Source organism: Psychrobacter halotolerans, assembly GCF_039680845.1.
Classification (GTDB): domain Bacteria; phylum Pseudomonadota; class Gammaproteobacteria; order Pseudomonadales; family Moraxellaceae; genus Psychrobacter.
In genome coordinates, this window is the sequence record NZ_JBDKWD010000004.1 from 346,029 (window position 1) to 403,699 (window position 57,671).

General features: G+C 45.3%; 42 protein-coding genes (2 of these 42 cut by a window edge). 22 read left to right on the forward strand and 20 right to left on the reverse strand.

Annotated elements, in window-relative coordinates:
* Positions 1-231, reverse strand: partial view of an L-serine ammonia-lyase gene (locus AAJP47_RS09770; RefSeq protein WP_346717724.1) — the beginning only. Its footprint begins 1,203 nt before the window's first position; only the first 231 of its 1,434 coding nucleotides appear in the window; the start codon lies at positions 229-231; its stop codon lies beyond the left edge, outside the window.
* Positions 232-770: 539 nt separating this feature from the next.
* Between AAJP47_RS09770 and AAJP47_RS09775 the strand changes: the two genes are divergently transcribed.
* Positions 771-2,219 (forward strand): solute carrier family 23 protein, encoded by a 1,449-nt coding sequence (locus AAJP47_RS09775; protein WP_346717725.1) that lies wholly within the window; start codon positions 771-773, stop codon positions 2,217-2,219.
* A 143-nt stretch (positions 2,220-2,362) separates the two neighbouring features.
* On the opposite strand, the gene AAJP47_RS09780 is transcribed toward AAJP47_RS09775, so the two are convergent.
* The gene (locus AAJP47_RS09780) at positions 2,363-3,295 is read right to left on the reverse strand and encodes a DMT family transporter (protein WP_346717726.1); all 933 of its coding nucleotides are present in this window, start codon (positions 3,293-3,295) and stop codon (positions 2,363-2,365) included.
* Positions 3,296-3,621: 326 nt separating this feature from the next.
* Between AAJP47_RS09780 and AAJP47_RS09785 the strand changes: the two genes are divergently transcribed.
* The gene (locus tag AAJP47_RS09785) at positions 3,622-4,662 is read left to right on the forward strand and encodes a WG repeat-containing protein (RefSeq protein WP_346717727.1); all 1,041 of its coding nucleotides are present in this window, start codon (positions 3,622-3,624) and stop codon (positions 4,660-4,662) included.
* A 275-nt stretch (positions 4,663-4,937) separates the two neighbouring features.
* Here the strand turns inward: AAJP47_RS09785 and AAJP47_RS09790 are convergent, their stop codons facing one another.
* Positions 4,938-5,987 carry an alpha/beta fold hydrolase gene (locus AAJP47_RS09790; RefSeq protein ID WP_346717728.1) on the reverse strand — a complete coding sequence of 350 codons (1,050 nt, stop codon included), beginning with the start codon at positions 5,985-5,987 and terminating at the stop codon, positions 4,938-4,940.
* A 27-nt stretch (positions 5,988-6,014) separates the two neighbouring features.
* Positions 6,015-6,179, reverse strand: a complete 165-nt coding sequence (locus AAJP47_RS09795) for a rubredoxin (protein WP_021814629.1) — start codon at positions 6,177-6,179, stop codon at positions 6,015-6,017.
* 512 nt (positions 6,180-6,691) lie between these two features.
* Between AAJP47_RS09795 and AAJP47_RS09800 the strand changes: the two genes are divergently transcribed.
* Positions 6,692-7,258: an adenine phosphoribosyltransferase gene (locus AAJP47_RS09800; protein WP_346717729.1), complete on the forward strand. Its 567-nt coding sequence runs from the start codon at positions 6,692-6,694 to the stop codon at positions 7,256-7,258.
* A 104-nt stretch (positions 7,259-7,362) separates the two neighbouring features.
* On the opposite strand, the gene AAJP47_RS09805 is transcribed toward AAJP47_RS09800, so the two are convergent.
* Together AAJP47_RS09805 and AAJP47_RS09810 are read right to left on the reverse strand one after the other, a co-directional pair.
* Positions 7,363-7,848 (reverse strand): hypothetical protein, encoded by a 486-nt coding sequence (locus AAJP47_RS09805; RefSeq protein ID WP_346717730.1) that lies wholly within the window; start codon positions 7,846-7,848, stop codon positions 7,363-7,365.
* 187 nt (positions 7,849-8,035) lie between these two features.
* Positions 8,036-8,977 (reverse strand): transaldolase, encoded by a 942-nt coding sequence (locus AAJP47_RS09810; protein ID WP_346717731.1) that lies wholly within the window; start codon positions 8,975-8,977, stop codon positions 8,036-8,038.
* Between the two features lie 547 nt (positions 8,978-9,524).
* Between AAJP47_RS09810 and pheA the strand changes: the two genes are divergently transcribed.
* The 6 genes from pheA to AAJP47_RS09840 all read left to right on the forward strand — a co-directional run bounded on the left by pheA (position 9,525) and on the right by AAJP47_RS09840 (position 16,905).
* On the forward strand, positions 9,525-10,706 hold the full coding sequence (gene pheA, locus AAJP47_RS09815) for a prephenate dehydratase (RefSeq protein ID WP_346717732.1): 1,182 nt from the start codon (positions 9,525-9,527) through the stop codon (positions 10,704-10,706).
* A gap of 95 nt (positions 10,707-10,801) precedes the next feature.
* Positions 10,802-11,944, forward strand: coding sequence for a histidinol-phosphate transaminase (hisC, locus tag AAJP47_RS09820; protein WP_346717733.1), 1,143 nt, complete (start codon positions 10,802-10,804; stop codon positions 11,942-11,944).
* 153 nt (positions 11,945-12,097) lie between these two features.
* The gene (locus AAJP47_RS09825) at positions 12,098-14,455 is read left to right on the forward strand and encodes a bifunctional prephenate dehydrogenase/3-phosphoshikimate 1-carboxyvinyltransferase (protein WP_346717793.1); all 2,358 of its coding nucleotides are present in this window, start codon (positions 12,098-12,100) and stop codon (positions 14,453-14,455) included.
* A 365-nt stretch (positions 14,456-14,820) separates the two neighbouring features.
* On the forward strand, positions 14,821-15,771 hold the full coding sequence (gene rarD / locus AAJP47_RS09830) for an EamA family transporter RarD (protein WP_346717734.1): 951 nt from the start codon (positions 14,821-14,823) through the stop codon (positions 15,769-15,771).
* 206 nt (positions 15,772-15,977) lie between these two features.
* Positions 15,978-16,364 (forward strand): dihydroneopterin aldolase, encoded by a 387-nt coding sequence (folB, locus tag AAJP47_RS09835; protein WP_346717735.1) that lies wholly within the window; start codon positions 15,978-15,980, stop codon positions 16,362-16,364.
* Positions 16,354-16,905 (forward strand): 2-amino-4-hydroxy-6-hydroxymethyldihydropteridine diphosphokinase, encoded by a 552-nt coding sequence (locus tag AAJP47_RS09840; RefSeq protein WP_346717736.1) that lies wholly within the window; start codon positions 16,354-16,356, stop codon positions 16,903-16,905. The genes folB and AAJP47_RS09840 overlap by 11 nt, the downstream gene beginning before the upstream one ends.
* Positions 16,906-17,060: 155 nt before the next feature.
* On the opposite strand, the gene cysE is transcribed toward AAJP47_RS09840, so the two are convergent.
* The 5 genes from cysE to ggt form a co-directional block, all read right to left on the reverse strand.
* Complete coding sequence (cysE, locus tag AAJP47_RS09845; RefSeq protein WP_497198714.1) at positions 17,061-17,936, reverse strand: serine O-acetyltransferase; 876 nt, start codon at positions 17,934-17,936, stop codon at positions 17,061-17,063.
* Between the two features lie 506 nt (positions 17,937-18,442).
* Positions 18,443-19,336: an RNA methyltransferase gene (locus AAJP47_RS09850; protein ID WP_346717738.1), complete on the reverse strand. Its 894-nt coding sequence runs from the start codon at positions 19,334-19,336 to the stop codon at positions 18,443-18,445.
* Positions 19,336-19,716, reverse strand: a complete 381-nt coding sequence (locus tag AAJP47_RS09855) for an Hpt domain-containing protein (protein WP_346717739.1) — start codon at positions 19,714-19,716, stop codon at positions 19,336-19,338. Before AAJP47_RS09855 ends, AAJP47_RS09850 begins: the two co-directional genes overlap by 1 nt.
* Positions 19,717-19,788: 72 nt before the next feature.
* Positions 19,789-23,535, reverse strand: coding sequence for a DNA polymerase III subunit alpha (dnaE, locus tag AAJP47_RS09860; RefSeq protein ID WP_346717740.1), 3,747 nt, complete (start codon positions 23,533-23,535; stop codon positions 19,789-19,791).
* 719 nt (positions 23,536-24,254) lie between these two features.
* Entirely contained in the window at positions 24,255-26,204 is a 1,950-nt protein-coding gene (gene ggt, locus AAJP47_RS09865; protein ID WP_346717741.1) for a gamma-glutamyltransferase, read from the reverse strand.
* Positions 26,205-26,482: 278 nt separating this feature from the next.
* Here ggt and AAJP47_RS09870 point away from each other — a divergent pair, with 278 nt between their 5' ends.
* Together AAJP47_RS09870 and AAJP47_RS09875 are read left to right on the forward strand one after the other, a co-directional pair.
* Complete coding sequence (locus tag AAJP47_RS09870; protein WP_346717742.1) at positions 26,483-28,552, forward strand: hypothetical protein; 2,070 nt, start codon at positions 26,483-26,485, stop codon at positions 28,550-28,552.
* Positions 28,553-28,596: 44 nt separating this feature from the next.
* The gene (locus AAJP47_RS09875; protein ID WP_346717743.1) at positions 28,597-30,198 is read left to right on the forward strand and encodes a hypothetical protein; all 1,602 of its coding nucleotides are present in this window, start codon (positions 28,597-28,599) and stop codon (positions 30,196-30,198) included.
* A 187-nt stretch (positions 30,199-30,385) separates the two neighbouring features.
* Here the strand turns inward: AAJP47_RS09875 and AAJP47_RS09880 are convergent, their stop codons facing one another.
* Complete coding sequence (locus tag AAJP47_RS09880) at positions 30,386-30,907, reverse strand: Spy/CpxP family protein refolding chaperone (protein WP_346717744.1); 522 nt, start codon at positions 30,905-30,907, stop codon at positions 30,386-30,388.
* Between the two features lie 236 nt (positions 30,908-31,143).
* Between AAJP47_RS09880 and AAJP47_RS09885 the strand changes: the two genes are divergently transcribed.
* Entirely contained in the window at positions 31,144-31,866 is a 723-nt protein-coding gene (locus tag AAJP47_RS09885; protein WP_346717745.1) for a response regulator transcription factor, read from the forward strand.
* A gap of 65 nt (positions 31,867-31,931) precedes the next feature.
* Positions 31,932-33,446 (forward strand): sensor histidine kinase, encoded by a 1,515-nt coding sequence (locus AAJP47_RS09890; protein WP_346717746.1) that lies wholly within the window; start codon positions 31,932-31,934, stop codon positions 33,444-33,446.
* A gap of 197 nt (positions 33,447-33,643) precedes the next feature.
* Here AAJP47_RS09890 and maiA read toward each other — a convergent pair whose 3' ends face one another.
* Complete coding sequence (gene maiA, locus AAJP47_RS09895) at positions 33,644-34,291, reverse strand: maleylacetoacetate isomerase (RefSeq protein ID WP_346717794.1); 648 nt, start codon at positions 34,289-34,291, stop codon at positions 33,644-33,646.
* 138 nt (positions 34,292-34,429) lie between these two features.
* Here maiA and AAJP47_RS09900 point away from each other — a divergent pair, with 138 nt between their 5' ends.
* A complete protein-coding gene (locus tag AAJP47_RS09900) occupies positions 34,430-35,293 on the forward strand; it encodes an IclR family transcriptional regulator (RefSeq protein WP_346717747.1) in 864 nt (287 codons plus the stop codon).
* A 29-nt stretch (positions 35,294-35,322) separates the two neighbouring features.
* Here AAJP47_RS09900 and AAJP47_RS09905 read toward each other — a convergent pair whose 3' ends face one another.
* The 5 genes from AAJP47_RS09905 to AAJP47_RS09925 all read right to left on the reverse strand — a co-directional run bounded on the left by AAJP47_RS09905 (position 35,323) and on the right by AAJP47_RS09925 (position 41,227).
* A complete protein-coding gene (locus tag AAJP47_RS09905) occupies positions 35,323-36,378 on the reverse strand; it encodes a TRAP transporter substrate-binding protein (RefSeq protein WP_346717748.1) in 1,056 nt (351 codons plus the stop codon).
* A gap of 142 nt (positions 36,379-36,520) precedes the next feature.
* Positions 36,521-37,096: a VOC family protein gene (locus AAJP47_RS09910; protein WP_346717749.1), complete on the reverse strand. Its 576-nt coding sequence runs from the start codon at positions 37,094-37,096 to the stop codon at positions 36,521-36,523.
* 145 nt (positions 37,097-37,241) lie between these two features.
* The gene (fahA, locus tag AAJP47_RS09915; RefSeq protein WP_346717750.1) at positions 37,242-38,531 is read right to left on the reverse strand and encodes a fumarylacetoacetase; all 1,290 of its coding nucleotides are present in this window, start codon (positions 38,529-38,531) and stop codon (positions 37,242-37,244) included.
* A gap of 372 nt (positions 38,532-38,903) precedes the next feature.
* Complete coding sequence (locus tag AAJP47_RS09920; protein WP_346717751.1) at positions 38,904-40,100, reverse strand: amino acid aminotransferase; 1,197 nt, start codon at positions 40,098-40,100, stop codon at positions 38,904-38,906.
* Positions 40,101-40,297: 197 nt separating this feature from the next.
* On the reverse strand, positions 40,298-41,227 hold the full coding sequence (locus AAJP47_RS09925) for a LysR family transcriptional regulator (protein WP_346717752.1): 930 nt from the start codon (positions 41,225-41,227) through the stop codon (positions 40,298-40,300).
* Positions 41,228-41,371: 144 nt separating this feature from the next.
* Between AAJP47_RS09925 and hppD the strand changes: the two genes are divergently transcribed.
* From hppD to nhaC, 4 genes are all read left to right on the forward strand, one after another.
* The gene (gene hppD / locus AAJP47_RS09930) at positions 41,372-42,487 is read left to right on the forward strand and encodes a 4-hydroxyphenylpyruvate dioxygenase (protein WP_346717753.1); all 1,116 of its coding nucleotides are present in this window, start codon (positions 41,372-41,374) and stop codon (positions 42,485-42,487) included.
* A 330-nt stretch (positions 42,488-42,817) separates the two neighbouring features.
* Complete coding sequence (gene phhA, locus AAJP47_RS09935; protein WP_346717754.1) at positions 42,818-43,729, forward strand: phenylalanine 4-monooxygenase; 912 nt, start codon at positions 42,818-42,820, stop codon at positions 43,727-43,729.
* A gap of 137 nt (positions 43,730-43,866) precedes the next feature.
* Positions 43,867-44,208: a 4a-hydroxytetrahydrobiopterin dehydratase gene (locus AAJP47_RS09940; RefSeq protein WP_346717755.1), complete on the forward strand. Its 342-nt coding sequence runs from the start codon at positions 43,867-43,869 to the stop codon at positions 44,206-44,208.
* 118 nt (positions 44,209-44,326) lie between these two features.
* Positions 44,327-45,736: a Na+/H+ antiporter NhaC gene (gene nhaC, locus AAJP47_RS09945; protein ID WP_346717756.1), complete on the forward strand. Its 1,410-nt coding sequence runs from the start codon at positions 44,327-44,329 to the stop codon at positions 45,734-45,736.
* 227 nt (positions 45,737-45,963) lie between these two features.
* Here the strand turns inward: nhaC and nirD are convergent, their stop codons facing one another.
* The gene (gene nirD, locus AAJP47_RS09950) at positions 45,964-46,314 is read right to left on the reverse strand and encodes a nitrite reductase small subunit NirD (protein ID WP_346717757.1); all 351 of its coding nucleotides are present in this window, start codon (positions 46,312-46,314) and stop codon (positions 45,964-45,966) included.
* A gap of 28 nt (positions 46,315-46,342) precedes the next feature.
* Positions 46,343-48,964, reverse strand: a complete 2,622-nt coding sequence (gene nirB, locus AAJP47_RS09955; protein WP_346717795.1) for a nitrite reductase large subunit NirB — start codon at positions 48,962-48,964, stop codon at positions 46,343-46,345.
* Between the two features lie 621 nt (positions 48,965-49,585).
* On the opposite strand from nirB, the gene AAJP47_RS09960 reads away from it, so the two are divergent.
* The 4 genes from AAJP47_RS09960 to AAJP47_RS09975 all read left to right on the forward strand — a co-directional run.
* Positions 49,586-51,100 (forward strand): NarK family nitrate/nitrite MFS transporter, encoded by a 1,515-nt coding sequence (locus AAJP47_RS09960; protein WP_346717758.1) that lies wholly within the window; start codon positions 49,586-49,588, stop codon positions 51,098-51,100.
* Positions 51,101-51,301: 201 nt separating this feature from the next.
* Positions 51,302-53,326 carry a bifunctional protein-serine/threonine kinase/phosphatase gene (locus AAJP47_RS09965; RefSeq protein WP_497198715.1) on the forward strand — a complete coding sequence of 675 codons (2,025 nt, stop codon included), beginning with the start codon at positions 51,302-51,304 and terminating at the stop codon, positions 53,324-53,326.
* A 299-nt stretch (positions 53,327-53,625) separates the two neighbouring features.
* A complete protein-coding gene (locus AAJP47_RS09970) occupies positions 53,626-55,173 on the forward strand; it encodes an NAD(P)/FAD-dependent oxidoreductase (RefSeq protein ID WP_346717760.1) in 1,548 nt (515 codons plus the stop codon).
* Positions 55,170-57,671: the 5' portion of a molybdopterin-dependent oxidoreductase gene (locus AAJP47_RS09975; RefSeq protein ID WP_346717761.1), read on the forward strand. Its footprint extends 921 nt past the window's final position; the window shows 2,502 of its 3,423 coding nt (coding positions 1-2,502); the start codon lies at positions 55,170-55,172; its stop codon lies off the right edge, out of view. The genes AAJP47_RS09970 and AAJP47_RS09975 overlap by 4 nt, the downstream gene beginning before the upstream one ends.

Genomic DNA, 57,671 nt, shown 5'->3' on the forward strand with positions numbered 1-57,671 from the left:
AGTACTCGGCGTATGACCAAGCAATCCTAATAATATAGCGGTATCGGTTGCATGTCCTTTTCCCGTCGCTGCCAACGAGCCATAAAGCTCAATCTCCACCTTTTTAATAGCGGCTAGCTCTGCCTGCTTGGACAATGATGCTAAAAATAGATTGGCAGCCACCATAGGCCCAACAGTATGCGAGCTGGATGGACCAATGCCGATTTTAAATAAATCAAAAACGCTAATCATAATAAGTTACCGAAAATTTTAAGCGCTTTAGCATAGTGAATCCATTGCTTAAGGCACTTTTAATGAAAGTATAATAGACAGATGTCGCTCTTACCTATCAGTCATGGATAGGTACAAGGCATTGTCTATAGAAATATGGCCGTCAAAATGGGTTGGTGTTGATTGAATAATAACTTTTATTTGTTTTGAAACTCCGCTATCATGCTCTGAGTCGACAACTATGTAACATCCTGTAAGTTAGTTACTACCATAACGTACCCAAATCACAAACGATAAAGCCATTAGTAATAGAGGCTATTTAATCCTACAAATTCACTGAGTAGTAATCATCATATCAAATCATACTTTTGGTTTGTCATATTACAACATAAATGAATGAATTGGGATGGGACATTATAAATGGGAATATACAGAGTTGCTATTGATAAAAATAGATAACCATAACGTCCTCTTAATTATCTTCTCAATGGCACACCATTTTTATTTCAGCAGTTATTTTCGCCTATTATTTTCGCCAAGCTCACATAGGACAAGCGCGTATGCCATCTCAAAAAGACCCTTCAACCCCTTTAGAAAACAGCGCTAAACACCATTCAGATCATAACGCCTTAGAAGCAGCAGGCATTGACTCAGCTACTATCAGTCACTCCCATAATCCCGACTTTGAAAATGGTCGTTGGTTTCCAACATGGCGACCTTATAAAGGCGACTTGGATCGTGATCCGGTCGGTATTAATGAGTATCTACCACCATCAAAAAGTGTGCTATTAGGCATACAGCATACCTTTGCGATGTTTGGTGCGACCGTACTGGCACCGCTTTTAATGGGGTTTGATCCAAACTTAGCGATTTTGATGTCTGGTATCTGTACGGTGATGTTTTTTATCATCACAGGTGGGCGCATGCCAAGCTATTTGGGATCGAGTTTTGCGTTTATTGGGCCAGTGATCGCTGTCACGGCCTATGCAGGTGCAGGGTTCAACGCCAATTTAAATGTAGCGTTGGGCGGTATTATGGCCTGCGGTATCATCTATGCGCTCATTGGACTGTTGGTGATGAAAACGGGCACAGGCTGGATTGAGCGTTTAATGCCGCCCATTGTGACGGGTGCCATCGTGATGATTATTGGTCTAAATTTAGCGCCAGTGACTATTCAAGGGGTGTCTGCCAATCAGTTCGATGCGTGGATGGCAACATTGACCGTACTACTCATCAGCGTTGTAGCGGTATTTACACGAGGGATGCTACGTCGTTTACTACTGCTGGTGGGCCTAGTGTTATCATATATTGCCTATTTTGTGATGACCAATGTACTGGGCTTTGGCGCAGCGATTGATTTTAGCGGTGTGGCCGCGGCATCATGGTTTGGCTTACCAAGTATTCATACGCCGCGCTTTGAGATGAGTGCGATTATTTTAATTGCACCTGTGGCCTTTATTTTGGTGGCCGAAAACTTAGGTCATTTTAAAGCAGTGGAGGGCATGACTAAGGCACGCGTGACACCTTATATGGGTCGCGCCTTTTTTGCTGATGGTCTTGCGACGACTTTTTCGGCAGGGTTTGGTGGAACAGGGGTAACGACTTACGCTGAAAACATTGGTGTTATGGCGGTTACTAAAGTGTATAGCACCACAATATTCGTTGTGGCCGGTCTGGTCGCAATCTTACTGGGACTGTCACCAAAATTTGGTGCCATCATCCAAACTATACCAGCGGCTTTATTGGGCGGTGCTTCTATCGTCGTATTCGGTTTGATTGCGGTTGCAGGTGTAAAGATTTGGATAGACAATCATATCGATTTTAGCAAAAACAGCAATCTTATTATTGCCGCTGTCACCGTGATCATGGGTACGGGTAATTTTAGTCTGCATATAGGCGGCTTTGATTTGGGTGGTATCGGTACCGCAACTTTGGCCGCTATCTTGCTAAATGCCTTGTTTAATCAAGGATCTGAGGCTAAAGATACCAGTAAAAATTTGGCTAAATAATCGGTCTTGATTCCGCCGTTTTTCATTAAGCCACTTTTCATTAAACCACTTTCAATTAAGTCACTTTTCATTAAGCCATGCCGCTAAAAAAGCGCTTCTCTTATTTATAGGAGAAGCGCTTTTTTTATCAAACAATAACCAATTTATTTATAGTTGCGTTTATAAAACCGTGAAAAAAATCGATAGCGACGTAGCGCACGCGGCTTAGGTTTTAGGGACCCTAAATAAATGGCAAACATGGTCAACAGCGCGCCGCTCCATTGTAACGTGTTAATCGGTTTGTCCAACCAGCTATAATCTATCACCAATGCGGCAATAGGCTCTGTCAATAGTAATAATCCAGTCAACGCCAGCGAGAGCTTAGGAATGGAGTAAGCAATTAAACCCCATGCCAAGCATTGCATCACCGTGCCATAAATCAGCACCCAGCCAATCTCAGACCACGTATTGGGTAAAATATGACCCATATCAAAAACAAACATGGGAACCATCATCGCTAAAACGCCGCCGATACTAATCAGTTGCATGAGCATGAATATGGGCGTTGGTTCCGTATCATGAGTCTTACGAATAAAGGTCATGGACGCCGCCAGCATAGCACCCGATAAGATACCAGTGATAAATCCCCAAGTGGCTGCCGTATTATGAGCAAACTCAGGACTACCAATCATAGCCACGCCCAGCATGGCTAAAAACAAACTGACAATTTGTACGATAGATTGGCGTTCATTGAAGTATAAAAACCCAATCGCCGCTAAGAAAAAAATCTGTAAACTGTTGAGCAAGGTCGAAATACCCGGGCCGACGGCATAAATGCTTTCGTGCCAAAGCGCCAAGTCTAAGCTCAAGAAGGCACCTGATAATAAGGCATATAATATTGCACGTTTGGAGCGCGGTAAGCGTTGTCCCATGACTTTTGCCAAAACGGCAAAGACGATACCTGACACCAGCAATCGCCAAAATGACATGGCCCAACCACCAATATCCACATGGGCAACAATCAAACTACCCAAACCAAATATGATACAACCAATGACTAAGCCAATAGGTGCAGAGCGTGAAGAAGCGATAGTCATAGACGGTCCTTAAATCTGTATTATTTTTTTGTTTTATCTACCAACATAGTATGAATACGACTGCTAGCACAGACCATATTGTCGAGGGTTTACACCAAAATTGAAATGTTTAAATAATAATTTATGTTCATTATTCAATGACGGTTTACGTTACTTGCTAATAAGGAAGCAGTTTATCAAAGATGGCGATGTATACAGTCGCGTCACATCCTTACAGGAATGACATTGGTGCAAACAACAGTGTTTGCTAATCTAGTGGTTTATAATGGTCTTATTTCGCCATTATTTATATCAAAACCTTTCATACCATTAGCCTAGGTTTACTTATGTTTCGACGTTCATTATCAAAACAACCCCGTTTTTTTGTATCCAATTTGCGCTTTACGGTGCGCTTCAAAAAGTCGCATTATGGTTTGGCAACGAGTATGTTGCTCGGTGCGTTATTTATCATGCCAACGGCGCAAGCGGCTAGCTGTAAAATCCCTAAAAGCTACTATAAAAACGTTTCTTGTACGGCAAACAGTGGTTATTTTTTGGCGATAAAAGACTTCGGCGCACCAGTTGCCCTGCTCAATAATAAAGGGAAAAGCGTGGTTGATTTATCACGTTATCAAAAAGTTGATGTCGACAAGCTATCAGGCGGTTTGTTGCCAGTGCAGCGTAATAATCAGGTAGGTTATCTCAATATGCAGGGTCGTGAAGTCGTTCCTGCGATGTATGATGTGCTGACAGATAGTCAAGGCTGGGCGCGTCCTGTATCTGATGGGCGAATCGTGGTAAAAAAAGACGGTAAGTATGGCGTGATTAATACAGCCAATAAAATCATCGTACCGTTTTCGGCGTCGATTAGTGACATTGATAATTATCAGGGTGGTAGGGCGCAAGTACGTAAAAATCAGGCGGTCAGTTGGCTGGATAAGAATGGTAAAACCATCAGCGAGCCTAAGCGCGCTGATAATGAGCCATCTTCCGCTCGCTCATCAGCGCCTGATACCAGCCGCAACCCATTATCGTCTGGAAAAACCGCGTCCAATCGTTTTACCACATTGCAGCCGCGTCAGCAAGATGGTAAATGGGGATACATCGATGACAACGAGGTGGTTATGATTACGTACTCATTTGATGAGGCGCGTCCATTTTCTGAGGGTTTGGCTGGCGTGCGTATTGGTAAAGATTGGGGCTTTATTAATCTTGGCGGTGAGCTTGTGATACCTTTTCGCTTTGCCAACAGCGGGGTATCGACTGGTGATCGTTACAAAGGTCAGCCAGCATTTGTATTTACAGGTGGTAAAGCTTGGATCGGTAATCTAAAGAATGGTAATAAAATGTGTGTCGACAAAGAAGGCACGGGTGTGAGGTGTGATTAGACGATAAGCACAGCCCGATATAGTCGATTCACTTTAAAAAGAATACAGCAAAGAATACAGCGATGCCGGTATGAGTTTTTGATGCCTCTGGCGTGCAAAGCGCACAGCAAGCGAGGAAATTTTATACCAGCAGAGCATTATGTCCATCGTATCTCTATTATATTGAATGGACAATATTAAACGACTGACACAAAAAAAGAGTGTAATACCTATTATGAGTAATAGGTTCTACGCTCTTTTTTATGCCAATTCATTTAGACACTCACTACTGAAAATTATTTCGCCAGTAAATGCGTGCTAATCAAATCGACCATATAAGGCTGATAGTATTCGGGAATGTCATGCGCCATTCCCTCAATCAGATGAAACTTAGCATTAGGAATGGTTTTGGCAACCACGCGCCCTTGCGAGGGAGGAATTAGCCCATCTGCGCTACCATGCAGCACGATGGTGGGCGCTTTGACTTGCTTGCTAAATCGACTGATAGAGCCTGATGCTAGAATGGCATTGAGCTGTTGCACCGTACCGAGCGGGTGAAAGTTGCGTTGATAGCGCAGTTTGGCAATTTCACGTACCATCCGCACATTGACATGGCCCGGCGTTCCCACCGTTTTCATAAACCAGACACTGTGACGTACAATATCGCGCTCAGAGTGGCTCTCAGGCCGATTAATGAGAGTATATAGCTGCTTGGGTTTGGGTGGTCGCAAAAACGCACGATTGGTCGAGGTAAACATCAAGGCCATGCGCTGTACAAGGCTTGGGTAACGAGCCGCCACAATCTGGGTAATCATCCCGCCCATAGACGCGCCAAGCAGATGAGTGGGGCCGAGGTTAAGCGCTTTAATGAGACGCGCCGTGTCTTCTGCCATGTCTGTCAGATTGTAGGCAACGGGCGCGCCTTTATTAGACAGTCCCGTTTGCAAACGCATCATCATTTTGAATTGACTGATACGGGGTAGACCCTCAATCTGGACTTTAGAGGACAAGCCAATATCGCGATTGTCAAAACGAATCACAAAAAAACCTGCATCAATGAAGCGCTTGATAAAATTATCCGGCCAAAACACCATTTGTGAGCCAAGTCCCATCACCATTAATAAAGGTGGATGATGAGGGTTGCCACCCGCTTCAACACAAAGCTCGATGCCATCTCCAATATCAATCATGGCTTGATAAAGATGTTCGCTTAGGTCGGATTCACACCATTGATGCGTACCAAATTTTTGCCACTCAGGCGTTGGCTCATGTATTGGATAGGCACTTGAGTCTTCAGCTAAATTTTCAGACAATGGGGTGTCATTGATGTCATTTGATTTTGTCATGAAATATCCTAATTAGAGAATCGTCTACTAAATCTCAAGCATCTCAAAATCAAGCTTGCCGACGCCGCACTCTGGGCAAGTCCAGTCATCAGGGATATCTTCCCATTTGGTGCCAGGGGCGATGCCTTCTTCAGGACAGCCAAGTTCTTCATCATATATCCAGCCGCAGACAATACATTCATAACGTTTCATAAGTAGTCCTATCAATCATTACCAGTGTGACAATAAAATAAATGGTTAATGTGCATATCTAGAGTGACAGTCATTGTAGCAGACTGCAAAAGCGCACGTAGTTTAGCATATAACCATTATTATATGACCAAGGTTTCGTAGTTTAAGTTTACACTTGTATATTGAGATGGATTGTCTTTTATCAAGGTCATCAGTGGCGCCTTTGCCACGACATTTGTATCAGCTGTGCTATAATACCGCCGAAAAACGCCTAGTGAGGTTTAGGAATTGCGACCACCATACGGTATGGTAAATACTGCTGTCTAAACACTCTCATTCAAAAAATGTTCTCTATAGTCGATACTCAATAAAATGAATACACGCCATTATAATGCGTGATTGAGATGAATTTTGCTTGCTTGTTGCGGCGTTGCTGACAGAGGCGGCACAAAACCTATCTCAATGACACGGTGTGTTTTATATTGACCTGACTATAAATACTGTTATCTACGCCATATAAACTAAGGGTTATTATGAGCATCAATGCTGCCACAACCACTGACCACACAACCGATTCGTCTAATACGCTCAATACGGACCATCGGTTTTGGCAAATTATTCGTACTGTGCCTGATTTTCCAAAAGCTGGCATTGATTTTTATGACATTACGCCATTACTGCGCAGCCACATTGACGATGTCATCGATGCGTTACTTGCCGCGTTGCCAGATGGGTTGATAGACGAGGTAGATTGTCTAGGAGCGGTGGAAGCGCGTGGGTTTGTCTTTGCAAGTTTGCTGGCTGGTCGTTTGGGTAAAGGTATGATTTTGTTGCGGAAACCGGGTAAATTACCACCACCTGTTGCCAATAAAGCGTATGCATTAGAATATGGCAAGGACACGCTTGAGATGCAAAGCAATCTACCACCTGAGCGCGTGCTATTGGTTGATGATATCTTAGCGACAGGCGGCACATTGACGACGGCTCATGAGCTGTGTCAATCAGCAAGTCATACCGTGGTTGGTGCCTTGGTACTACTAGACTTGGTCGATTTGCATGGCGAATTTCCAGTACCTGTTTATACGGTGTTAAAAGCTTAAACTTAGCATTTTAGACGATTGCTGTCTCAGAGTCGGCTATGGCAACAAAAAAAGCGCACTGAACCATGTCAGTGCGCTTTTATTTTATCGATTATCTAAAGCGGTTAGTTCGCTTGTTGGGTTTTTTCATAACTTTTGCAGGCTTGCTCAATCAGCTTGCGACCACTTGTTTTGGGGCTAGTGATGGTAAAGTCTTTTGTGGTCAGAATGGGTTTTTCTGATTGCCAAGATTTGATGACTTTATTGTCAGCGCCATAATCCACGTAAGCTCGCTTATAGTAACTGGCGTCTTTGCAAGAGATGAGTAATTGCTGATCGCTATGGTCAATAGCAGCGTCTTTACTTACTTTTGCCTCTTTCGTGTCGCTTTTTTGCTCAACAGGTTTTTGCGCAGGATAGGTTCTACGAATAGACACCATGATATTTTCGACAGACTTTTCATCTATGATATTGATGTCTGAGCTTTCAATAGAGCTCAAATCCAAACTAAAAATAGTTCCGTTTGGACTCTCTGACACTTTTGACCAGTTCACTGCATGCGCGCTGACTGCTAGCGCGCCTCCTGCTAATAACACTGATAGCCGTTTCATAATAAAGCCTTGCTTGTTCTTATTGAGATTGAGTCATAGTAACCAACTTACTATGAGCAGGCAAATCTCTTTTATGACTGCCTGCCTACGCCGACAGAGACTGCGAAACATTTATCTCAAAAACAGTCATCTCAGTCTTACTTATTAGTTTATAGAATAAATCGACTCTATCTACTAAGCGCTTGGATTAATTGCGCATCGTTGCCAGCATTTTTGCCAGCTCGTCACGCGCTCCGATAAACCCATCAATACCTTTTGGCAGTAAATCTTGTGTGACCGTATCTTGCTGATAAGCGGCACTAAACTCTTCACGCGTTAAGCTTACCCGAGTCATATCCGCCATATCGAGCGACATGCTGGGGGATAGCTGCTGAACCACCTCGGTATCCATTGCGGCAAGCTCATCAATAAGGTCAGGCGCGATGGTCAATAGGTCACAACCTGCAAGTGCCAATATTTGCTCTGTTGAGCGAAAGCTGGCACCCATCACTTGCGTATGGTAATTGTGCTGTTTGTAATATTGGTAAATGCGCTTGACAGATTGTACGCCCATATCATCAGAGGCGGGGACATTTTGCCGGTTTTGTTGGCGTTTTTGCCAATCTAAAATGCGACCAACAAAAGGCGATATCAAGGTTACACCTGCATCCGCACAAGCAATCGCTTGATGTTGACCAAACAACAAGGTCAGATTGCAGTGAATGCCTTGGGTTTCAAGATAGCGAGCGGCTTCGATGCCTTGCCAAGTTGCTGCCATTTTAATCAAAACACGTTCTGAGTCGATCCCTGCTTTTTGATAAGCGTCCATAAACTCCAAAGCTTTATCAATTGTCGCCTGAGTATCATAAGACAAGCGCGCATCAACTTCCGTAGAAACCCTACCGTCAATCAGTGCCAAAATATCACAGCCAATCCGTATGGTCAGCGCATCAATCACCGCGTCCACATTGCCATTATGACGGCTCATGGTTTCAGAGAGCATGCTTTGATTGTCAGGATGAATAAGCGCTTTGGTAATAAGGCTTGGGTTGGTAGTGGCATCGATAGGTTTGAGACGGGCAATGGCGGTCAGATCACCCGTATCAGCGACAATGGTGGTCATGGTGCGAAGTTGTTGTAATGCGCTCATCAGATATCCTTGTTCAAATATAAAGTTGTTTTTTTATTAATAATACAATTTGTTATTGGCTTTAAACTGTAACATAGTTTTGAGTCAGTGTTGTTTCATAGTTTGACCGTGCGTTACGGTGCCTTGGTGTCGTTAATCCAAAATAAAAGTGGTACGTACGGTCATCGTGTTCTACTGGCATAAATTTTCCTCGCTTGCTGTTCGCCAGCGTGACAGAGGCTTCGTAAAATTAATCCCAGTAGAACTTTATCCTTTTTGAAATGAATCAGCTATATGGCTTTATGAGTATGCGTCGATTTACGCTCATTTCACCCATTTACGCCCATTTACACCCATTTACACATGGGCACTGAGCACAGTTTTTGTTATAGTAGAGGCGGTCAGCGGTTTGCCTACGGCATTTACTGTTTAATGTAAGAGCAGTAGGCAGCAACCATAAAAGATAGGACTAGCAGGGCACAATATTTTTGATAGACTGGTCTCTTGCATATTAAAATTAACACAGTAATACTTAACAGATTATAAAATCTAAGAAGGATGGGCGGTAATGAGTGAGCAGTCAACAGAGCAAAACATGGATAATCCAAACCAAACCATCGCAGGCACTAGCGACACTACAACTGAAAAAGCGTTTTTGGATAACATTCGCCAAAATATTGATGCAGTAGACTGTGAAATCCAGACGCTAATCAACAACCGCGCGAAATTGGCTCAACAAGTCGCCGCGGTGAAAAAAAGCCATACCGCCAATAATGCAACTGCTGACAGTCGTAATCCTATTTTTTATCGTCCAGAGCGTGAGGCACAAGTATTAAAAGCGGTTATGGAGCGTAATGAAGGGCCAATCGCTGACGAAAAAATGGCGCGTTTGTTCCGTGAAATCATGTCGGTCTGCTTGGATTTAGAAGCGCCGCAGCGTATTGCTTTTTTAGGGCCAGTTGGCACCTTTACCCATGCTGCCGCGCTCAAACATTTTGGCAAAGCTGCTGATACGGTGCCAATGACGACGATTACGGATGTGTTCCGTGAAGTAGAAGCGGGGACAGCGATGTATGGTGTCGTACCGGTCGAAAACTCGTCAGAAGGCGTGGTGAACCATACATTGGATGGTTTCTTATCTTCTAGTCTCAAGATTATTGGCGAAGTTGAGCTACCGATTCATCAAAATTTCTTGGTCGCTGAGCATACCAAAATCGATGGTTTAAGCCGCATTTATTCGCATCAGCAATCATTGGCTCAGTGCCGTCATTGGCTCGATGTGAACTTCCCTAATGTAGAGCGCGTTGCCGTATCCAGCAATGGAGAAGCGGCCCGTCGTTTAAAAAATGAATGGCATTCAGCAGCAATTGCAGGCGATGTGGCGGTTGCAGAATATGATTTGCATAAACTGTATTCAAACATCGAAGACAACCCAAGCAATACCACGCGCTTCCTTATCATCGGTCACGAAGCCATTGCCCCATCTGGCCAAGACAAAACCTCAATTGTTGTCTCAGCACACGACAAAGCGGGCGCATTGATCGAAATCTTAAAGCCCTTGTCTTATCATAGCGTTTCGATGACCAGTATTGAGACGCGCCCTGAACGTCCTAATAAATGGGCGTATGTGTTCTTTATTGATATGAATGGTCATGTCGATGACGCTAATGTGAGCGCCGCCATCAATGATATTCGTCCATTGGTCAAAGATTTGCGTATACTGGGTTCTTATCCAAAAGCGGTATTGTAACTTTTATAAATGCCAAATTTTTAGTATTAATAGCGGTCATGACTGACATCAGCCATGACCAATAATGGATATCTGACCACAGCTAAGGATAAACCATGCAGCCTACTGAATCGACAGCGTCAAGTTTAGCACCGCTCAAACCGGCCTATGATAGTATTTTAGCGTTGGCACCGTATCAAACAGGCAAGCCAGTAGAAGAGTTGACACGTGAGTATGGCATCTCAGATGTGGTCAAACTTGCGAGCAATGAAAACCCCATGGGCTGCTCGCCGCATGTAACGTTGGCAGTGACGGAGCAATTGGGTCAGCTGGCGCGTTATCCGGATGGTAATGGCTATTATCTCAAGGAAGCGTTGGCGGATTTTAATGAGGTGAGTGTCGATCAGATTACCCTCGGTAATGGTTCTGATGATTTGCTTGATATTTTAGCGCGTAGTTTTGCAGGCGTTGATGATGCCATTGTTTATAGTCAGTATGCGTTTATCGTTTATCCGATGCTAGCAAAGATGCAAGGGGCTAAGGGTATCGAGGTACCCGCCCAGCGCTTTGGTCATGATTTAAAAGCCATGAGCCAAGCCGTTCAAGACAATCTAAATACTAAAATAGTATTTATTGCCAATCCAAACAATCCCACGGGCACACAACTTGAACACAAAGCGTTGCACGAATTTGTGGCCAGTGTGCCAAGCTCAGTATTGGTGGTATTGGACGAGGCTTATATCGAATACAGTCCTGAAAGTAACAATCGCGCGCTGTTAGATGAATTTGCCAATGTGGTCATTGTCCGCACTTTTTCTAAAGCGTATGGACTGGCGGGTCTGCGCGTCGGTTATGCCCTAAGCTCAGTGGCAGTAGCCGATTTGCTCAATCGAATTCGTCAGCCATTTAACGTCAGCCGTATTGGTCTGGCTGCCGCTGCTGCGGCCCTAAAGGATCAAGCCTTCATTGCCGATACTCGCGCAACCAACAACGAGCAAATGCGTTGGCTTGAAAAGCAGTTTGATGCGTTAGGATTGGGGTTTATCAAGTCGCATGCCAATTTTATCATGGTAGAAGTGGAGGTTGAGATGGAGGACACCACGGCTGCTGTGATTTATCAAGCATTGCTCGAGCAAGGGGTTATCGTGCGCCCATTGACAGCGTATGGTCTTCCTAACTGGCTGCGCATTACTGTTGGGTTAGCAGAAGACAATCTACGTTTGATTGATACCTTGCAATCTATCTTGAGTGAAGACTGATAGGGTTGCCAAGTGTTCTTTGAAGAACACGTCAGTCCATCAATAAATTTTATAATACGAATGCTAGATTGTTTTATCTAGGTGCTCGTTTGTACAACGGGAAAAACCGTGAGTCGTCCGCAAAAAAATCAAAAGAATAAGAATCAACCACTTATCAATACTCAGCCGCCAGTAACGAAGCACGCGTTGTTCAAGCAAGTTTGCGTGATTGGACTTGGGCTAATCGGTGCCAGCCTTGCCCAAGCTATCAAAGACAATGGCCTAAGTTCGCGTTTGGTGGCAGTCGATAGACATATGCCAAGTATAGAAGAGGCCATCAAACAAGGGCTACTGGAGGCGGGTAGCTCAAATCTACAAGATGTGATCGGTGGTAGTGATTTGATTATCATTGCTGTGCCCGTACAGGCAGTACAAGCAGTATTTGCTGATATTAAGCAGGCGATGGACGATGGACAACTTGCTGCGAATTGTATCATTACCGATGTTTGTAGCACCAAGGTCAATATCATTGAGGCGGCCAAATCTGTTTTTGATCCGCTACCAACAGGCTTGGTGCCCGCGCATCCGATTGCTGGCGCTGAGGATTCAGGATATCATGCTCGCCGCGCCAGCTTATTTGTCAATCATAGTGTCATCGTTTGTGAATTGCCCACGACCAACAAGGTAGCCATTGCTAAGCTACGCCTGTTATGGGAAGCGGTGGGCGCAAAAGTCATGCCGATGGCGGCGGACCATCATGATGCCATATTGGCACATACCAGTCATTTGCCGCACTTGCTAGCATTTAATTTGGTCGAACAGCTGGCAAGTCACGACGACAATTTGGATATGTTTCGCTATGCTGCTGGTGGCTTTCGCGATTTTACCCGCATTGCGGCTAGTGACCCTAAAATGTGGCATGACATATTTTTTGCCAATCAAAACGCCATTGTCAATGCACTTGATGAGTATGGTGTCTATTTGCAGACGCTGCGCCAGCTTATCATCGATAAAGATTCAACCGCCCTGATGGGACTTTTGGGCCGCGCGCAAGCCGCACGGCGACATTTTGGCCATATGTTAGCCAGCACCCCTTATACGGATACTTCTGCCATGTCAGCTTCTTATATTATTACGCCCAGCAACACTGTTTCTGGCACGATTGCCATTCCTGGTGATAAGTCCATCTCTCATCGCAGCATCATGCTGGGTAGCCTTGCAACGGGCGTTACCCATGTCACAGGATTCTTGGAAGGCGAGGACGCGCTTGCAACCTTGCAAGCGTTTCGCGACATGGGCGTGACTATTGAAGGACCTCATAACGGTAATTTGACCATTCATGGGGTCGGTATGAATGGCTTAAAGCCAAGCAAAACACCCCTATATATGGGCAATTCAGGTACCAGTATGCGTCTGCTTGCTGGTATCTTAGCCGCGCAACCATTCGATAGTGTGATGTTAGGCGATACCAGTTTAAATAAACGTCCAATGGAGCGTGTAGCAGCACCGCTACGTGAAATGGGTGCGGTTATTCAAAGCACAGGTCACAGCGGGACAGCGCCACTCAGCATCACAGGCCGAGACTCGGTTGGCAAGCCACTACAAGGTATCGATTATGAGCTGCCAGTTGCTTCTGCTCAGATTAAGTCCTGCTTATTGTTAGCCGGTCTATGGAGCGAAGGCACAACGACCATTACTCAGCCAGAAGTCAGCCGTGATCACACCGAGCGTATGCTGTCAGCTTTTGGTTATCCAGTCACGGTCGATGGCAATCGCATCAGTGTGAAAGGCGGCGGTACATTAACGGGTGGTGATATCGCTGTACCTGCTGATATATCGTCAGCGGCCTTTTTTATGGTGGCGGCCGCCATCAGTCAAGGTAGTGAGTTGACCTTAACGCAAGTGGGTATCAACCCGACACGTACAGGTATCCTCGATATTTTAAAATTGATGCAAGCCGATATCAGCTTGAGCAATGAGACGCATGTGGGCGGCGAACCCGTTGCAGACATTACGATTCGCGCTTCTAACTTAGTGGGTATTGAGATACCAGAGCATCTAGTGCCACTAGCGATTGACGAATTTCCAGTACTATTCATTGCGGCTAGTTGCGCGCAAGGCCGTACGGTATTAACGGGTGCAAAAGAGTTGCGTGTTAAAGAATCTGACCGGATCGCAGTCATGGCTGAAGGCTTACAAACACTTGGTATTGATTGTACTGTGACGGACGATGGCCTAATCATTGAGGGTAAGGGCATTGAGGGTAAGGGCATTGAGGGTAAGGGCATTGGGGGTAAAGGAACTGATAGTCAAAACGGTCAAATTAATAATAGCCAACCTGTCTTTGGTGGCGGTCACATCACCTCACATCATGATCATCGCATCGCCATGAGCTTTGCGGTTGCCAGCTTACGAGCATCGGAACTAATCACCATCGAAGGAGTTGAAACCGTCAATACCAGCTTCCCAGGATTTGCAGAACTTGCCAATCAAATTGGTATGGCTATTCAAGTTGATAGCATAAGTGCTTAAGACTGTACCGTTCATCCAAAATAAATACGGTCATAGCTTTCTACTGGTATAAATTTTCCTCGCTTGCTGTTCGGAGGCGTGACAGATGCTTCGTAAAATTTACTCCAGTAGCACCGTACTCTTTTTGAAGTAGATCGACTGTATAACCTATCAATGAGTGAGCCGCTTAATTCTTAAGTAGTTATCGGTAAATTTTTTAAAATTCGTGGTTGTTTTTAGCAATGTGTTGATGTCTACATAGGCATTCACACATTGCTTTTTAACTTATATCTTATCTGTAGTGACCCTGCCTTCTAACCCCTGTGTTGATATGAAAGATTCGCATAAGTTAGGAGGCGCTTTGCTCTAAAACGTTGTACTGTAATATGGCTACCCAAGACGTCACCAAAAAACCTACTGCTCCTATCCAAACCACCAGACGTGGTATTTTAACCGCGCTGAGTGCTTTTCTTATTTGGGGCATTTTTCCACTATATTTTAAGCAGCTAGCAGCCTATGATGCGACTGAGATTATCGGTCACCGTATCATCTGGACGTTTGCCTGTTTGCTTGTCGTGTTGGTAGCGACCAAACGCTGGCAGTGGATCGAGACGCTTAAACAAAATCCAAGATGGATCGCATTCTCTTTCATCTCTGGTCTGATTATCGCTGCCAATTGGCTCACGTATGTATGGGCAGTCAATCATGACCGCATTCTTGAAGCCAGTTTGGGGTATTTTATCGGACCATTGGTAGGGGTGGCGCTATCGATGATCTTATTTAAAGAGCGTTTGCGTCCTCTACAATGGATCGCCATTGGCTTTGCGCTGTTTTCTGTCGTCATTCAAGTGGTGATGATTGGGAGTTTGCCATGGATATCGCTGATATTAGCGTTTAGCTTTAGTACTTATGGTACGATTCAACGGCAAACGCCTTTGACTGCTGTTGATGCCATGTTTGTCGAAACGACGATGCTAGTGCCAATATGTCTATGGTGGTTTTGGCAGGCAGATGTGGTTAGTAGCCAGCTGAGCTTTTGGTTTAGTCCAAACATTTGGCTATTGATGCTGGCAGGCCCTATTACCTTGATACCGCTCTTGCTGTTTAATAAATCAACCAAGCAGGTCGCTTTTAGTATTTTAAGCTTTATGAATTATCTGACGCCGACCTTTATTTTCTTCTTGGCGGTGTTCTATTATAACGAACCTTTTGACTTGCATCGTTTGGCCGTGTTTGGTTTGATTTGGCTGGGTCTGCTATTATTTAGCATTGATTTGTGGCGTCATCGTCCAAGCAAAGTGTTGAAAGCTGAGCGTTTACGGGAAACGGCATTATAGTTGGTGGACTAAATATAATTGACTCTAAATAAAATGAATACAAGAAATGATAGAGCGAGACTGGAACCAATTTTTCTTGCTTGCTGTGCCTTCGCAGACAGAGGCATCAAAAAATGAGTCCCATTCTCGCTGTGCCTTTTTTATCTTGGATTGACTATACTTTAATTAAAACTCGAATGATAAAATTAGCAAACAAGGATGAAAGCATGTTTCATACCCAGTCTGATGTCGTATTTGTAAAAGGCTTGAAAGTAGAGGCGGTGATTGGCGTTTATGAGTGGGAGCGCGCGATTACTCAGCCGCTATTGATTGACATTGTGCTTGAAACGGACATTAGCCGCGCTGCCGTGTCAGATGATGTCAGCGATGCGCTGAATTATAAAGCCGTCTGCGATGATGTGAGTGAATGGTGCCAAGCAATCAAAGCAAAGCTTCTTGAGCATCTAGCTGGGCAAATTGCGGACAAGTTACTCGAAAAATACGCCAGTCAAAAAGTCACACTAAGTATTGCCAAACCGACTGCGATTAAGCAAGCGGATGCGGTCGGTGTGCAAATCACGCGACATGCCAAAGTTTCAGCCAATGATGCATAACGTGTTGGCTGATTTAAACATCAAGGCATTAGACAGATACGAGCCTGAAGTGCTGCAAACGCATGAGGTGACAGCAGTGCTGCTCGCGTTGGGCAGTAATTATCATGCCGACACGTACTTGCCGATTGCTCTATCACGTCTAGCAGAGTTAGGCGAGATAGAGCTGTCGACGGCATTTCAAAATCCTGATTTTACAGCGACGCTGGCATTGCCAAAACCTGACTATACCAATCAATGCGCCTATTTGGCCTTAAAATCGCCCCTGACATTGGCGCAGCTACAACAAACACTCAGACAGATTGAATGTGATTGTCAAAGGCAGCGTTTGACAGAGCGATCAATGTCCATAAAACAAGTGACCATGGACATTGATATATTGCTTGTCAATTTATATACCAGCTTATATATAAACAAAAATAGCCTAAGCAAAATAAATATTTCTAAATGGATTGTTATGGCAAATCGTTATCCATTTAAAACGCATGAAGCAGTAGGAATCGAAGAATTAGTGAGTCGAAGAGTTAGTGAGTCGAAGAATTGATTAAGAATGGCGATTTAGCGTAGAGAGTTAATTGCTATTTCAATTTAGCACAGGAAAAACCATCAGAGCTAGAGTAATAAAAATGCGTAAACTGTATGGTATCAGGGCGCATGCTTAGTTACGCTAAGCACAAGCCCTAATCATTAAGTAAATTTTTACTTTGACTGAGCGTCTGCCTCATCCATATCAGACCGATCAATCATGTCAAAATCCTCTAAACTTAGCTTATCATATTCTTTTTTACAAAACTCAGGATCGATTTGGCACATCGCGGCTTGTAGCTGATCGAGACGATTCTCTGACTGCTGAATATGCTCCAGCATTTTAGCAAAGGCTTCTGTGATGGGGTCTTGTGAAGAAGGATCGACACCATACGCCTGAAAAGTAGTGGTACGCTTGGTATTTGACGCCGTGTTTTTCGCCTGATCTTTATCGGTAGTACCTGATGCTTGTGCCACTTTTTCTTGCTGTTTGGCATCTTGAACTTTGGTCGTGATGGGATTGCCTCTTTCATCATGATGGTCTGAAATCATACGTGCTGCACTGCCCACCATCGTTGCATTTGCTGGTACTGGTTTGACCACCACAGCGTTTGAACCAATCTTGGCGTTTTTGCCAACGGTGAATGGCCCTAACACTTTTGCGCCAGCACCAACCGTGACGCCATCTTCTAGCGTTGGGTGACGTTTGCCATTATTCCAAGAGACGCCGCCGAGTGTGACGCCATGATACAACGTGACATCGTTGCCAATCTCAGCCGTCTCACCAATGACGACACCCACACCATGATCGATAAAAAATCGTTTGCCAATCTTGGCTGCTGGATGAATTTCAATACCCGTAACGATACGTGAGCCGTAAGAGACGACACGTGCTGCCAGTTTTTGTTCGTTATTCCAAAGGTAATGGGCACCGCGATGCAAAATAAGCGCATGAAAGCCAGGATAGGTTAGGATGATTTCTAGACTGTTACGCGCGGCAGGATCACGGTTGAACACCGCATCGATATCTTCTGTTAAATCTTTTTTGATGGTGGCAAGCGATTTGAACCATTTGGCTGGCAATGACATATAGCGTCCTATCTATTCGTCTGTAAAGTGGCGGCGCTTAGACAAAAGAGGAATTACCTCATTCTGCCGTTGCTATTATGAACCACTGTTTAATTATTATTTTGCTGAGTGTGTTGGTTGTTATTGATAATCGTATTTGTAGTCGCTACTCAATAAAATAGATACATAATACGATAGCGCGTAACGGATAAAAATTTTGCTTGCGTGTTGACTGTGCCTATCGCGATAGAGGCTTCGTGAAATTTATCCAGTTACGCTGTATTTCTTTTATATTAGCCTGACTATATATTTATATTATAAATAGAATCAAAGCGTGTTGATGCTTCAGTTTGTTAAGTTATATTTGTTAAGTTATAGCAGCTTTATATCATAAAATATAGAGATAAATGATCAAGTGAACGTGCATTAATATCTGAGTGTCAGCTTATCACTATCGACTGTATATCGATTCAATAATCAAGCGGGTATCAGTCTTTTGAAAGTTTGGCAATTAATGCGCTTAATAGCTGGTATTCCTTTTGATCAAGCTGTAGGCGTGAGCCCAGTCTGGACAATCGAGAGGGCAGTGACTTTAAGTGTTCGCTATCTGCCAAACCGCGCTGAACCATCAGATCAGTGGTACGCTGAGTAAGCTGTTGCAGTTGCTGCTGCGTAATGGCGGGCTCATCCCATTGCTGACGCAGATGCACGTCTAATGTCGTCTGAGCTACGGCGCTATCATTATCGTTCATGCTATTGTCAATTGTTTGACTATGCGTGTTCACGTAAGCAAAAATAAAGCTGGCAATAACCTGCACGGCTGAAGCGACATTTAGTACAGGGTAGGCAGGGTTGGCATCGATTTGAATATGATAATCTGCATAAGCCAGCTCTTCATTGGTCAAACCCCGATCTTCGCGACCAAATAGAATAGCAATATTTGGCGGGCTTATGGTATCGCTGGTTTGGTGCTCACTTAGCGTGTCTTTTGAATTTAAAGCAGTTTGACTGTCAATAAATTCCAACATGATTTTGGCCGCTTGCGTAGGCGTGACCACAGGTCGCGGTAAATGACGGCTACGGCTACTGGCCGCAAACACGAGCTGACAATCGGCTATAGCAGACTCAAGCGTCGGGGCGATGACTGCGGATGACAACAAGTCACTACCACCTGCTGCGTGAGACACACTAGAATCATCGATTGGGTGCTTAGGATCAACCACCGTCAAACGCGACAAGCCCATGGTATGCATGGCGCGCGCCGCTGAGCCAATATTGGCAGGCAAGGTGGTATTGACCATGACAACTTGCACACAATCGAGATAGTCGCTGGCGGTAGAGACTGATGGCGCTGATACTACGGATGATGAATCTTGACTCATTATTGTCCCAATCTTTGATGGATTTCTTGTTCAGCGCGCTGCAATGCGGCAGCGATAGCTTCTATAAGTTCAGCTTGCTCGCCGATAAGACGCTCGCGGCAACGTTCTTGCAGCTCTCTGCAAAGTTTAACCAATTGTGTGGTGCCCAAGTTGGCACTAGCGCCTTTTAGGGCATGAGCACTCTCAAACCCATTGGCATTGTCATTCTTCTGCTGAGCCACTCGTAGTGCTGCTACTCGCTCATGACTATCAGTGATATAGACTTGTATCAAATCTGCAAAGTCTTCTTCTAATAAATCACGCATTTCTTCAAACTGTTCATGGTTGATGATTTCTTCATCATTCTGAAAGTGGTTGTTGGTATTAGGCATTGCGTCCATGATCTTGTATCCATTTTTTAGAAATTAAACCATCAAATGACTATGATAAATTAACTGGGAACAAAAGACATCTTAGCTATAATGAAAATGTAAGTTATCTTCACTAACCATGGTTTTCAATTGCTGTAAGTTGTCGTCGTTAGGGTAGATGCGCCAATGTTCAGACAGGCCTACATTGGCGATCCCAAATGCTTCATAAATACTCAGACCAAGTGGAAGGCAATTGTCATTGATAGAAGCATCTGTATTGCTCAAAGCGTTGTTGGCATAACCTTGATCGGTCAAGCTTTGAGTGCCGCCATTTGGATAAGGCGCATTTTGGTTCATGTCGCTCTCTAACGCCAATAAGTCGTTGCCATCTTCGTCGTATAAGCTGCCGCCCATCGCGGGATCATAAGCACCGTCGTTGCCGCCGCTACCATAATTATCTTGCTCGTCCTGCTCGCTATTATACCCCAAGCGCGGTGCTGGTATGATATCTGCTTGCGCTGATTTGAGTAAAGGTTGCAGACGCGTGAGCAAATTGATATCACTACCATGAATTTTGATACTGATTTTTTTGAGCCAGCGCAGGCGTGCATCCACGATGCTCATCGCACTATCAAGACGGGCAAATAAACGTCCATCGCGCTCACGAATGCTGCCTTTGATAATGACCACTTCATCGACCTTCAATTGCTCTTTGACGCGGTTAAAGCGCTCGGCATAACAGCTGACTTCAAGGCGAGACGTACCATCATCTAAGGTGATCACATTGCGATTGCCAAAATTGGCGATATCTATGATCAATCCTGAAAAATAACAGCTGCCGTTGTAACCAGTATCAGTCAGTTTATTGAGGCGAACGCCTGAGGTATAACGTTTGAGCTCGTCTAAATACTCATTGATTGGATGACCCGTTAAGTAGAGACCCAAGGTGTTCTTTTCAGCCTTGAGACGATGCTTGTCTCCCCAAATCAATTCTGGTGTCATCACCAATGGCGGCGCTGCGACCACACCATCCATTTCACCGAACAAATCCATCATACCGATTTCGCGGTTTTGACGGTCTTGCTCAGCGGCTTGTACGGCATTGGGTAATTGACTCATCAATGCACCGCGAATCTCAAAAGCGGTATCGGCTGGCAAATCAGGACGCAGCGTTGCGGCAAAGTCATCGAAACAGCCAGCGCTCACTAACGCTTCAAGCGTGCGCTTATTGACCTTTTTGATATCTACGCGGCGACAAAAGTCATATAAGTCTTTAAAAGGCCCATCCGTGCGACGTGCTTCCACGATCGATTCAACTGCGCCTTCACCCACGCCTTTAATCGCACCCAGCCCATAAATGATATTGGTTGGCGTATCAGCGACAAAATGCCACTCACTGCGGTTAACCGATGGATTGACCACGCTTAAGCCAAAGTTTTCACGGCAGTCATTGATAAAGAACACCACGTTGTCGGTGTTGTTCATATCAGAGGTGAGTACCGCTGCCATAAATTCAGCAGGATAGTACTGTTTTAAATAGGCCGTTTGATAAGCCAATACGCCGTAAGCTGCCGAATGCGAGCGGTTAAAACCGTAACCGGCGAACTTTTCCATCAAGTCAAAAACGCCGCCTGATGTGACCTCATCGATGCCTTGTGAAGTGGCACCTGTCACAAAGATATCGCGCTGTTTGGCCATCTCTTCCGGCTTTTTTTTACCCATAGCGCGACGTAGCATATCAGCGCCGCCCAAGCTATAGCCTGCCATCACCTGCGAGATTTGCATGACCTGTTCTTGATAGACAATAACGCCGTTGGTGTTCTCTAAAATTGGCTCAAGATTGGGATGATCGTAGATGACTTCTTCACGGCCATGCTTACGGTCGATATACATCTCTACCATGCCAGCGTCCAATGGTCCCGGACGATACAAGGCACACATAGCGATCACGTCTTCGATATTGGTCGGTTGCAATTTGGCCAAATACTTTTTCATGCCCATGCTTTCTAACTGAAAGACCGCGGTGGTTTTTGCATCTTGTAGTAGCTTATAAGCTTTGACGTCATCTAAAGGCAAATCTTCTAACACCAAGGCGTCATTGCCTTCTTTGGCACGGCGCAGATTGATGTTTTCAACCGCGGCATTGATGACGGTTAAGTTACGCAAACCCAAAAAGTCAAACTTGACCAGCCCAACCGCTTCAACATCGTCTTTATCAAACTGGCTGACGCGATGTCCTTCATCATCACAATAAATGGCGCTAAAATCAGTGATTTTGTGCGGCGCGATGAGGACACCACCTGCGTGTTTACCAACGTTTCGGCAAACGCCTTCAAGCTTGATCGCCATCTCCCAAATCTCAATGGCGTCTTCATAATCCATATTGTCAGGATTGGAGATTAAGTCCTTAAGCTGTGGCTCTTGCTCTAACGCTTGGCTAAGGGTAATGCCGGGCGTTTTGGGGATGAGCTTAGATATCTTATTGGCCAAAAAGTAGGACTTGCTTTGTACTCGTGCCACATCGCGCACCACGGCTTTTGCCGCCATCGTACCAAAGGTGATGATCTGTGAGACGGCTTCGCGTCCATAAGTTTGCGCCACATAATCAATGACCCGATCGCGACCTTCGATACAAAAGTCAATATCGAAATCGGGCATCGATACCCGCTCAGGGTTTAAGAAGCGCTCAAACAATAGATCATAATGAATGGGGTCAAGATCGGTGATATTTAATGCATAGGCGACAAGTGAGCCTGCACCAGAACCACGTCCCGGCCCCACAGGCACACCATTGGCTTTTGCCCAGCGGATAAAGTCCATCACGATTAAGAAATAACCGGGGAAGCCCATGGATAAAATAACTTCAAGCTCATACTCTAAGCGCTCATCATATTTCTGACGAATACCGCTCCAGTTATCACTGCGCGTTTCTACAGGAAATAGCTTGTCTAAGCGATGATCGAGACCGCGCTGGGATTCTGCCCGAAAAAACGATTCAATCGTCTCACCCTCAGGTACGGGAAAGTCAGGCAATACGTTGATGCCAAGCGTCAAGGTGACATTGCAGCGCGTGGCCAAGCGTAAAGTGTTTTCAACCACCTGCGGAATGTCAGCAAACAGTTGCGTCATTTGTTCTTGGGTTTTTAGGTATTGCTCATCTGAATAGGTTTGCGGACGATTGGGATCAGCCAGTACATACGAGCCTGCGATACAAACGCGCGCTTCATGAGCGTCAAAATCGTCTTGCTCTAAAAAGCGCACGTCATTGTGCGCAATGATAGGAATATTGTGTTTGGCACCCGAGTGAATCGCCGCTTTGATAAAGGCATCTTCCCCTGAGCGATTGGTACGCTTGATGGCAAAATATAGACGATCTTGAAATTGTGCTTGCCATTCAGCAAGCAGCTCATCGGCTTTTTCTGGCATAGAGCCGACCAATGCTTGTCCGACGTCTGATTTTTCAGCAAATAAGACAATCACACCTGCCGCATGCTCTAAGATATGACGACGCTTAATAACTGGCGTGCCATGATTGACAGGGTCAGCGCGACCTTCAGTGAATCCAAGCGAGACGATACGAGTGATGTTTTGATACCCTTCATTATTCATCGCCAATAAAGTGAGGCGCGTGTCTTCATTATCCATGATGACTTCGCTGCCAATAATTGGCTTAATACCTGCGCCTAGGCAAGCGCGATAAAATTTCACTGTCGCATAAAGGTTAGACAAATCAGTTAATGCAATCGCGCGCTGATTGTCCGCTGCCGCCGCTTTGACTAACGGCTTGATGCGCACGATAGAATCGGTGATTGAATATTCGCTGTGAATGCCAAGGTGTACAAATGCCATAGAGGACTCTTACGGATGCGATTAAAAACTTTGATAACAAAATAAATTCAATATTATCAAATATTTAATCTGGTATATGAGACGAAAAACACAGAGGGAATCGTGTTTATTCGTTTTAAATCAGGTCGTTAATAATACCATTATTTGCCAATGACAACCACTGATTGAGGACAGTAATCGCTATGAGAGCGGATGTTTTCTTAAGAAGCGCGTGTGAAGTATGAGGGATTTTTATATTCATAGGAGTGACATAAACATTTGTCTTTAAGTTATTATGACAAAAACAGATTTAACGTTATTTTTTATATAATAAGGTAGGTTTAAAAGAAGTCAATGCCCGCCCAAAACGGTTATTAGATAATGAATTTTTTGAAAAGATAAAACGGTATTAATCGCCGTTTTTAAGAGTATAGTCGATCCACTATAAGAGAAATACAGCAATACTGGCGACCATTTTGCGCTGCCTCTGTCAGCAACGGCACAGCAAGCAAGGAAAATGGTTGCCAGTATTGTATGATCATATTCGTATCTTTTTTATTTAGGACTGACTATATAAAGATAAGCGAGGTTTTTTTTAAAATAAAAGGTCTTCTATAACTGACTAATTATAGAAGACCTTTTTGGTTATAAAATTTACGATCATCAAATCAATATAATAAGCTAAAAAAGCTGTCGCCACGTTATTTCCGGCAACAGCTTATGCTCCATAAAAAACCAAATCAATAACCAACCACGGCCGCATCGACAATACGCGGGTCAGATGAGCCATAAACACCATCTGGGGTAACCATAATCGACTGTGTTGAACCCATCGCGGCTTGTGGACTCACCGTATGTCCCATGGATTCTAGTTTTTTAATGGTATCTACGTTGAGCGCTTTTTCGATACGAATTTCATCCGGTAACCATTGGTCATGAATACGCGGGGCATGGGTCGCCTCAGCGATATTCATATCATGGTCGATGACGTTGGATATGACTTGCAGAACGGTTGTAATAATGCGGCTACCACCAGGGCTGCCCGTGACGATATAAGGCTTATCGTCTTTGAAGACCAGCGTTGGGCTCATAGAGGAAAGTGGACGCTTATTGGCTTCAACGGCATTGGCTTCACCGCCTAATAAACCATAACCATTGGGCACGCCTGGTTTGGCAGAAAAATCATCCATCTCATTGTTGAGTAAAATACCTGTACCGTCAGCAACCAAACCAGTTCCGTAAGAAAAGTTGAGCGTATAAGTATTGGCAATCGCATTGCCATCTTTGTCTACGACAGAGAAATGCGTGGTTTGATCACTCTCGTAGGGAAGTGGGTTGTTGGCTTTAATTGTCGACGCTGGCGTGGCTTTGTTTGGATCAATCAAGCCCCGTAATTTATCCGCGTAAGCTTGCGAAGTTAAACCACTGGCTGGCACGTCGATAAAGTCAGAGTCGCCTAAGTACTCAGCGCGATCAGCATACGCAAGCTGCATGGCTTCTGCCATTAGATGAATGGTTTGGGCGCTGTTTTGTCCGTAGTCTTTTAATGGATAGCCTTCTAAGATATTCAAAATTTGGATAATGTGAATACCACCAGAAGAAGGAGGCGGCATAGAGACAATCTCATAACCACGGTAGTTCCCTTTGACCGGTTCGCGGGCGATGGCTTCGTAGTTGGCCAAATCCTGCAAGCTCATGATCCCGCCGGCGTCATTGACCGCTTTCACCAACTTACGAGCAGTATCGCCCTTATAAAATCCATCGGCCCCTTGCGTGGCAATCAGCTTTAGGGAGCGGGCAAGCTCTGGCTGCTTTAGGCGCTCGCCGGGCTGATAGGTGCTGCCATCGGGTTTGAAAAATACCTTTTTGGTACTGGGCCATTTTTGCATGCGATCACTCAAGGCTTCTAGCGACTCAGACAACCCTGCTGTTACTTCAATGCCGTCTTCTGCCAAGGCAATCGCGGGTGCCATCACTTGCTCACGGCTCATGGTGCCGTGCTCCTCTAATGCCTTAAGCAAACCTGCAACCGTGCCCGGTACACCAACGGCGAGCCCATGATAACGAGATAAATCACTGACAGCATTTCCCTCGCCATCAAGGTACATATCACGCGTGGCGCTTTGCGGTGCTTTTTCGCGATAATCGAGTGCCACGGTTTTGCCTTGTTTGGCATCATAAATCATCATAAAACCGCCGCCGCCAATGTTGCCTGCGCGCGGTAAAGTCACGGCAAGGGCAAAGCCCACAGCGACACCAGCATCGACGGCATTACCGCCATCTTTCAAAATCTGAAGACCAATATCAGAGGCCAGCTTTTCTTGCGTGGCAACCATGCCATTTTTTGCCCAGACCGGATGATGAATGGCATCTGCAGAATAGATGGCTTGATCGGTTTTGGCTTTGCTAGTCGTGGGTTTAAGCGTGCTGGTTTTTGCGCGGGTAATGCGCTGATTTTCAGTCACAACCATCGGTGCGTTGGTCACAATCGGCAGATTAATCGCACTGGTATTAAGGGAAGTCGTACTTATCGCACCATTATTGACCGAATCTGTAGTTTCAAGCGCATGAGCGGATACGGATAGAAATAGAGCGCTACTAATAAGTAAGTTAATTGTTTTGAAGGATGTTTTGGGTTTTGATTTACTCGGCTGAGTAGCGTGACAATGGTCAGAAAAGAGTGGTGACATCGCAAAATCCTTTTTTTATGGTTGAGAAACAGTGAGCAATAATTGAGACACTTAAATAATAGCGAAAATTGCGCCTAATAGAAAATTGTTTATTAAATTCTATTTTTTATGTTCATTATTGGTTCAAATATGACTTCTTTTATTAAAATAAATCATAAGAAATAAAAAACGGCTTAAAAAGACCGTTCTAATCTTACTACATTGTAACCTTTTGTGTTATAAATACATTTGCCAACATACATCCACTATTGACTGTTTATATGAATGAAGGGATTTTTATGTCACCCAACCAAAACAATAACCACGATCAGCAGTGTAATTTTAAAAAAACACGGCATGATTCTTTGATCTCTCATAAATTGACCCTTCATAAAAACGGTTTGTCCCATCAATCGCGTAAATTATCTTCTATTGCTTACTCAGCCATGTTGCTTGGCAGTACTTCTTTGATACTTGCTGGGTGTCAATTGAGCCCAACTGCTTCATCGTCCACAGCTGCATCACATAATATGCTGGATTTTAGCATCACTGATACTGCCCAAAATCAAGCACAGGGTCGCGCATTTAATGACGCTTTAAGCGCAAAATCCGCGCATTATGATCAACTATTTAATCAAGAAAAACACCCCAATACTGAGAATCAAGCCAAATCACACTTACTCACGGCTATTCGCCAGCATTTAGCCACAGAGCATGTTGCGGTTGCGCAAGCCAATTATCACGCTGCTCCTTTTATCGATCCAGACAGTATTGACGCAGGTGCAAGCAGTTTACTAAGAACGATTATAGAAACCTATGCGTATCAGTCTGCTCTAGAAAGCGATGATGATGAGTATAGTGAAAGTAGCTATGATGAAAACGGCTATGACTATACTGACGTCGACCATGCAGACGAAGTAGTCATCGTTGAAGAAAGTACATCAGAGTCTGCGACTGAGGATGATTACGATGGCGTCGCTTACGATGGTGTTACTGAGGAAGCGTACGAAGATGCTAACGAATATGAAGCAGCAGCAATAGCGACGGCGTTAGAGGAAGCTGGCGAAAATGACGAGTCATTATATGGCGACGATGATAACTATCATGACGACGACAATTATGATGACGACGATGATAATGAAGAGGACAGCGATAATGATGACAGAAGAAATCGCATTCTCTCAGGCATGTCAGGCTTAAAGCCAAAAGGCCTGCTAAGAAACTACGAAGCCATGCAAATGGCAAAACAGCAGCCAAAAACGGTGAGCGAAGAGTATGAGGAGCCTACGGTAACCGTTGATCAGATACTAAACATGTTTCACCGTACCCCTGAGCAGATAGCAGCATCAAATGCCTATCAATATAAAAACTTAACGTTCAATAGCGTCAGTCATTATCAGCCTAAAAAGCGACAACTACAAAGCGTCTATAGCTATGACTATGTGACACCAACGATCGGCTCATCGATACAAATACCACTCGCATTCGATTTTAACAATAGCCGTATCACAGTCGATCCATCAGCTATTATGCCAATCGTAGCGCTTGTTAATCCTGAAAACACACCGTTACCCAATCAGATGGCGTCACATACGGTGAGTTTTGGTTTGCCCGATGCTATCACGTCACAATTACCGCCAGCCGTACTTTATGATGCGGTAATCTCCGCCATACAGAACAGCATGGCAGAGCTGTCACCTGATTACTTTAGTGCCGTAGACATTCGTCAGGATCCGTTTGCTAAAGAAGTGGGGGCTAGCCACGCGGTAAAAGTCTATTTTGGCAGTCAGCAAAGCGGTGAGATGATAGGTAAAGTACTCAAATATATGACGCAATCGCTCCAAAGTTATGTCGATGCCAATCCAGAAAAATACCCTGATGGCGCTGTGCTGAAAGCTGCGCTCGATAAGGCAGCGCTGTACAATAAAGGCTACCAAAGTCAGGATGTAGGGGCATTACTTCAGCTTATTGAAGCCATCGGACCGCTCTCTTTTAATCAGATCAATTACTATTATTTAGACAGCTCAGATCGTCTGCTCGCCAAGCAGCAACGTATGAATATCGGTGGCGACTTATTAGGCGCTACCACCACCGTGCTAAACCAAGTCCGCTATGACAAAGCCAGCTTTAACAATCATGTATTAACGCCTTTATTGGCCGAATCTTTTGGCGAAAATGCCAAACCTGCCATTGATGGTAATGCTTGGATGGCAGATCAGCGTCAACAAGAAGACAGACTAGCGACGGCACGTTACGCACGCTACGATTATCACGACAGTCGCTTCGATGATGAGCGTGATAACGAGGACGCAAACTACAACGATACAGATAGCGACGATGATACTGACAACAGCATAGAGATCCAATAACGCTGCCTTGTTACGTTTAAGCGAATATTTATTAAGGATAAAACATGAAAACAAATCATCAAGCCATTAAACATTGTTTGTCGTCACCTATCAAAAGCAATACCTTATTTGCTAGTGTGTTTCTGACAGGCGCGCTGTTGCTAACTGGCTGTCAATCCACCAGTCTTTCTAGTAACTCAGGCCAGTCTAGCGCCATGACTGCCAAGCAAACATCAGCGGCCGCCAAAACCGCATTGGCAACCGCGTTGCAAAAGCAGCGCCGCCAATCGTTTAGCTACCACAGCAACGTTGAGATTAATAACGATCAGCAATCTGCTGATATAGAGACAAAAGCATTGGCGGGCTCAGACTATATGGATCAATATTGCGAAGACACGCACGACCAAGCGTACGCTGATTTAATTACGCAAGCAGAAACGCAAAACAAAGATATCTTAAGTGCGGGTTATGACATTCAGCGTACGGCACTGAAAGACCGTTATCTTGAATGCAGTCAGGCTTATGAGGCGTGGGTAGACCAGCAGTCCGATAGTGACATTACGGTGCCGCCATCTTACCAGCAGTTATTTGATAATTATGACGACACACCAAAGCAGCTCGATAGCAAAAAAGCAAAGCTGCTTGACGCGTATTTACTAAAGCCGTTGTCTATCAATGCGCAAGGCATCTATCAGCCGATGGCGGGCAGGGCAACCATCCTTGCAAGTGCTCAGTATCAAGCGCGCAATCATCAAACCAGCATCAATCAGCCTATATATATCGATTTTAAGAATGGCGATATTTATCTATGGGCAGATAATTTTGCGATATTCAACGTCTCGATGTTGGACGACTCACTTGGTACAAAATGGCAAAATAAATGGCTAAAAATAGCCATTGATGATGGCACGCTGCCCAAAGGCTTTGGCGCTGAGGTGATAAAGAGTCATTTTGCGGCGATGGACCAAACGTTTGCACAAGCCCCTGTCAGTCAGTTCGATTATGTGGCGCCGAATATCTTGGCATCGCTTTCTCCCAAACTGCCCACGCATCAGCTGACCCCAATGCTTGCAAGCGATCAGATTATTCGCCGTGTACAAAGTGCTGAGAGCTATGAGCAGTTTTATCAAGATTATATGCGTATTTTCTATGACCGTATCAGCCAGCAATATCCGGAGCTGGTCAGCGAAAATCAGCCTGATGAAACAACCGATATTGCTTCTGACAACTTTACCAGTAAGGCTTGGGTACAGCAGATACTGGCTATGATAAAAAGCCAGATAGACAATAATGACGAGAGTGACGCGGACAAAATGAGTCCGAATGCTGAGGTGCAAGCGCTTTATGGATTTAATAAACGTGGTCAGCTCCAATGGCAGCATTTGCGTGATGAATTACCAAGTAAAATCAACGCCGTTTCTGGCACATCGAACAAGGGAATGGTCGTAGACGTGTTGCAGCAATATTCTGCAATAAGCAATAAAGACATGGCGTTTCCCAACTTGCCAAGTAATGTGCAAGTGCCGAATGCCAGTAATAGTATTGATGCGAGAAAATATGGCAAAGAGCTGATGCAATATTACCGTGAGGGCAATGGTACTTTTATGGGTAAGATGGTATTTAGTAGATTTCCCATGTCTATAGAAGGAAGTGGTGCGGTTGATTAAAAAAGGGATTAAGCTGGTAATAAATAGTCAAACATGACAATGATTTATAAAAAAAGTGCACCGTGGATACGATGCACTTTTTTGTATTGGTACACTCAGTAAGAAAAGGTCAAGAGGTTTGATATAAAATTATCTTGTGCCTATTACTTTATCTTATGTCCATTACTTCACTTTATTAATGAGTAAGTTAAATGCCTTGGCGCTGCTTGTCCTGCATTTTAAGATGTGCCGAGCCTTTATGACCCTTGCTCATTTTTTCTGCTTTCATTTTGGCCAGTTTTTCACGTTGCTCAGGTGTTAAGACTTGTGCGATGGCGTGTTGCGTTTGCATACGTTCGATAAAACGCTGTTTGGTTTTCGCCGCTTGTTGATCAGCCAAACGGTTGACGGCAGCGTTATTTAGTGTGCTTGCATTGGTCAGTGCTTGTACCTGCTGATCCATTTGCGCGCGTTCTGCTTGGTGTTTTGCACGCTCAGCTTTATAGTCGCCATGCTTTGCTTTCATGATGGCTTTGATTTGGGCTTGCTGCGTCGCTGTCAGATCCAACTGAGACATTGGGCCTCTCATACCGCCTTTTTTCATGCCATCTTTATGCTGCATTTTGCTGCTTGTTGCCGCAGTGTCGGTGGTTGCGTTGACGCTGGTACAGGCGGTAACGGTAAAGACGCTAGACATTGCCAATACTGAGCCCAATAATAATTTTTTCATCATGTTATCCTTGATTGAATGGGGTGTGGTCAAATGCACCCATAAAGTTTTTTTGCCACGCGCTATCTAAAGGGTAGAGATAGGCGAGTTGCTTGTGGTTGATAGGTGCTATCTTACGACAGTTAAAAGTTGCGAACATTTATGAAATATTAAGAAAGGTAACGTTTATGGCGTATGAATAAGAACTTGCCTGATAATATAGTCAATGAAAAAATTTAAGACGTAAGGAGACAGATGTGCCTCATGTATTGCTAGGCGATGATGACGAAGAGTTGACCCAATTACTACAAGAGTATTTGCACAATCATGGCGTGATCTGCGACTGCGTTCACGATGGCGAAGCGGTCATTGCCGCGCTTAAAGCGGCTAATAACGCAAGCAGTAATAGCAGCTCTACCAATCATGACCATAGCGCGGCTGCTTATGATTTGCTGGTACTCGATATTATGATGCCAAAAATCGATGGGCTGAGCGTGCTGCGTCAATTGCCCAATATTAGTGACATTCCGGTGATTATGCTGACCGCAAAAGGGGAGGAGATTGATCGTATTATTGGCTTAGAGCTTGGTGCTGATGATTACATTACCAAACCCTGCAATCCTCGAGAGTTGCTTGCGCGCATCAATGCGGTGATTAAACGTACCAATATGATGGTCGCAGAGCACTCGCCATTGCCAGAGAGTCGCTTGCAGCTTGATCAAAACCAGCGCGTCTGCCAGATAGATGGTGTAGCGCTACAAGTGACAGGTACAGAATTTGATCTGCTGGTTGCGCTCCTCAAACAAAAAGGGGAGGTGGTCAGTAAGACTTGGCTGTCAGAGCATGTCTTGCAGCGTGAGTTGCAGCCGTTTGATCGCAGTCTTGATGTCCATGTTTCGCGCCTGCGCAAAAAATTGCAACCCTTCCACGATGAGCCGATAAAAGCGGTTCGTGGTAAAGGGTATCAGCTGGTACTCTAATGAAGGACGCCTCGATAAAAAACACCCCATTTAAGATTCGAATAACGCTGTTTTGGCGTCTATTCTTGAGTCTGCTACTAACGATTTTAATGACCTCTATTTTGTCTATTACGGTTGAGCGCTGGCTGGTAGAAAAAGCGCTGACGGCACGTATGGATGTACAAATAGACACGCTGTTAATCAAGCGACAAGAGATGGTTGAGGCGCTGCAAGTCGGCGATGTGGCGGCAGTTAGACAAATGTATCGAAAAGACCGACGGCTGATGAGTCAGATCAGAGTCTATGATGAGCAAGGCGATATTATATTTCCACGTTATTTAGACAGAGACGGTCAACTCAGACAAGAAGAGCAAAAAATAAGTGATCAGCCAGAGACGCAGCTGACACCGCCCATTATAAAAAAGCCCAAAGCCGTTACTAACCCACCGCTTCGGCAAGAAGACGATACAGTATCACCTCACGAGCCGTCTTTTTTGAGTCGTTTTTTGCATCCAGCCATGCCGCGTAGCGCGACAATCGCCGATCCTGAAAATCGCCCCGAATTGGCCGATGCTACCGTTGTCTTACCTAACGCGCAGACGGTCATTATACAATTGCGTCCACACCTGCGTTTTTCAGATGTAGTAACGCTACAACGTGGCAATTTTCCCATACGTTTGCTGTTCATTCTTGTCTTCAGTGTTTTGGTCTGTATTTGGCTCAGTCGCACCTTGACTCAGCGCATTCGCCGAGTACAGAGCACGGTACACCGTATGATAGATGGCGATTATCAAGCCAATCCCAATCTGACCAAAATGGGAGACGATGAGCTGGGTTTACTGGCAAAAGACGTGGCAAAACTCTCCACGCGTCTGGCTGATAGTGAGCTGGCACGCAAGCAGATGCTCAGTGATATATCGCATGAGCTGCGCTCACCATTGGCACGTCTCGATGTCGCCACTGAGCTGACGCGCGACTTTGCCCCCAATGCCGACCGTTACCTTGACCGCATTGATAAAGAGTCTGCTCGCATGAATGAGCTGATTGAGCAAATCATTCACATCCAATCGCTACAAATGCAGCAATATACCATTGATAATCTAGAGAATGATGTGGTGAATCTATCCGAGATTATCAGTGAAATTGGTCAAGATGTTTGCTTTGAATTTCAACATAAAAACGTGCGCTGGCAATGGCAGGCGTCAAGCACCCTAGACACAAACGTAATGGGCAATCAAGAACAATTACACAGCGCTTTGGAAAACATCATTCGTAATGCTTTTATGCATACGGCCTCTGACTCAGCGGTAATGGCGGACGTTGAGCCAACCATGATGGATGACAAGACCCCTGCGATTCAAATTCGCATCATAGACGAAGGCGGCGGCATTGCAGAGAAGGATTTAGATCGGATTTTTCAACCGTTTGTACGTCTTGATTCTGCCCGCCATCGCGAAACAGGCGGTTATGGATTGGGATTGGCGATTGTCCATGCTGTCGTGATGGCGCATAAAGGATCTATTAACGTCAGTAATCGACAGGACGGTATAAAAGGCCTTATTATGCAAATAACTTTGCCTATTGCTTATAAAGGGCGCTAACAGAGTGCAAGACACTTAGATAGAAAGCACTTAGATAGAAAGCACTTAGCAAGCGCATTTCTCGCTAAGTGTTTTATCATGTAGTCAGGGCGCTATAAAAAAGTCACCATAAAAAGCGCCAGCAAGAAAAACTTGTACCAGTCACGTATTACAAGGTCATATATCGATTTTATTGAGCATTGAGTATCGAATATAGATTATGGCGCTTTAGGCGCATCCGGCTGCATCATAGGGTCAGCATCCGCAAAAGCTTTTAGGGTGCGGCAATGCGTGTCAATCTCGACAATGTTGGGGTAAGCATTCATATCTACTTTGAAACGGCGAGCTGACGAAACCTGCGGAATCAAATAGCAATCTGCAAAGGTTGGTTGGTCACCATAGCAGAACTGTCCCCGTGTTTTACCATCAGCCAGACGTTTTTCTAACGCATCAAAACCTTCTTTTATCCAGCGACCACACCATGCCATCACGCCGTCCTCATCTACTGACAGCTCATGACGCAGGTACTGTAAGATACGGCGATTATTAATAGGATGCATATCACAACCAATCAAAGCGCTAAGCGCGCGCACGTGCATACGACCCGCTGGATCTCTGGGCAATAAAGGATTATCAGGATAGACTTCCTCCAACCACTCTAAGATAGCTGGACTTTGATATAGTAATAAATCATCCGTTTTTAGGACAGGTACTAAACCTTGCGGATTAATGGATTGAAACGCTTTTTCAAGCTGCTCATCTTGTGCCAAATTGACGGTGATATCCTCATAATCCAGCGCTTTTAAGTTCAGGGCAATCCGAGTACGATAAGAGGTACTGCTACGAAAGTAACCATACAGTGTCATCATCTTTCATTCCTTTTGTGATGTTGTCCATAAGATAAGCCGTTATAATACAAAGCGAGCCAAGTTAAACTTTTATTAGATTGATATTAAATTCACTGAGAAACTCATTCATTACGTAAATCATTTATCGAGCAAAGCATGCCAGCAGCTGACAACCTGACAAACAATTCTATGACAACCAGCAAAAATCAAAGTGGTGTCCAGTCGCTTGAAATCGGACTGTCGATATTGGATGTCCTCATCGATCATAACGAACCTATGATGTTAAAGGATGTCGCTCAAGTCATGCACATGCATCCAGCCAAGTGCCACCGTTATTTGGTCAGTTTGATTCGTAAAAACTACGCGCGTAAGCTCGACGATGGACGCTATGGATTGGGCGCTAGAGTCAATGCCTTAGGCCATACTGGCTACACTCAAAACAATGTTTTGGAGCGTCTGGCGCACATTGCTCACGACATCAAAAATACTTTAAATTGTGCAGTACAAATCGCCAAATGGTTCAATGAAGGCCCCATCATCATTCAATCGGTGGAGCCGGACAGTCCTATTAGTATCATTACTCGCATTGGTTCACGTATGCCACTGACCACGTCAGCGACAGGGCAGCTCTTTGCCAGCTACCAGCCCGATACGGTCATCGAGCCGCTGATAATGGCTGAATGGCAGATTGGAAAGGAGGCACAAGACGCAGCGCTAGCAAAAAAATGGCAGCGGTTTAGCCAATTGCAAGCCAAAATACGCACTCAAGGCTATGCCACGGTCACAGGCGATATGCTGATGGGGATTAACGCCATTACCATTCCGGTTATCTTGCCGACAAGTAGCCATTTAAAAAGCCCCCATTCAGAAGCTGCTATCAATAAAAAGTCTTTTGATAAAAACCTGCCGCTAGAATATGCCATTACGGTTATTGGCACCACCGCGCAATTGCCAATGAGTGAGCAGCACAACGTGGTGGAGCAGATACTCGCGATTGCGCAGCGTCACCAAATCGCCTAGCCATCCTTATGCGCAATGGTTGGCGTTATTTAAACAGCGCAGCCCGCGCTGGCGGCTTTGGCTTTTTCGTAGACACTATCAGCGTCCAATCCTGAGGCTTTTACTTCGTTTAGATATTGCTGTGAGCCCTCCATTAATGGCCCCCTCCAATCGGGATCATTAAGCGGGTCAGGAATATCAATCATGATATCGCCTTTTTCTTTAGCCGCGGCCATCGCTTTATCATTACTCACATCAAACACTTTAGCGACACGCATTGCCATCGCTGCGCCTGAATTATCATCAATGACTTTTTTTAGATCGTCTGGTAGGTTCTCATATTTGTCTTTATTCATGCTGATGACAAAGGTGGAATTATAAAAAGGAATGTTGGTATGCGTGTTGATCAGCTCATCTAGTCGAAACGCTTGGATGGGCTGCCACGTAAAGCTAAGTCCATCAATGACACCGCGTTGTAGGGCAGTGTAAGTGTCGCTGGCAGGCATGCCAACGGGCGCCGCACCAGTCGCTTCGATGATGTGACTGGCAACGGCAGACGGTTGACGAATACGCAGACCTTTCATATCTGCAGGTGTGCGTATCGGCTTGTCAACTGTATGCAGCGCGCCTTGACCAGTACCGATAAGCGCAAGCAGATGCGTATCTTCGTACTCGCTGGCAATCACGCCCTCGTCATAAAGCTTATGCAGAATACAGCTCTGCTGCTGAGCGCTATTGGTGATACCAGGAAGCTCAACAATTTGGGTTAAAGGAAACCGTCCTGCGGTATAGCCTTGCGCCTGCATGCCAATATCAACAATCCCTTTAGCGGTCGCGTCATAAGTGGCACCGGGTTTGCTTAGGGTAGCAGAAGGGTAGATCTCAACCTTGATACGTCCGTTTGAGTCGGCTTCGATTTTCTTCGCCCACGGTTCTAGTGCCTCGGTGTTGATGTTATCACCAGCTGTCATAAAGTGTGAAAACCGTAAGGTCGTTACAGCGTCTGCATCTGTAGTATTGGTATTGGCCGTTTGATTGTTATCAGCGCAACTCGTGACAGTCATTAAAGCGGCTAATAGTAAGCCTAAATGCATTTTTGTTTTCATCATTGAATCCTTTCATGATGGAGGAATAATCAGCGTCAGCAGTTTGTCTTATTGGAACAAGTCCTTAATGTCAAAAAGCTTACTGCTCTTTAACGTAAGTCGCAAAAGAAACAGTAAGCACAGCCATACAGTCACGTTGCATTTACTCGCCAGCAGGAGCGACTTCTTTTGCCTCGCTAAGCTCTTCACTGTGTAAAAACTGCGTATGGGCAGGCGCGCGTTTGGTACGCGACCATTCATCTAACATGTCGTGCTTGATGGCATCGGTAATCATAGAAACTTTTTCTTCTGACGTGACATCATCATAGGTCAGCTCTAAGCGATGACCGTTTGGATCAAAGAAATAAATAGAATGGAAGATACCGTGGTTGGTTACGCCAATGACATCGATACCGGCATTTTCCAAATGTTCTTTGGCCAGTAGCAACTCATCGCGGTCTTTGACCTTGAGTGCCAAGTGTTGAACCCAGCTGGGTGTATTGGGATCAAAGCCCATTTCTGGCTGATTGGGCACCTCAAAAAATGCCAATACATTGCCATTACCCGCGTCCAAAAAAATGTGCATATACGGGTCAAAGGCTTTGGTCGATGGCACATGATCTTCGGCAAATGCCAAGATAAAGTCCATGTTTAAGTGTTTTTTATACCACTCAACCGTCTCTTTGGCGTCTTTGCAGCGGTAAGCCACGTGGTGAATTTTTTCAATTTTAAAGCTCATATCAAACTCCTTTTGATAAGGCATAGCGTGAATATTAAGAGAAATGATGCTAGTACTCACAGACCAAATATCATTGTTCTAACTGCTCAAATCTAGTTCTAACCGCACAAATCTACTTTCTCTACGCCTTTTTTCTGTACTATTACTATTCGTTAAAGTCAAAGTTAATCGCAGGCAGTACTTTGCCGCGTACTTCACCAAAGCCGACACGAATGCCGTCTTTTTCGCTATAGCCTTTCATAATCACAGTATCACCATCTTCGATGAAACTGCGCGTCGCGCCACCGTCGAGCGTAACGGGTTTGGTGGCATTCCATGCAATCTCCAGCATCGAGCCATAAGAGTCAGGCGTTGATCCTGAAATGGTGCCGGAACCCATCATGTCACCAACCTCTACTTTACAGCCAGTGATGGTGTGGTGGGTGAGCTGCTGCGCCATTGACCAGTACATATATTTAAAATTGGTTTCACAAACGACCGTCGCGTTGTCCGCATTTTCGGGTAATAATTCGACTGATAAGGTGATATCAAAGCTATTATTGCTGTCCGCTTCGTTCAGATAAGCAAGCGGTTTTGGCTCTTGCGTCGGGCATGAGGTTTTAAAGGGTGCCAACGCGTCCATGGTGACAATCCAAGGCGACACTTCAGAAGCAAAGGTTTTGGCATTAAATGGGCCTAAAGGCACGTATTCCCATTTTTGTATGTCACGAGCTGACCAGTCGTTGAGCAACACCATACCAAAGATATGATCAAAAGCGTCGTCTACTGCAATCGGTTGACCAAGACTATTGCCTTTACCGACGACAAACGCGGTTTCAAGTTCGAAATCCAAACGTTTACAGGCAGAAAAAACAGGACGATCATCGGCATTGGGTTTGAGCTGACCGGATGGGCGTATCACGTCCGTGCCACTGACAATAACCGTGCTGGCACGTCCGTTATAACCGACAGGCATCTCAGTCCAGTTTGGCAGTAGAGCATTACTTGGGTCACGGAACATGGTGCCGACGTTGGTGGCGTGTTCTTTAGACGAGTAAAAGTCGGTAAAGCCCGGTACGTGCACAGGCAAATGCATGGTGACATCGGCTTGCTTAAACAACGCTTTTTGCTGCAAGTCTTGGTTATCACGCAAGGCATCGCTGTCACTAGAGAGTAGTGTTTGAATGGTTTTGCGCGCTTGTGTCCAGTTGTCTCGGCCAGAATCAATAAAAGCATTTAAAATGGGCTGATCAAAATATGAGCCGCCTGCTAAGTTTAATAAACCTTCGGCTTCAAGGACGGATAGGTCGAGTACGTGCTCGCCAATGGCAACCCCAGCACGGCGTTTGCCATCTTCGGTTTCGCTAAAGATACCATAAGGAAGATTATGGATTGAAAAGTCAGAATCGCTAGCGATATCGATAAATGAGGTGAGAGAGGTGTCAATCGTTGACATGGAATGCTCCTTGCTAAAAGTGTGTTTTTAATTACGTTATAATTAATGACTTACGAATAATGTAATTTATGCAGGGTCAGATTGCAAGTTTTTTTATATAGCGAGCACCTATGGTGTAGATGCAGCCAATCCTAAATAAAATCGACACGTCCATATTGCCTCGCTACTGGTATAAACTTTACTTACTTATTTGCTTGCTGTGCCTGTGCAGGCAGAGGATTTGTAAAATTTATCTCAGACGCACTTTATTTTTTATAGAATATTGACGACAGATCACATAAATAATGAACGAAAAAAAGGCCAAGCAAACGCTTAGCCTTTTTTATAATAATCAACGTTCTATCAAGCTATTTGACTCGATAGGTTACTCAATTAATCTTTTAAAACATCTGCCATGGCATTGGCGACGTAATCGATGTTACTGGTGTTCAGACCCGCCACACACATACGCGAGTTGGAAATCATGTAAATCGCAAACTCGCTTTGCAGACGCGCGACTTGTTCAGGCGTCAATCCGGTAAAGCTAAACATGCCGTTTTGACGAGTGATATAGTCAAAGTTGCGATTCGGAATTTTGGCTTCTAATACAGATTTGAGCTTGTAACGCATGGCTTTGATACGATCACGCATCGCATAGACTTCGCCAACCCATTGCTCATGCAAGTCGTTGTCATTCATGACGATATCGACAACACGGCCGCCATGGGATGGTGGGCTTGAGTAGATACGGCGTACAAAGGCATTTAGTTGACCAAAGACACGCTCGGTTTCGTCTACGGTTGGGCATACGACAGATAGACCGCCAACACGCTCGCCATATAGCGATAGGTTCTTAGAAAATGAGTTACTCACAAATAATGGCAGACCCATATCAACGGCTTTACGAATGGCATAAGCATCGCTGTCCATATCGTCGCCAAAGCCTTGGTAAGCAATGTCCATAAACGGAATCAATTCACGTGCTTGAATCACATCCAGCGCTTTATCCCATTGCTCATGAGTCAAATCCATGCCCGTTGGATTGTGGCAGCAAGGGTGTAATAAGACGACGTCATCTTTATTTAAGGTTTTGAAAAACGCAATCATCTCATCGAATTTGACACTATTGCTGGCTTTGTCGTAGTAAGGATAGGTGCCGACTTCAACATCAGAGCCTTCGAATATGGCAATGTGGTTGGCCCATGTGGGATCGCTGACATAGCATTTGGCGTGTGGGAACCATTCATTGATAAATTCTGCGCCAATCTTTAACGCGCCAGAACCACCGATAGTGGCGATGGTTGCAACTAAACCGTCTTTTAGGATTTGAGAATCTTTACCAAACAGCAGTTCCTGACAAGCCTTACGGTGTCCAGCTAAGCCTGCCATCGGTAAATAAGGACGCGCAGACACCGGATCAGCAATGCGTTGCTCAGCCGTTTTCACACAATCGAGTACGGGTAATACGCCGTTTTCATCATAATAAATACCAATCCCCAAATTGACCTTGTTGGGATTGTTGTCCGCCAAAAACTTTTCCATCAGCCCCAAAATCGGATCACCAGCGTAATAGTCGATACGTTCAAACATGTTGTTTCCTTATAAAGATATAGATAAAGCCGCCAAAAATCATAGAGCAAATCGTAGGCTAACTCAATATAAGATTCCGTTATCTTGCATAATTTGCCAGATAATTTAAATTTATCTGGCAGCTCTTAAGACACTGAGAGTAACGCATTGTTTATCAAACACTGCTCGACGACAAGCTTCTGCCCAGTCGCTAATGTTTAAACACGTTGTAAGTCATTAAAATGGCTCGAAAAGTAAGTTTGCAGAAATGTTTTAAAGGCGATGGTGGCAGGAGACAGCGCGCGTGAGGAGCGCTGATAAATAAAAAACTGACGCATTTTGATGGGTCGCAAAAGCGGTTTCATTTGCAGACCATTGGCGCTGACCCAGTCGATAACTTCAGGCATATAGGGTAGACAGAGCGTGATACCAAAACCTTGTCGCGTCATCTCAAGCGCGGTGGACATAAAGTTCACTTTATAACGTGCTTGCTGAATATGGGCGGCGATACGCTCATCAAGCTCTATGGTCACTTGATCGATAAAGCGACCTTGCAGGGTAATGAGGGGAATGTCCAATAAGTCTTGCCATGTGATGTCAGGCTTTTGCGCCAGCGCATGATTGGCAGGCATGACCACACAAAAGGGCAGCTGATACAAGAGATCGGCACTGATGTCGTCCTCGGTTTCTATAAATTCAAGCTCAGTACCAACGCCCAAATCCACTTCGATATCTTGTACGTGCTTGAGCAAGTTCTCTTCGGAGCAGTCCAATAATGACACGCCAATCTCGGGATATTCTTTGGCAAATTGGGCAATGACCGCAGGCATAGACGAGGCGGCGAACTGTGAAACCGCCAGCCGTACCTGACCTTGAGCCAAGCTCGTTAAACTGCTTGCCTCATTTTCAAACAACTGCATCTCATTTAAAATGCGCCGCGCTTGCGGCAATAAATGTCGTCCTACTGCTGACAAGGACAGCTGACGGGTGGTGCGGTCAAACAAGACGATGCCAAGGCTAGACTCTAGCTCTTTGATCAAGCCACTGACGGCAGATTGAGTCAAATGCATCTGATCGCTGGCACGGGTAAAGCTGCCATTGTCGGCCACTTCGATAAATGCGGTGAGTTGGCGAAGGCTGATATTCATAAGTAAACCTGATAAATAAATCATAAAAAACAATTAGTCTTATAAATAAAGCTAATCTAATATAAATACAACGTCAACAATAAAGATTGATTATCGATCGTTTTATCGCACTTTTACCCCCAATTGAAATTAAGGATGATGACAATGACAGATTTATTTGACAACCCAATGGGACTACAAGGATTTGATTTTGTTGAGTTCGCCTCACCGCAGCCTGAAGCGGTCGCTACCTTGTTTGAGCAACTTGGATTTGCGCATGTTGCCAATCACCGATCTAAAGATGTGGCCTTGTATCGTCAAGGGGACATCAACCTCATTATCAACCGTGAGCCATATAGCCAAGCCAGCTATTTTGTCGAAGAGCATGGCGCAGGCGCTTGTAGCATGGGCTTTCGCGTTCAAGATTCCAAAAAAGCTTACGAGCGTGCTATCGAAAATGGCGCGCAGCCAGTAGAGGTGCCAACAGGGGTGATGGAGCTCAGACTGCCTGCCATCAAAGGTATTGGCGGCTCACTCATCTATCTGATTGATCGCTTTAAAGAAGGCGAGACGATCTATGATGTGGACTTTGAGTTTTTACCAAACGTGGATAGAAATCCGGTCGGTCATGGTTTTAAAGTCATCGATCATTTGACCCACAATGTTTATCGTGGCCGCATGGCGTATTGGGCCAATTTTTATGAGCGCATCTTTAACTTCCGTGAGATTCGCTATTTTGATATCAAAGGCGAGTACACGGGACTGACCAGTAAAGCCATGACCGCGCCTGATGGCAAAATCCGTATTCCGCTTAATGAAGAATCAAAGCAAGGCGGTGGTCAGATCGAAGAGTATTTGATGCACTTCAACGGCGAAGGTATTCAGCATATTGCGCTGGCCAGTGACGACTTAGTAGCCAGTATCGATAAGCTAAAAGCGGCGGGCATTCCTTTAATGACTGCACCGACGGCCGCTTACTATGACATGCTAAGCGAGCGTTTGCCGAATCATGGTGAAAACATCGAAGACTTACAAACTCGCGGCATTTTACTGGATGGCACGACAGAAGACGGTACGCCGCGCCTTTTGCTCCAGATTTTCTCTGAAACCATCTTGGGAAGCCCTGTGTTTTTTGAGTTTATTCAGCGCAAAGGCGATTACGCCGAAGGATTTGGCGAAGGGAACTTCAAGGCCTTGTTTGAGTCTATCGAGCGTGACCAATTAAGCCGCGGTAAGATCGGTCAACAAGCAACGGATAAACAAGCGATTGAGACGCCATAATTTTAATGACGTCTTAAATTTTCGGTCAACTCTTCGCGTAGAAACACAATAAATGGGTAGGGCAAAGCGAGTTTGTTTTATTCGTATTTGCCCAGTCTTTATTAGCGCTATCATTTCTTACGTCAATAATAGTCAGTTCAAGGTAAAAGGGATATCGTTTGGCTGGTACACATTTTTCGTAGTCTCTGTCTGCGAAGGTACAGCAAGCAAGAAAAATTGGTATCAGCCATACATCAGCGTACTTTTATCTCTCTTATTTTAGACAGATGGATTCAACGTAAACGAATGAAGCAACAGTAACGGATCTACTGTCATAAAAGGAATACAGGCATGGAACGCCTAACACAGACTTCTAATAATAATGCGGTCAGTGCCAACAAAGTGCTTTCTACAGGACTTGGCACTGATGGCGCTCACCACGACGATTCACCTCAGCAAAAGCAGCCTTACGTCTCACACCAGCCAGATGCCGATGGCTATATTCATTATAGCGATGATGAAAATGCGATGTGGCAAGCGCTGCTGGCACGTCAAGCCAAGCAAACGCCCAACCGCGCCTGCGTAGAGTATCTACAAGGTTTAGACAAGCTGGCTTTACCATCCACACACATTCCGCAGCTCAGTGACATTGATGCTGTCCTGCAAGCCACGACTGGCTGGCAGACAGCGGCTGTGCCTGCACTGATTAGTTTTGGCAAATTTTTTAAATTGTTGGCCAATAAATCCTTTCCTGTGGCGACTTTTATTCGCAGGCTGGACGACATGGATTATATCGAAGAGCCCGATATTTTTCATGAAATCGTCGGACACTGTCCGCTCCTCACGCACCCTGCCTTTGCCACGTTTAATGAGACATACGGCAAGCTTGGTCTTGAGGCCAGTAAAGAAGAAAGAGGGTTTTTGGCGCGGCTGTACTGGTTCACTATTGAGTTTGGTTTGGTCGGTAGCAGTATGGCAGATCGCAGAATCTATGGCGGTGGTATCTTAAGCTCGCCCTCTGAGACCATTTATGCGCTTAGCAATGAGCCGCATAACGAGTCACAACATAAGCCGGAGTGCCGAGCATTTGATTTATTGGATGTGCTGCGTACACCGTATCGTATCGATCAGATTCAGCCCATTTATTATGTCATTAATGATTTGGATACGCTGTTTGATATCATCGATAGCGATATCATGGGCGCGGTCAAGCAGGCCATGTCATTAGGACTGTTTGAACCGACTTATCCTGTCAAAACCTAATAACGACTGAGCGATACCTTATTTTAATATTTTTGGTATAAATAATAGAAAAATTAAAAAGTAGAAACCATCTTTCACATGGACGTACGTGTCTCAAAAATGACACGCATTAACATTCAAAATAAAAGGATATTATCATGACCGCATTATCACAAAACAGCTGCGACGTTTGCCGTATCGGCGCACCAAAAGTCGACGACACCGAGGCGCAGGAGCTATTACAACAGATTCCTGAGTGGTCGCTGATTGAAGTTGATGGCATCAAACAATTACAGCGCCAGTTCAAATTCAAAAACTTTGTCAAAGCGATGGCATTCGCCAATCAACTCGCAGAAATCGCCGAAGAAGAGGGGCATCATCCCGGTATATTGGTAGAGTGGGGCAAAGCGACCGTCACATGGTGGTCTCATAGCATCAAAGGGTTGCATCACAACGATTTTGTGATGGCGGCTAAGACCGATCGGTTACTGGATCAGTAATCCGATTGGCAATCGCCACGCAAACTCATTAAACTTGCTCCCACTTCAATTCAACACTCAAATTCGATACTTCAATTCAATGTAGCGCCAAATGATTTTGGCGCCTTAAGGATGTGTGATGCCTCCAAAAATATTAACTCAAATTTCACCAAAGCTGGCGTTTATGATTTCGGCTGTTGTTATTGCCATCATGGGCGTTACTATGATTGGTTTTGGCTGGGTGCCTCAGCTGTCATTGATACTTGCCATCTGTGTGCTACTAGCCATTGGTTTATTTAAAGGCTTAAGCTTTGATGATATGCAAATGCAAATGGCCTCAGGGGTTATGCGCGGAATTGGTGCGATTTATTTGTTCTTCTTTATCGGTTTGATGGTTGCCGCTTTGATGATGTCAGGCGCTATCCCAACCTTGATGTATTTTGGTTTTCAGCTGATATCGCCTGAGTATTATTATATTTCTGCCTTTATATTAACGTCTATTATTGGCATTGCGCTCGGTAGTAGTTTGACGACGGCGGCGACCTTGGGCGTGGCGTTTATTGGTATGAGCAATGCCTTCGATGCCAATGTCGCGATTGCCGCAGGCGCGGTAGTATCAGGCGCGTTTTTTGGTGATAAGATGTCGCCGTTGTCTGATACCTGTACCATTGCGTCATCGGTGGTTGGTATTGATTTGTTTGAACACATTCGTAATATGATGTACACCACGGTGCCCGCGTGGATTTTGACAGTCATTATTTTTTGGTTTTTCTCAGGGCAGACGGCGGGTTCTGATCTTAGTCAAGTGACGGTCTTGCAAGGGCAGTTGATAGACAGCGGCTTGATACATGGCTATGCCGTCTTACCTTTTGTGGTACTGGTTGGATTGGCTGTTTTTCGTGTCAATGCTATCTACACCATTATCTGTACCATCGTTACCGCATTAGTGGTTACTTACGTACATAGCTCGCCAAGCGTTGGACAGCTGGGCGGTTATCTGTTTGCAGGTTATGCACCCGCTGAGTCACTAGCGTTAGGAGAAGTGGGCGGCATGTTGTCGCGCGGCGGTGTACAAAGCATGTTCTTTACGCAAGCAATTGTGATATTGGCACTCAGTCTTGGTGGTCTTTTAACAGCACTGGGTATTTTGCCTGCATTGTTGTCTGGTATTAGAGACACGTTGACCACATCGGGGCGCGCCATATTTGCTGCGGCCATGTCTGCACTGAGTATCAATGTGCTGATTGGTGAGCAGTATTTGAGCATCTTATTGTCTGGTACGGCGTTTCGTTCGACATTTGAGCGTTTGAATCTGCATCCTAAAAATCTGTCTCGCACCATTGAGGACGCAGGTACGGTGATCAATCCTTTGGTGCCTTGGAGTGTGTGCGGTGTGTTTATCAGTCAAGCGTTAGAAGTTCCTGTGCTTGATTACTTGCCATATGCGTTCTTCTGTTATTTATCGCTACTGCTGACGATATTATTTGGCTTTACTGGTATAACGATTAGCAAAAAGTCTGCTGTCGATAAAAAACTAGTGGTTGAATAAAGTGATTAACCAAAGATATTCTTGGTATCTCTGCTTCTAAATAAAATAATGACGAGTATTGTCATGCGCTACTAAGATAAGTTTTCCTCGCTTACTGTGCCTGCGCAGACAGAGGCTACGTAAAAATTATCTTAGTAGCGCTTTCGTTACTTTATGACGAGTAAGTTCTAATAAAAAAGGGTCGTGTCTTAACGAAGATACGACCTCTTTTATTTAAAGGTGTTGATCTAAATGCCTTCAAGCATCACAGTGTCTTCATGGAGTGCTACCTGATAGGCGCTCAAAGTTACTTCTTTGTCATCTAAGCATTGTCCCGTCGCAAGATTAAAACGCTGCTTATAAATAGGCGAGGCGACATAAAGCACCTCTTCATCTGTGCCTGCCTCATTCACAATCGTCGTACCGCCAATCAAACCCCGAGACAGAACATTGGCTTGACTAAATGGGTCATAATTATCAATGGCGAAAAGATCGTCTTTTTTGGTTCGAAAGATGGCAATCTGTTTGCCTTCGATCAGTGCGCAGACGCCTGTTTCCGGAATGATATCGTTAAGATGACAAATCGTGTGCTGTTTCATAGTGGTTCATCCTTAAAGTAGGGCATTATTAGGCCAGCTCAACCACTTTGATGGCTGACTTTTCAGCATCAGTGGCGGGTCTTATTTGATCGCGTTCGGTCACAAAGACAACGTTGTCATCGCCTTGCTCACTGTTGACGAAATGACGGAAGCGTTTGAGCTTTTCGGTATCGTTAATCGTCTCAGCCCACTCACAGACATAATTTTCGATGAGCAGCGCCATTTGTGCTTCAAGCTCTTCGGCAATGCCTAAACTGTCCTCAATGATGACCGCTTGTAAGTACTCAAGCCCGCCTTCCAAACTTTCGCGCCATTTTGAGGTACGTTGGAGCTTATCGGCTGTTTTGATATAGAACATAATGATGCGATCGATATATCTGACTAGGGTTTCGGTATCGATGCCAGTTGCAAATAGCTCTGCATGGCGCGGGGTAATACCGCCGTTACCACCGATAAATAAGTTCCAGCCGTTTTCAGTGGCAATCATACCAAAGTCTTTACTTTGCGCCTCGGCACACTCTCGCATACAGCCTGACACGCCCATTTTAATTTTGTGCGGTGAGCGTACGCCTTTGTAGCGATCCTCTAATCTCAAGGCGAGACCCATACTGTCATCAACGCCATATCGGCACCAGTCATTACCCACACAAGACTTGACGGTGCGTAGCGATTTACCATAAGCATGTCCCGTCTCAAACCCTGCCTGCACCAATTGTGTCCAAATGTCTGGCAACTGTTCCATACGGGCACCAAATAAGTCCACACGCTGTCCGCCAGTGATTTTGGTATATAAATTAAACTGTTTGGCGACTTGCCCGAGTACGATGAGTTTATCCGCTGTAATCTCACCGCCCGGTACGCGTGGCACGACTGAATATGTCCCGTCCTTTTGGATGTTGCCTAAATAGTAATCGTTACTGTCTTGTAGCGGTGTCAGCTCAGGTTTGAGGACATAATCATTCCAGCATGAGGCCAAGATGGACGCGACTGTCGGTTTGCAAATCTCACAACCATGACCGCGACCATGTTCGGTTAGTAGCTCATCAAAGGTTCTGATGCCATGGACGCGAATCAAGCTGTACAGGTCTTGACGAGAATAAGCAAAGTGTTCGCATAAATCATTATTGACCTCAAAACCAAGCGTGGTCAGCTGGTAACTCAGGGTGTCTTTTACCATGGGCGCACAGCCGCCGCAGCCTGTCCCTGCCTTGGTAGCTGCTTTTACATCAGCGATAGAATACGCACCGTTTTCGACCGCTGCGCAAATCGCGCCTTTACTGACGTTATAACAAGAGCAAATCGTGGCGGTATCGGGCAAATTGTCGATGCCCATTACCGGTTTTTCGACATTGGGTAGTATCAAGCTTTCGGGATGGGCGGGCAGGTCGATGTCGTTTAAATAGAGTTGCAATAGGTTATTATAATCTTCGGTATCGCCGACCAATACCGCGCCAAGCAAGCGTTTGTTATCAGCGGTGGTAACCAGTTTTTTATAAATGCCTTCTGCTGGATTTTGATACAGATAGCTCAGGCTGTCCTCGATAGCGCCATGTGCATCGCCAATACTACCCACATCAACGCCCATCAGTTTTAATTTGGTGCTCATGTCAGCGCCTGTGAACCTTTGCTCCTGATCGCCTGCAATTTGGGCGGCGCAAATACTTGCCATGCTATAACCGGGTGCCACAAGGCCAAATACCTGATTGTCCCACACCGCGCATTCGCCAATAGCATAGACGTGCTCGGCGTTGGTGCGACACTGCTCATCGATTAAAATACCCCCGCGCGTCCCCATGGTAATGCCGCATTCAGGATTGTTTTTGATGATACCATCTTGTGGTCTAATACCGGCACTAAAGACGATCATGTCGGTGTCCAGCGTGGTGCCATCGGTAAACTGCATGGTGAGATAAGTGGTATTATCGTCTGTACTATTAGCATTAGAGGAACCATCAGCATGAGAAACAATCTCTTGGGTGTTTTTACCGATTAATACGTTTACGCCGAGCGCCTCGATTTTGCGTTTTAAAATCTCACCACCAGCCGCATCCAGCTGCACGCCCATCAATTGCGGGGCAAACTCGACCACGTAAGTATCCAGGCCTAGGGTAACCAAGGCTTTTGCCGCCTCCAGTCCAAGTAGACCACCACCGACCACCACGCCTTTTTTAACGTTGGGTAATTCAGCGATTGCCAAGATATCATCCAAATCAGCAATCGTACGATACACATGACAGTGCGGATGCTCACGACCCGCAATGGGCGGTACAAAGGGGTACGAGCCTGTGGCTAATACTAGCTCGCTGTACTCAATTCGCTCGCCGGCTTCCGTCGTGATCGACCGATTGACCGAATCGATAGCCACAATCCGCTGGTTTAAATGCAAATTTATCTGCGATGATTCATAGGTAGTAAGATCGACTAAGTTTAGCTTGCTCGCGTCTTTGTGCTCAAAATAACTGGACAAGTACACACGGTCATAAGCAGGGCGGTCTTCTTCGGCAAACACATGAATCTCAAATTGTTCATGCAATCCTTGCTCAATCGCTCTTTCTACGAAATGATGACCGACCATACCATTGCCAATCACGACCAAGTTGCCTTTATTTTCAGTGATGGCCGCTTTTTTATTCACGTCTTTTGCGCTCATTGTAGTGCTAATCATACGTCTGTCCTCACTATCGCTGATAAATGACATTTAGATGCCTACTAATATTGAGCATTCAATAATTGTGCCAAGCGCCCCTAGGCTTGTGTCTGCCATCAGGGTTGGTACAAGCAATAACATAGTGAAATATAAGGACAAATCGTATGGCTCTTAACGTTATTCAAGCAAGCTATGGCCGCTTAATCAGTACCACAAAAGAGGTTGAAGACACCCCAATAAGTCAGGTAACCACCTTCCTTATGATTTTTCTGTACTGTCTGTCATAGCAAGTTATAGCACCATTGGACATATCATTGCACCAAAATAGATACTAAAACGCCCCAATTTGGGGTTGCTTGCTCTTTATGAGACGCGTCATTACTTTTGTTGTTTTTAGCAAGCGTTGATAGCTGCAAAGTTTTTTTATCAACGTCTACTATTACTTTAAACACCTGAATAAATAAGGGTTGATGTGGTCGATAAAGACAAAGGCTTGTCTTGGAGATAAGCTTTGTCAAAACAACTGGCACAGCCATTGCACCGCCTCAAATGTCTTAACGGATTATGTTTTGGACAACCAATGTTTTGTTAGCCCTAGCAGTTAACCATTTGAGGAAGCCGCCTATGTCATCGTCATCATCGAGCCCAGTTGCTCCTAATAAAGACAAGCTCAATATCCTGTCTTTTTCGGGCAAAAATAAAATCCTTCATCTAGGTTGGATGGCATTTTTTCTCACCTTTTTTGTGTGGTTCAACCACGCCCCGTTTTTGTCGGCGATCGGCGAAACCTTGAGTCTGAGCAGTGACCAAGTCAAAACCTTGCTGATTTTAAACGTGGCGTTAACTATTCCAGCGCGCGTCATCATTGGTATGTTGACCGATCGTTTCGGGCCGCGCCTTGTTTATACCGCGATATTAGCAATTGGTGCGATTCCTTGTTTTACCTTTGCTTTTGCGCAAGATTACAACACCTTGGCGCTGTCTCGTTTCTTATTGGGCTTTGTGGGCGCAGGTTTTGTGGTTGGTATCCGCTTGATGAGTGATTGGTTTCCAGCCAATGAGCTGGGTACGGCAGAAGGTATTTATGGTGGTTGGGGCAATTTTGGTTCAGCTGCGGCGGCGCTTTTGTTACCGACCATAGCGATCGGTGCTGCCGCTGTCTTTGGCGGTGATGAAGGATGGCGTTATGCCACGGCCATGTCTGGTGTGGTGATGGCAATCTATAGTGTGGTTTTTTATAAAATGGCGCGAAACACGCCAAAAGGTGCCACCTATTTTAAACCTAAAAAGTCGGGCGCAATGATGGTGACCTCATCGGGTGATTTTTGGCTCATGATGGCGTTTAAATTACCGATGTATTTGGCATTGGCGCTACTAGCGTGGAAATTATCGCCTGCTGGCGTCAGCTTGCTCAGCCAGTCTAGCGTCACATTGATCTATATTGGTCTGGCTGTTCTGTACATCTATGAGTTCATCAGTAGCTACCGTTTTAACAAAGAAGTCTTTACTACGCCTGTGCCTGAGGCGCATCGTTATGATTTTAAGCAAGTCGGCATTCTTAATATCCTGTATTTTGCCACCTTTGGCTCAGAGCTGGCAGTCGTTTCCATGCTGCCACTATTTTATCAAGAAACCTTTAGCCTATCGGTTGTGATGGCTGGTGTATTGGCATCAAGCTATGCCTTTATGAATCTGATGTCGCGTCCTGGCGGTGGTTGGCTCAGTGATAAATTCGGTCGCAAAATCACTTTATTGATTCTGACGGCAGGTTTGGCGGTCGGTTATCTATTAATGGGCATCCTTGATTCGACGTGGCCACTGGCGCTTGCACTACTAATTACTATGTTTTGCTCATTCTTTGTGCAGGCAGGAGAAGGTGCAGTATTTGCGGTGATCCCCTTGATCAAACGCAGTATGACAGGGCAGTTCGCTGGTATGACGGGTGCGTACGGCAACGTCGGTTCAGTGGTCTATCTCACGGTGCTAAGTCTTGTGTCTTATCAAGTGTTTTTCTTCGTCATCGCGGCAACGGCGGTGGTTGGCTTCTTTGCCCTGTTTTTACTTAAAGAGCCTGAAGGCGTCATTATTGAAGAGATGCCAGATGGTACGTTTGCTGAGATTCAAGTCAGTCATAGCTAGCGTTGATAATGAGTAGCATAAAAAATAAGGATAATTTTGAATACTATTCCTAAAATCAGACAAAACAGACGTCATATGGGCGCTCATCAAAACCAGCATCAGGGTTATGAAATAAGTGCGCATGTGGCTGATGATACTAAAAACGCTGAATCCACACGGCCGCCCAATGAGCCAACGGTGTGGTGGCTTGATTTTTTTACCATGCAAGGGCGCAAGGCGGAAAACCAAGACAGTCTATTGATAACGACTTGTTTGCCCCCTGATATTTTGAGTTTGTCATTAATTGATCCCAATGATTCAAACCAAGATCCTGCTGTTAAAAAAGCCGCCACGCTAACCGCGCCCTTATTGGTACTAATGGCAGATGGTGTCAGTGCTTGCCAATTTCCAAAGCAGGCAAGTCAGTTGGTCGTTAATACGGTGGCAGAAAAAATCACGTTGGCGTTATCAAAACTGGCGCACGCGCAGCAAATGTCGCAAGACCAGTCTCAAACCATGTTCTCTGAGTCTGCTGCTTTGGATGATGATCAGGTTGCCAGCATTATTAAGATGGCAGTGAACAAAGCCAATGATACGTTGTATTTTCCGCAAGCGTATCAGCGAGTGCCGCCTTTATTGTCGACGTTGTCGGGTTTGTTGTGTATTGGCGATCGTATCCATTTATTTCACACGGGCGATTCGCGGATTTACCGTGTGGGAGTGGATAATTTGACTGCGCTTAGTGAAGATCATCGCATTCATCGAGGTCAAGACAAAGGCGCGCTTTCGGCCGCTATTGGCGCAGACCAAAAAGTAGCGTTGCAGCAATCGATATTTACGCTGCACCAAAACGAGTGCTTGGCGCTGATGACAGATGGTATTTATGAGCACATTGATGAGGTGGAGTTGTCGTTTGAGCTGTGTACAGTGGCTAGCAATTTGTTTCAAGTGCAGGCGGCCAATCAGCCATCTTCATTAGGGTTTCAAGCCAGTCAGACCTTGTGTGAGCATGCTTTTTCGGAGGGCAGTCATGATAACTTGAGTATGATTATGCTGGGTATGAATGGGGTGCCAAGCCAGTCTAACCAGTTTAATTCAGTGACCTCAGTAACTGACCTTTTAACCGATCTAGAAACCGATCAAGGAGCTGAGTCAGATGTAGCCAGTTCTATTAAGGACGCTGACGCAAAGAGCCTTGATATCGATCGCTATCGGCTGCCAACTCATCTAGAAGTGGGGGATAGCATAGATGGATTTACGGTGGTCGACATTATCGCACGTACCGCTCGCAGCCATGTCTATCGGGTACAAGATGAAGCGCATCGTGACTTTGTACTGAAATCCCCAAGCCTAGATGCCATCGCCGATGGCCATTATCTGCGTGATTTTTTAAAGGAGCGCAAAATTGGTCTAAGCTTGTCAAAACATCGCCGAGCGGGGGAGTCTGCTTACAATCAGGCTGATCCAAATCGGTTGCAAATGACTGAGGCAACTAAAAAAACGATGCACGAGATAGGTACAGGGCTGAATGCCTCTGGACTACTGCGTTATTACCCTGTGCCTGCCAGCACCACGTATTTGTATCACTTGACTGAGTATATAGAAGGCGAGAGTTTACGAGATTTTATTGAACGTCATGCGCCATGCGATGTGTGGCAGACGTATGATTTGCTAACCAAAATCGGCATGGCGGCGCGCGTGATGCATCGTAATTATCTTTTGCATCAAGATATCAAACCTGAAAATGTACTTTTGACCAAATCAGGGGCGGTAAAGTTGATCGACTTTGGTTCGGCTAGCTCTTCGATATTAAAAGACGGCACGCGTCCACCTGATGGTGATCTGCATTACGCTGCACCAGAGTATTACACCAATGCACCAAAAGGGGTGCATTCTGATTTGTTCTCAATTGCTGTGATTGGCTACGAGCTTTTGACAGGGCAATTGCCTTTTAGCTCGCAATCTTTGATGAGCACGTCACAAGATCTGGTCATGCCCACGCAGCTTTTACGACAGCTAAATGTGTCGCCCATCTGCCAGCAAGCGCTGATGCGGGCGCTGCATCCAAACCCCAATGTGCGCTATCAGGCGATCGGTGAATTTTTACAAGATTTTAACCCTGATAACCGCGCGCGCAGTCGTGATCCTGAGCCACTTATCAAAAGCAATCCGTTGCTGGTGTGGCATGGCATTTGCTTCGTACAAACTATGATTATTGTTTTATTGCTATGGATCTATCTGTCCTAGGAATGGTCAGTAAGAGCAAAATAGTCAGTTGAGCCGCTATAAATAACCACAGCACTACTGAGATAAATTTTGCGTCGCCTGTGTCTGCGAAGGCATAGCAAGCAAGAAAAGTTTGTTTCAGTAGTGCGTGACAATAGGTAATCCTTTTTTATTTAGGACTGACTATACATGTTAATAGCCATTACTACTGGTGATAATTTTCCTCATTTGCTGCGCGGCTTCGTTGCGCTAGAGATTTGAAAATTTATCCCAACAGCACTTATCTAATGCGGCACGACGCTGCTAAGGAATGCCCTTGTATGTTGCTATCTAAGTCAAAAATTACTGCATCTTCTGATATGTCGACGACAGAGTTGATGGAACAAGCCGCCATTTATCCTAACGAGCAAAACCGAGCAGGTGTCGTCATTATTGGCGCTGGTATGGCAGGCAGCCGTTTTGCCATTGAGCTTGCGCGGGCCCAGCAACAAAGCATACAAGCAAAAAACGTGCAGGAAAAAAGCGTGCAGGCGAAAAACAATTATCCACATAGCCGTGATTTAAAAGAGGCGGCTATTCCATTACCGATTACTTTAATCAGTAAAGAGCCACAAGTCGGTTATAACCGTATCATGCTGTCACCTGTGCTGGCAGGAGATACTGCATTTGCAGATACGTATTTGTACGATGCTGACGATTATGAACAACTGGGCATCAGGGTACTGTCTGGCGTCAGCGTTGATAGGATTGATACTGACGCGCAATCTGTCGAGCTTGCCGATGGACAGCGTCTACCTTATGCCAAACTGGTCATTGCCACAGGCTCAACGGCACGAGTGATAGCCTTTCCCAATCACACTGCCAAAGGCGTGCACGTCTTTCGCGACTTAGCCGATGTCACTACGTTAACCGAATATGCTCGTCAAGGTAAAACAGGGTTGGTCATCGGTGGCGGCGTCTTGGGGTTGGAAGCCGCTTGCGCATTGGCGGCACAAGGGGCAACCATGACTGTCGTTCATGTGGATGATTATGTACTCAATCGCCAGTTAGATTGGCCAGCTGCCAAATTGCTACAAGCCGAGCTCAATCGTCGCGGCGTGGGTCTAGAAGTGTCAGCAAATACTGACTCAATCATTGTCAATGATGCAGACGAGGTGTGCGGATTGTGCTTAAAAGACGGTCGCACCTTGTCAGCAGATTTTATCGTGATGGCAGTGGGCGTTATACCCAATACAATGCTGGCACAAGACAGTGGACTTGAGGTCAATCGCGGTATCGTCGTTGATGAATATATGCACACCAGCTGCCCGCAGGTGTATGCGATTGGTGAATGTATCGAGCGGGCGGGTGAGTTGTTCGGCATGGTTGCCCCCGTCAATCAGCAAGTCGATACGCTCGTGAGTGTTTTAAAGAATGCTACTTTTTTTAAAAATGATGAGTCAGTATCTCCGCCAAATTCTTGGGTGCCTTTTGTCAGTAAACCCTTGTCATTGAAGCTTAAAGTCTCTGGCATTGCCGCGTTTTCAGCAGGGCAAATTGCCTTTAATGATAGTGAATCGGTAGTCGTCGAAACGCTCGTTTATCGTCAACCTATCTTAAATCACTATCACTGTCTGTATCTCAAAGACAATCGAGTCATTGGAGCGGTGCTTTATGGTGATGTCAATGATGGGCGCTTTTACAGTCAATTGATTATGGACAAAGTCGATATCACGGCCATAAAAGACACGTTAATCTTTGGTGAAGCTTACTGCGACTTGGAAGCCATAGATTCAAGCGAGACTCATGTCGGTAATGATGAAGAGCAGGATATCGAAAGCGATGACGACAATAGCAAAATGACTGCATTAGTGGAGGAGGCCTCATGAAAGAAGCGGTTGTCAATACAGTTCCAGCTCAGAGCACTGTCAATAAAAGCACCGTCAGTAAAAGTACTGTCAATAAAAGTACGGCCACTCAAAGCATTGCCACTCACACCATCGATACCGCTATAAGCAACCATCAAGCATTGCCAACTTCTGATGAAGCAAACACAGTCCGTACAACCTGTCCTTACTGCGGCGTCGGCTGCGGCGTTTTAGCACAAGTGGATGATAGGGGCGTAGTCAGCGTCAAAGGTGATCCAGAACATCCTGCCAACTTTGGTAAATTGTGCTCAAAAGGCAGTACCCTTGCCCAAACCTTAGGCACCCAGCGCCGATTGACCCAGCCTTATTATCAAGATAAACAAGCATCAATGCAACAACAGCAGTCCCTTTCGCCGAATGCCTTTTTTTCCAATAACGTTTCTCCCAATACCTCGTCTCCTAATAACTTGTCCTCACGTACATCTCCACACATTGAGTCTAAAAAAACGCCCGATGCGTCGCTAATCACCGAAAACACGGATTGGGATACGGTATTAGATGACATTGCTAAACGTCTGAATGACACCATCGCCAAGCATGGGCGCGATAGTGTGATGTTTTATGTCTCAGGGCAGCTACTGACCGAAGACTATTATGTTGCCAATAAATTTATTAAAGGCTTTATCGGTAATAACAATATCGACTCCAACTCTCGGCTGTGTATGTCATCAGCGGTCGCAGGACACAAGCGAGCATTCGGTGCTGATTTGGTGCCGGGCAATTATGAGGATTTGGAAGCGTGCGATTTATTAGTCTTGGTCGGCTCCAACATGGCGTGGTGCCATCCCATACTATTTGGCCGATTTTTGGCAGCAAAAAAACGCGATCCCAATAAAAAACTGGTGGTGATTGACCCGCGTCGTACAGATTCTTGCGAGTTTGCCGATCTTCATTTGCCGATTGCGGCTGGTACGGATACGCATTTATACAATGGTTTATTGCATTATCTAGAGCAGCACGGTTGCCAAGATAAGACGTACACCAGTCAAAGCATCGGCGTAGACGCGGCGTTGATGGCGGCCAAACCATGGACGATTGATAAGGTAGCAAGCGCTTGTCAAGTGCCGAGCAACCTTATTTGCCAATTTTATGACTTGGTTGCCAAAAACGACAAAACTGTGACCGCCTTTAGCATGGGTGTTAATCAATCCAAGAGTGGCACAGACAAGGTTAATGCCATTATCAATACCCACCTGTTCACGGGGCGAGTTGGGAAAGTGGGTGCAAGTCCATTTTCGCTCACCGGTCAGCCTAACGCGATGGGTGGGCGAGAAGTGGGGGCGCTGGCCAATTTGCTGGCGGCGCATTTAGATTTGGATAGTGCCGATCATCGGCAACTGGTAACGGATTTTTGGGCATCGCCTCAGCCTATCTCCCCAAATGTCGGCATCAAAGCTTGCGATGCCGCGGATGCTATTTTGGATGGACGTATTAAGGCCATCTGGATTATGGCGACCAATCCCGTGGTGAGCTTGCCAGAGGCCGATAAATTTCGCCAAGCGTTGGCAGAGTGTGACTTAGTGATAGTGTCTGATTGTTCAATCGATAGTGACACGTTGAAATGCGCCGATATTGTACTACCAGCACAAGGGTGGGGCGAAAAATCAGGAACTGTGACCAATTCGGAACGGCGTATCTCGCGTCAACGCTCATTTATGCCAGCGGTAGGCGCGGCAAAACCAGATTGGTGGATACTGTCACAAGTCGCCAAACGTCTGGGACTGGCAGGGTTTGACTATCAGTATCCCAGCGAGATATTCAATGAGCATGTGGCCTTGACGGCTTATGGCAACGCGCGCAGTCAGCCTTTATCATCCAAAAACCAACCGCGCTATTTCAACCTTGCCAACGACTTGTCTGAGGTGATAGCAGAGCCTGCCCATACCGGTCAATCTATTGATCCCCTACCAAAATCCAGCGAGCTTAGCCGTGAGCAATATGAGGCAATGCTGCCGTTTCAGTGGGGCGGCACGCGTATATCTATGGTTCAGATTCCTGATAAAGGTGCCAAACGTAAAGCACTCAAACCGATATCTTGTACCAAAGCGCAGCTGATAGCTATCATGCCTATTGATGACGCCAGTATGCCCAATTACTATCGCCGTAGGCAAAGCGTTAAAGGACAGCCTGTTAGAACCAATCAATTATTATCCAATCCTGCTTCTCGGTTACTCAGCCAAGTAGATAAAGACATTGCGTCAATAGGCAACGATCCAGCCCTAGATTTACGGCTCATCACAGGTAGATTGCGTGACCAGTGGCACACGATGACTCGCACAGGATTGGCACCGTCATTGAACCAGCATCAATCCGTACCAGCGCTTACGCTTCACCCCAAAGATGCTAAACAATTGGGTGTGGCCACTGATGATTTTGTGCAACTGTATCGTCAATACGAAAAAGGCGTGCCAGTTGATGAAGAGCCAAGTAAGGTGTTGGCGCAAGTCGTTATTAACGAT

What these genes read in the sequence shown, in the direction of transcription:
- AAJP47_RS09775 (WP_346717725.1), top strand. Translation starts at nt 771, where the DNA reads ATGCCATCTCAAAAAGACCCTTCAACCCCTTTAGAAAACAGCGCTAAA.
- AAJP47_RS09780 (WP_346717726.1), bottom strand. Translation starts at nt 3,295, where the DNA reads ATGACTATCGCTTCTTCACGCTCTGCACCTATTGGCTTAGTCATTGGT.
- AAJP47_RS09785 (WP_346717727.1), top strand. Translation starts at nt 3,622, where the DNA reads ATGTTTCGACGTTCATTATCAAAACAACCCCGTTTTTTTGTATCCAAT.
- AAJP47_RS09790 (WP_346717728.1), bottom strand. Translation starts at nt 5,987, where the DNA reads ATGACAAAATCAAATGACATCAATGACACCCCATTGTCTGAAAATTTA.
- AAJP47_RS09795 (WP_021814629.1), bottom strand. Translation starts at nt 6,179, where the DNA reads ATGAAACGTTATGAATGTATTGTCTGCGGCTGGATATATGATGAAGAA.
- AAJP47_RS09800 (WP_346717729.1), top strand. Translation starts at nt 6,692, where the DNA reads ATGAGCATCAATGCTGCCACAACCACTGACCACACAACCGATTCGTCT.
- AAJP47_RS09805 (WP_346717730.1), bottom strand. Translation starts at nt 7,848, where the DNA reads ATGAAACGGCTATCAGTGTTATTAGCAGGAGGCGCGCTAGCAGTCAGC.
- AAJP47_RS09810 (WP_346717731.1), bottom strand. Translation starts at nt 8,977, where the DNA reads ATGAGCGCATTACAACAACTTCGCACCATGACCACCATTGTCGCTGAT.
- pheA (WP_346717732.1), top strand. Translation starts at nt 9,525, where the DNA reads ATGAGTGAGCAGTCAACAGAGCAAAACATGGATAATCCAAACCAAACC.
- hisC (WP_346717733.1), top strand. Translation starts at nt 10,802, where the DNA reads ATGCAGCCTACTGAATCGACAGCGTCAAGTTTAGCACCGCTCAAACCG.
- rarD (WP_346717734.1), top strand. Translation starts at nt 14,821, where the DNA reads ATGGCTACCCAAGACGTCACCAAAAAACCTACTGCTCCTATCCAAACC.
- folB (WP_346717735.1), top strand. Translation starts at nt 15,978, where the DNA reads ATGTTTCATACCCAGTCTGATGTCGTATTTGTAAAAGGCTTGAAAGTA.
- AAJP47_RS09840 (WP_346717736.1), top strand. Translation starts at nt 16,354, where the DNA reads ATGATGCATAACGTGTTGGCTGATTTAAACATCAAGGCATTAGACAGA.
- AAJP47_RS09850 (WP_346717738.1), bottom strand. Translation starts at nt 19,336, where the DNA reads ATGAGTCAAGATTCATCATCCGTAGTATCAGCGCCATCAGTCTCTACC.
- AAJP47_RS09855 (WP_346717739.1), bottom strand. Translation starts at nt 19,716, where the DNA reads ATGGACGCAATGCCTAATACCAACAACCACTTTCAGAATGATGAAGAA.
- dnaE (WP_346717740.1), bottom strand. Translation starts at nt 23,535, where the DNA reads ATGGCATTTGTACACCTTGGCATTCACAGCGAATATTCAATCACCGAT.
- ggt (WP_346717741.1), bottom strand. Translation starts at nt 26,204, where the DNA reads ATGTCACCACTCTTTTCTGACCATTGTCACGCTACTCAGCCGAGTAAA.
- AAJP47_RS09870 (WP_346717742.1), top strand. Translation starts at nt 26,483, where the DNA reads ATGTCACCCAACCAAAACAATAACCACGATCAGCAGTGTAATTTTAAA.
- AAJP47_RS09875 (WP_346717743.1), top strand. Translation starts at nt 28,597, where the DNA reads ATGAAAACAAATCATCAAGCCATTAAACATTGTTTGTCGTCACCTATC.
- AAJP47_RS09880 (WP_346717744.1), bottom strand. Translation starts at nt 30,907, where the DNA reads ATGAAAAAATTATTATTGGGCTCAGTATTGGCAATGTCTAGCGTCTTT.
- maiA (WP_346717794.1), bottom strand. Translation starts at nt 34,291, where the DNA reads ATGACACTGTATGGTTACTTTCGTAGCAGTACCTCTTATCGTACTCGG.
- AAJP47_RS09900 (WP_346717747.1), top strand. Translation starts at nt 34,430, where the DNA reads ATGCCAGCAGCTGACAACCTGACAAACAATTCTATGACAACCAGCAAA.
- AAJP47_RS09905 (WP_346717748.1), bottom strand. Translation starts at nt 36,378, where the DNA reads ATGAAAACAAAAATGCATTTAGGCTTACTATTAGCCGCTTTAATGACT.
- AAJP47_RS09910 (WP_346717749.1), bottom strand. Translation starts at nt 37,096, where the DNA reads ATGAGCTTTAAAATTGAAAAAATTCACCACGTGGCTTACCGCTGCAAA.
- fahA (WP_346717750.1), bottom strand. Translation starts at nt 38,531, where the DNA reads ATGTCAACGATTGACACCTCTCTCACCTCATTTATCGATATCGCTAGC.
- AAJP47_RS09920 (WP_346717751.1), bottom strand. Translation starts at nt 40,100, where the DNA reads ATGTTTGAACGTATCGACTATTACGCTGGTGATCCGATTTTGGGGCTG.
- AAJP47_RS09925 (WP_346717752.1), bottom strand. Translation starts at nt 41,227, where the DNA reads ATGAATATCAGCCTTCGCCAACTCACCGCATTTATCGAAGTGGCCGAC.
- hppD (WP_346717753.1), top strand. Translation starts at nt 41,372, where the DNA reads ATGACAGATTTATTTGACAACCCAATGGGACTACAAGGATTTGATTTT.
- phhA (WP_346717754.1), top strand. Translation starts at nt 42,818, where the DNA reads ATGGAACGCCTAACACAGACTTCTAATAATAATGCGGTCAGTGCCAAC.
- AAJP47_RS09940 (WP_346717755.1), top strand. Translation starts at nt 43,867, where the DNA reads ATGACCGCATTATCACAAAACAGCTGCGACGTTTGCCGTATCGGCGCA.
- nhaC (WP_346717756.1), top strand. Translation starts at nt 44,327, where the DNA reads ATGCCTCCAAAAATATTAACTCAAATTTCACCAAAGCTGGCGTTTATG.
- nirD (WP_346717757.1), bottom strand. Translation starts at nt 46,314, where the DNA reads ATGAAACAGCACACGATTTGTCATCTTAACGATATCATTCCGGAAACA.
- nirB (WP_346717795.1), bottom strand. Translation starts at nt 48,964, where the DNA reads ATGAGCGCAAAAGACGTGAATAAAAAAGCGGCCATCACTGAAAATAAA.
- AAJP47_RS09960 (WP_346717758.1), top strand. Translation starts at nt 49,586, where the DNA reads ATGTCATCGTCATCATCGAGCCCAGTTGCTCCTAATAAAGACAAGCTC.
- AAJP47_RS09965 (WP_497198715.1), top strand. Translation starts at nt 51,302, where the DNA reads ATGCAAGGGCGCAAGGCGGAAAACCAAGACAGTCTATTGATAACGACT.
- AAJP47_RS09970 (WP_346717760.1), top strand. Translation starts at nt 53,626, where the DNA reads ATGTTGCTATCTAAGTCAAAAATTACTGCATCTTCTGATATGTCGACG.